This window comes from Roseateles sp., assembly GCF_039929605.1.
GTDB lineage: Bacteria > Pseudomonadota > Gammaproteobacteria > Burkholderiales > Burkholderiaceae_C > Pelomonas.
In genome coordinates this window covers 1-55,920 of record NZ_JBDSQX010000172.1, presented here as the reverse complement: position 1 = coordinate 55,920, position 55,920 = coordinate 1, and the positions used below count along the sequence as shown (strand labels likewise).

At 67.7% G+C, this 55,920-nt stretch carries 53 protein-coding genes and 1 pseudogene (1 of these 54 only partly in view); 23 read left to right on the top strand and 31 right to left on the bottom strand.

Going from position 1 to position 55,920, the window contains the following annotated elements:
• Positions 1-645: the 5' portion of a thioredoxin family protein gene (locus ABIS05_RS23330; protein ID WP_348010489.1), read on the bottom strand. 405 nt of this gene lie to the left of the window's left edge; only the first 645 of its 1,050 coding nucleotides appear in the window; its start codon is at positions 643-645; its stop codon lies off the left edge, out of view.
• A gap of 129 nt (positions 646-774) precedes the next feature.
• Positions 775-1,050 carry a YkgJ family cysteine cluster protein gene (locus tag ABIS05_RS23325; protein ID WP_348010488.1) on the bottom strand — a complete coding sequence of 92 codons (276 nt, stop codon included), beginning with the start codon at positions 1,048-1,050 and terminating at the stop codon, positions 775-777.
• A gap of 60 nt (positions 1,051-1,110) precedes the next feature.
• Between ABIS05_RS23325 and ABIS05_RS23320 the strand changes: the two genes are divergently transcribed.
• The 11 genes from ABIS05_RS23320 to ABIS05_RS23270 all read left to right on the top strand — a co-directional run bounded on the left by ABIS05_RS23320 (position 1,111) and on the right by ABIS05_RS23270 (position 9,756).
• The gene (locus tag ABIS05_RS23320; RefSeq protein WP_348010487.1) at positions 1,111-1,362 is read left to right on the top strand and encodes a type II toxin-antitoxin system Phd/YefM family antitoxin; all 252 of its coding nucleotides are present in this window, start codon (positions 1,111-1,113) and stop codon (positions 1,360-1,362) included.
• Positions 1,363-1,373: 11 nt separating this feature from the next.
• Complete coding sequence (locus tag ABIS05_RS23315) at positions 1,374-1,790, top strand: type II toxin-antitoxin system VapC family toxin (RefSeq protein WP_348010486.1); 417 nt, start codon at positions 1,374-1,376, stop codon at positions 1,788-1,790.
• Between the two features lie 6 nt (positions 1,791-1,796).
• A complete protein-coding gene (gene mnmG / locus ABIS05_RS23310) occupies positions 1,797-3,746 on the top strand; it encodes a tRNA uridine-5-carboxymethylaminomethyl(34) synthesis enzyme MnmG (RefSeq protein ID WP_348010485.1) in 1,950 nt (649 codons plus the stop codon).
• A complete protein-coding gene (locus tag ABIS05_RS23305; RefSeq protein WP_348010484.1) occupies positions 3,743-4,249 on the top strand; it encodes an isochorismatase family protein in 507 nt (168 codons plus the stop codon). The genes mnmG and ABIS05_RS23305 overlap by 4 nt, the downstream gene beginning before the upstream one ends.
• The gene (gene rsmG, locus ABIS05_RS23300) at positions 4,246-4,878 is read left to right on the top strand and encodes a 16S rRNA (guanine(527)-N(7))-methyltransferase RsmG (protein ID WP_348010483.1); all 633 of its coding nucleotides are present in this window, start codon (positions 4,246-4,248) and stop codon (positions 4,876-4,878) included. Before ABIS05_RS23305 ends, rsmG begins: the two co-directional genes overlap by 4 nt.
• Positions 4,879-4,990: 112 nt before the next feature.
• Positions 4,991-5,764, top strand: coding sequence for an AAA family ATPase (locus ABIS05_RS23295; RefSeq protein WP_348010482.1), 774 nt, complete (start codon positions 4,991-4,993; stop codon positions 5,762-5,764).
• Positions 5,761-6,297 carry a GNAT family N-acetyltransferase gene (locus ABIS05_RS23290; protein ID WP_348010481.1) on the top strand — a complete coding sequence of 179 codons (537 nt, stop codon included), beginning with the start codon at positions 5,761-5,763 and terminating at the stop codon, positions 6,295-6,297. Before ABIS05_RS23295 ends, ABIS05_RS23290 begins: the two co-directional genes overlap by 4 nt.
• Positions 6,290-7,036, top strand: a complete 747-nt coding sequence (locus tag ABIS05_RS23285; RefSeq protein ID WP_348010480.1) for a GNAT family N-acetyltransferase — start codon at positions 6,290-6,292, stop codon at positions 7,034-7,036. Before ABIS05_RS23290 ends, ABIS05_RS23285 begins: the two co-directional genes overlap by 8 nt.
• A complete protein-coding gene (locus ABIS05_RS23280; protein WP_348010479.1) occupies positions 7,033-7,533 on the top strand; it encodes a GNAT family N-acetyltransferase in 501 nt (166 codons plus the stop codon). Before ABIS05_RS23285 ends, ABIS05_RS23280 begins: the two co-directional genes overlap by 4 nt.
• A 144-nt stretch (positions 7,534-7,677) precedes the next feature.
• Positions 7,678-8,709 (top strand): OmpA family protein, encoded by a 1,032-nt coding sequence (locus ABIS05_RS23275; protein ID WP_348010478.1) that lies wholly within the window; start codon positions 7,678-7,680, stop codon positions 8,707-8,709.
• 21 nt (positions 8,710-8,730) lie between these two features.
• Positions 8,731-9,756 carry an OmpA family protein gene (locus tag ABIS05_RS23270; protein WP_348010477.1) on the top strand — a complete coding sequence of 342 codons (1,026 nt, stop codon included), beginning with the start codon at positions 8,731-8,733 and terminating at the stop codon, positions 9,754-9,756.
• A 7-nt stretch (positions 9,757-9,763) separates the two neighbouring features.
• On the opposite strand, the gene ABIS05_RS23265 is transcribed toward ABIS05_RS23270, so the two are convergent.
• Positions 9,764-15,421: an MG2 domain-containing protein gene (locus ABIS05_RS23265; protein ID WP_348010476.1), complete on the bottom strand. Its 5,658-nt coding sequence runs from the start codon at positions 15,419-15,421 to the stop codon at positions 9,764-9,766.
• A 197-nt stretch (positions 15,422-15,618) separates the two neighbouring features.
• On the opposite strand from ABIS05_RS23265, the gene ABIS05_RS23260 reads away from it, so the two are divergent.
• Positions 15,619-17,886, top strand: a complete 2,268-nt coding sequence (locus ABIS05_RS23260) for a beta-glucosidase (protein WP_348063345.1) — start codon at positions 15,619-15,621, stop codon at positions 17,884-17,886.
• Positions 17,887-17,908: 22 nt separating this feature from the next.
• On the opposite strand, the gene ABIS05_RS23255 is transcribed toward ABIS05_RS23260, so the two are convergent.
• From ABIS05_RS23255 to ABIS05_RS23240, 4 genes and pseudogenes are all read right to left on the bottom strand, one after another.
• Positions 17,909-18,280, bottom strand: coding sequence for a DUF2283 domain-containing protein (locus ABIS05_RS23255; protein ID WP_348063343.1), 372 nt, complete (start codon positions 18,278-18,280; stop codon positions 17,909-17,911).
• 12 nt (positions 18,281-18,292) lie between these two features.
• Positions 18,293-18,670 (bottom strand): annotated as a pseudogene (locus ABIS05_RS23250) (VOC family protein).
• A gap of 27 nt (positions 18,671-18,697) precedes the next feature.
• Positions 18,698-19,369, bottom strand: coding sequence for a YitT family protein (locus ABIS05_RS23245; protein ID WP_348010473.1), 672 nt, complete (start codon positions 19,367-19,369; stop codon positions 18,698-18,700).
• Positions 19,370-19,397: 28 nt separating this feature from the next.
• Positions 19,398-19,805, bottom strand: coding sequence for a hypothetical protein (locus tag ABIS05_RS23240; protein WP_348010472.1), 408 nt, complete (start codon positions 19,803-19,805; stop codon positions 19,398-19,400).
• Between the two features lie 386 nt (positions 19,806-20,191).
• Here ABIS05_RS23240 and ABIS05_RS23235 point away from each other — a divergent pair, with 386 nt between their 5' ends.
• On the top strand, positions 20,192-21,193 hold the full coding sequence (locus ABIS05_RS23235) for a hypothetical protein (RefSeq protein ID WP_348010471.1): 1,002 nt from the start codon (positions 20,192-20,194) through the stop codon (positions 21,191-21,193).
• Between the two features lie 124 nt (positions 21,194-21,317).
• Here ABIS05_RS23235 and ABIS05_RS23230 read toward each other — a convergent pair whose 3' ends face one another.
• The 4 genes from ABIS05_RS23230 to ABIS05_RS23215 all read right to left on the bottom strand — a co-directional run bounded on the left by ABIS05_RS23230 (position 21,318) and on the right by ABIS05_RS23215 (position 27,482).
• Positions 21,318-24,488, bottom strand: coding sequence for an efflux RND transporter permease subunit (locus ABIS05_RS23230; protein ID WP_348010470.1), 3,171 nt, complete (start codon positions 24,486-24,488; stop codon positions 21,318-21,320).
• The gene (locus ABIS05_RS23225; protein ID WP_348010469.1) at positions 24,485-25,795 is read right to left on the bottom strand and encodes an efflux RND transporter periplasmic adaptor subunit; all 1,311 of its coding nucleotides are present in this window, start codon (positions 25,793-25,795) and stop codon (positions 24,485-24,487) included. Before ABIS05_RS23225 ends, ABIS05_RS23230 begins: the two co-directional genes overlap by 4 nt.
• Positions 25,792-27,024: a TolC family protein gene (locus ABIS05_RS23220; protein ID WP_348010468.1), complete on the bottom strand. Its 1,233-nt coding sequence runs from the start codon at positions 27,022-27,024 to the stop codon at positions 25,792-25,794. Before ABIS05_RS23220 ends, ABIS05_RS23225 begins: the two co-directional genes overlap by 4 nt.
• A gap of 74 nt (positions 27,025-27,098) precedes the next feature.
• Entirely contained in the window at positions 27,099-27,482 is a 384-nt protein-coding gene (locus ABIS05_RS23215) for a hypothetical protein (RefSeq protein WP_348010467.1), read from the bottom strand.
• On the opposite strand from ABIS05_RS23215, the gene ABIS05_RS23210 reads away from it, so the two are divergent.
• Entirely contained in the window at positions 27,481-27,690 is a 210-nt protein-coding gene (locus ABIS05_RS23210) for a hypothetical protein (RefSeq protein WP_348010466.1), read from the top strand. The two genes, ABIS05_RS23215 and ABIS05_RS23210, sit on opposite strands and share 2 nt — an antisense overlap.
• Before the next feature lie 100 nt (positions 27,691-27,790).
• Here the strand turns inward: ABIS05_RS23210 and ABIS05_RS23205 are convergent, their stop codons facing one another.
• Entirely contained in the window at positions 27,791-28,510 is a 720-nt protein-coding gene (locus ABIS05_RS23205; RefSeq protein ID WP_348010465.1) for a tetratricopeptide repeat protein, read from the bottom strand.
• 272 nt (positions 28,511-28,782) lie between these two features.
• Here ABIS05_RS23205 and ABIS05_RS23200 point away from each other — a divergent pair, with 272 nt between their 5' ends.
• Entirely contained in the window at positions 28,783-29,217 is a 435-nt protein-coding gene (locus ABIS05_RS23200) for a putative toxin-antitoxin system toxin component, PIN family (RefSeq protein WP_348010464.1), read from the top strand.
• Positions 29,205-29,420, top strand: coding sequence for a toxin-antitoxin system HicB family antitoxin (locus ABIS05_RS23195; RefSeq protein ID WP_348010463.1), 216 nt, complete (start codon positions 29,205-29,207; stop codon positions 29,418-29,420). The genes ABIS05_RS23200 and ABIS05_RS23195 overlap by 13 nt, the downstream gene beginning before the upstream one ends.
• 229 nt (positions 29,421-29,649) lie before the next feature.
• Here the strand turns inward: ABIS05_RS23195 and ABIS05_RS23190 are convergent, their stop codons facing one another.
• The 4 genes from ABIS05_RS23190 to argC form a co-directional block, all read right to left on the bottom strand.
• Positions 29,650-29,964: a 1-deoxy-D-xylulose-5-phosphate synthase gene (locus tag ABIS05_RS23190; RefSeq protein ID WP_348010462.1), complete on the bottom strand. Its 315-nt coding sequence runs from the start codon at positions 29,962-29,964 to the stop codon at positions 29,650-29,652.
• Positions 29,965-29,983: 19 nt separating this feature from the next.
• Entirely contained in the window at positions 29,984-31,342 is a 1,359-nt protein-coding gene (locus ABIS05_RS23185) for an alpha/beta fold hydrolase (RefSeq protein ID WP_348010461.1), read from the bottom strand.
• Complete coding sequence (locus ABIS05_RS23180) at positions 31,339-33,756, bottom strand: hypothetical protein (protein ID WP_348010460.1); 2,418 nt, start codon at positions 33,754-33,756, stop codon at positions 31,339-31,341. The genes ABIS05_RS23185 and ABIS05_RS23180 overlap by 4 nt, the downstream gene beginning before the upstream one ends.
• 70 nt (positions 33,757-33,826) lie before the next feature.
• A complete protein-coding gene (gene argC / locus ABIS05_RS23175; RefSeq protein WP_348010459.1) occupies positions 33,827-34,765 on the bottom strand; it encodes an N-acetyl-gamma-glutamyl-phosphate reductase in 939 nt (312 codons plus the stop codon).
• A gap of 45 nt (positions 34,766-34,810) precedes the next feature.
• Between argC and ABIS05_RS23170 the strand changes: the two genes are divergently transcribed.
• From ABIS05_RS23170 to ABIS05_RS23145, 6 genes are all read left to right on the top strand, one after another.
• Positions 34,811-35,341 (top strand): alpha/beta hydrolase, encoded by a 531-nt coding sequence (locus ABIS05_RS23170; protein ID WP_348010458.1) that lies wholly within the window; start codon positions 34,811-34,813, stop codon positions 35,339-35,341.
• A 14-nt stretch (positions 35,342-35,355) separates the two neighbouring features.
• A complete protein-coding gene (locus ABIS05_RS23165) occupies positions 35,356-36,246 on the top strand; it encodes a ParB/RepB/Spo0J family partition protein (RefSeq protein WP_348010457.1) in 891 nt (296 codons plus the stop codon).
• A 452-nt stretch (positions 36,247-36,698) separates the two neighbouring features.
• Positions 36,699-38,621 (top strand): PrkA family serine protein kinase, encoded by a 1,923-nt coding sequence (locus ABIS05_RS23160; protein WP_348010456.1) that lies wholly within the window; start codon positions 36,699-36,701, stop codon positions 38,619-38,621.
• A 15-nt stretch (positions 38,622-38,636) separates the two neighbouring features.
• A complete protein-coding gene (locus ABIS05_RS23155; protein WP_348010455.1) occupies positions 38,637-39,917 on the top strand; it encodes a YeaH/YhbH family protein in 1,281 nt (426 codons plus the stop codon).
• An 89-nt stretch (positions 39,918-40,006) separates the two neighbouring features.
• Complete coding sequence (locus tag ABIS05_RS23150) at positions 40,007-41,515, top strand: SpoVR family protein (protein ID WP_348010516.1); 1,509 nt, start codon at positions 40,007-40,009, stop codon at positions 41,513-41,515.
• Positions 41,515-41,856: a hypothetical protein gene (locus ABIS05_RS23145; RefSeq protein ID WP_348010454.1), complete on the top strand. Its 342-nt coding sequence runs from the start codon at positions 41,515-41,517 to the stop codon at positions 41,854-41,856. The genes ABIS05_RS23150 and ABIS05_RS23145 overlap by 1 nt, the downstream gene beginning before the upstream one ends.
• 1 nt (position 41,857) lies before the next feature.
• On the opposite strand, the gene ABIS05_RS23140 is transcribed toward ABIS05_RS23145, so the two are convergent.
• The 14 genes from ABIS05_RS23140 to ABIS05_RS23075 form a co-directional block, all read right to left on the bottom strand.
• Entirely contained in the window at positions 41,858-42,703 is an 846-nt protein-coding gene (locus tag ABIS05_RS23140; protein ID WP_348010453.1) for a hypothetical protein, read from the bottom strand.
• 9 nt (positions 42,704-42,712) lie between these two features.
• Complete coding sequence (locus ABIS05_RS23135; protein ID WP_348010452.1) at positions 42,713-43,150, bottom strand: TerB family tellurite resistance protein; 438 nt, start codon at positions 43,148-43,150, stop codon at positions 42,713-42,715.
• 23 nt (positions 43,151-43,173) lie between these two features.
• Positions 43,174-44,979, bottom strand: a complete 1,806-nt coding sequence (locus ABIS05_RS23130; protein WP_348010451.1) for an AAA family ATPase — start codon at positions 44,977-44,979, stop codon at positions 43,174-43,176.
• A 7-nt stretch (positions 44,980-44,986) separates the two neighbouring features.
• Positions 44,987-45,718: a PspA/IM30 family protein gene (locus ABIS05_RS23125; protein WP_348010450.1), complete on the bottom strand. Its 732-nt coding sequence runs from the start codon at positions 45,716-45,718 to the stop codon at positions 44,987-44,989.
• Between the two features lie 54 nt (positions 45,719-45,772).
• Positions 45,773-46,666, bottom strand: coding sequence for a hypothetical protein (locus tag ABIS05_RS23120; protein ID WP_348010449.1), 894 nt, complete (start codon positions 46,664-46,666; stop codon positions 45,773-45,775).
• A complete protein-coding gene (locus tag ABIS05_RS23115; protein WP_348010448.1) occupies positions 46,663-47,550 on the bottom strand; it encodes an ABC transporter ATP-binding protein in 888 nt (295 codons plus the stop codon). Before ABIS05_RS23115 ends, ABIS05_RS23120 begins: the two co-directional genes overlap by 4 nt.
• Complete coding sequence (locus ABIS05_RS23110; protein WP_348010447.1) at positions 47,547-48,341, bottom strand: ABC transporter permease; 795 nt, start codon at positions 48,339-48,341, stop codon at positions 47,547-47,549. Before ABIS05_RS23110 ends, ABIS05_RS23115 begins: the two co-directional genes overlap by 4 nt.
• Positions 48,342-48,412: 71 nt before the next feature.
• Positions 48,413-50,113 carry a phosphate ABC transporter substrate-binding/OmpA family protein gene (locus ABIS05_RS23105; protein ID WP_348010446.1) on the bottom strand — a complete coding sequence of 567 codons (1,701 nt, stop codon included), beginning with the start codon at positions 50,111-50,113 and terminating at the stop codon, positions 48,413-48,415.
• Positions 50,114-50,148: 35 nt separating this feature from the next.
• Positions 50,149-50,883: a methyl-accepting chemotaxis protein gene (locus ABIS05_RS23100; RefSeq protein WP_348063342.1), complete on the bottom strand. Its 735-nt coding sequence runs from the start codon at positions 50,881-50,883 to the stop codon at positions 50,149-50,151.
• A gap of 332 nt (positions 50,884-51,215) precedes the next feature.
• Entirely contained in the window at positions 51,216-51,500 is a 285-nt protein-coding gene (locus ABIS05_RS23095) for a hypothetical protein (protein WP_348010444.1), read from the bottom strand.
• Positions 51,500-52,843, bottom strand: coding sequence for an ammonium transporter (locus ABIS05_RS23090; RefSeq protein ID WP_348010443.1), 1,344 nt, complete (start codon positions 52,841-52,843; stop codon positions 51,500-51,502). Before ABIS05_RS23090 ends, ABIS05_RS23095 begins: the two co-directional genes overlap by 1 nt.
• A 73-nt stretch (positions 52,844-52,916) precedes the next feature.
• On the bottom strand, positions 52,917-53,612 hold the full coding sequence (locus ABIS05_RS23085; protein ID WP_348010442.1) for a metalloregulator ArsR/SmtB family transcription factor: 696 nt from the start codon (positions 53,610-53,612) through the stop codon (positions 52,917-52,919).
• Complete coding sequence (locus ABIS05_RS23080; RefSeq protein ID WP_348010441.1) at positions 53,609-53,932, bottom strand: antibiotic biosynthesis monooxygenase; 324 nt, start codon at positions 53,930-53,932, stop codon at positions 53,609-53,611. Before ABIS05_RS23080 ends, ABIS05_RS23085 begins: the two co-directional genes overlap by 4 nt.
• Entirely contained in the window at positions 53,929-54,240 is a 312-nt protein-coding gene (locus ABIS05_RS23075) for an NIPSNAP family protein (RefSeq protein ID WP_348010440.1), read from the bottom strand. Before ABIS05_RS23075 ends, ABIS05_RS23080 begins: the two co-directional genes overlap by 4 nt.
• A gap of 134 nt (positions 54,241-54,374) precedes the next feature.
• Here ABIS05_RS23075 and ABIS05_RS23070 point away from each other — a divergent pair, with 134 nt between their 5' ends.
• Positions 54,375-55,520, top strand: coding sequence for a GGDEF domain-containing protein (locus tag ABIS05_RS23070; protein WP_348010439.1), 1,146 nt, complete (start codon positions 54,375-54,377; stop codon positions 55,518-55,520).
• A gap of 7 nt (positions 55,521-55,527) precedes the next feature.
• On the opposite strand, the gene ABIS05_RS23065 is transcribed toward ABIS05_RS23070, so the two are convergent.
• The gene (locus tag ABIS05_RS23065) at positions 55,528-55,863 is read right to left on the bottom strand and encodes a GyrI-like domain-containing protein (protein WP_348010438.1); all 336 of its coding nucleotides are present in this window, start codon (positions 55,861-55,863) and stop codon (positions 55,528-55,530) included.
• Between the last annotated feature and the right edge of the window lie 57 nt (positions 55,864-55,920).

Genomic DNA, 55,920 nt, shown 5'->3' with positions numbered 1-55,920 from the left:
CGGTGCCGGCAGCGGTGCGTCGGCCACGGGCGCACGCTGGGCGGCCACGTAGGCGAGCAGCGGCCCGCGGTCCAGGCCGGGCGCGCTGACGGTCTTGATGGTCGACGCATAGCCCTGGTAGGCGGTGCCCACACGGATGGCCACGATGGCGTCGGCACGGTGGCCGATGAGGTACATGCCGCGGTCGCCGAAAAAGTTGTAGCCCAGCTTCTTGGCGAGGTCCAGCTCGTGGAACCAGTAGACCGACGCGTCTGCGGCGCCGTCGGGCGCGGCGCAAGGGATTTCGCAAATGGTGACGAGCTCGAAGCCCTGCTCCTTCAGCTGGCCGGCGTAGTGGCGTGCGATGAGCAAGGGGCTGTCGTCAGCTTTGTGCTTGTACTGCACCATGGCCACCGTACCCTCGTAGGGCAGGCGCCAGCGGCTGGTGCGATTGGAGTTGGTGGCGCTGCGTTGCGGTGGGCTGATGGGCAGCGCGCCCGCTTCCAGCGGGTTGTCGTAGCGGCCCATCAGCTCGGCGCGCGGGTAGGGCCGCAGCTCGTCCACGGCAGCCTGGGCGCCGGCCATGCACAGCAGGCAGAGGGACGCAGCCAACAGGCGGTGCGGCCAGCCATTCACCGCAGCGCGGCGACGTCGTTCAGATCTCATGTTTCTCCCTGCACGTCATGTTGAAAGCCCGTGCGGGTGCGCGGGCGGGCGGCAGTCTAGAAGCGCGGCGAAAGGGTCCGCTCGATGATGTGGTTACCAACTGTTCGCGGCGCAGACCTGTCAGACCGGTCAGGGCCGCCAGGCAGCCAGACCGGGCGCCGTCTCGCGCTCCATCCAGCCCAACCAGCGCATCGCCTGCTCGCGGTTGTCGCCACACATGTCCTCATGCGGCTGCAGCGAGCCGCAAACCGCCGGCCGCTCGGGCTGGCCGAAGATCATGCAGCGCAGCTCGTCGTCCAGCTGCACGCAGCGCACGCCGGCCGGCTTGCCGTTCGGGTGGCCAGGAATGGGTGAGCTGATCGACGGGGCGATGCAGCAGGCGGCGCAGTGGGGGCGGCAGTCCATTGGCAGAATTGTCGGGGCAGCCTTAAAATGTGCAAATCTAGAGTTTTGTACAAAATCACAATGCACAGCCTGCCGTTGAGTGAATTCCGCGCCAATGTGTCTGCCATGCTGGACCTGGTGGAGCAGGGCGAGACCGTGCGCATCCTGCGCCACGGCAAGCCGGTGGCGGAGCTGGTGCCGGTGGTGGAGAAGGCCGCCGCACCCGACCATGTGCCGAGCTGGAAGCGTCCGTTCGAACCGCTGATCAGCCTGCCGGCGGGGTATTCGGCGGTCAAGGCGCTGCTCGACGAGCGCGAACAGTCGCCCTGGTGAGTGAGCGAAGCATGCGCATCCTTTTCGACAGCTCGGCGCTGCTGAAGCGCTACCTGCCCGAAGCCGGCCGCGACGCGGTGTTGGCCTGGGTTCAAAAGGCAGACGCGATCATGGTCGCCCCGCACACCAAGCTGGAGCTGCACTCGGCTCTGGCGCGCCTGCAGCGGGAGGCTGCGCTCACGGCCGATTCGCTGCGGGGCACGGGCGAGGAGATCGAGCGAAGTTTTGCCGACGTCGAGGTGCTGCCCTTCACGCCGCAGCTGGAGCGTGCCGCCGTGCGGGCGCTGTATGCCGCCCCGGTCCGCGCGATGGACGCGTTGCATGTGGGCGCCGCATGGCTGACGCGGGCCGACCTGTTCATCACCGCTGATCGCCGCCAGGCCGCCGCCGCCCGCGCGATGGGCCTGCCCACCGAATTGCTGGAGTAATCGACCATGCTGTACCCAAAAGAATTCGACGTCATCGTCGTCGGCGGTGGCCATGCCGGCACCGAAGCGGCGCTGGCCGCCGCCCGCATGGGCGCGCAGACGCTGCTGCTGACCCACAACATCGAGACGCTGGGCCAGATGAGCTGCAACCCCAGCATCGGCGGCATCGGCAAGGGCCACCTGGTCAAGGAGGTCGACGCGCTGGGCGGCGCGATGGCGCTGGCCACCGATGAGTCGGGCATCCAGTTCCGCATCCTCAACGGCAGCAAGGGCCCGGCCGTGCGCGCCACCCGCGCGCAGGCAGACCGCATCCTCTACAAGGCCGCCATCCGCCGCATGCTGGAGAACCAGCCCAATCTGCAGCTGTTCCAGCAGGCAGTGGACGACTTGGTGGTCGAAGGCGACCGCGTCGTCGGCGCCGTCACGCAGAGCGGCATCACCTTCCGCGGCCGCGCCGTCGTGCTGACGGCTGGCACCTTTCTGGACGGGCGCATCCACATGGGCCTGCAGAACTACCCGGCGGGCCGTGCGGGCGACCCGCCGGCCGTGTCGCTGTCCGTCCGGCTCAAGGAGCTGAAGCTGCCGCAAGGCCGCCTCAAGACCGGCACGCCGCCGCGCCTGGACGGCCGCACCATCGACTTCTCCAAGTGCGAGGCCCAGCCCGGCGACCTGAACCCGTCGCCGGTGTTCAGCTTCATGGGCAACGCCGCGATGCACCCGCAACAGGTGCCGTGCTGGATCACCCATACCAACCTGCGCACGCACGAGATCATTCGCAGCGGCTTCGACCGCAGCCCCATGTTCACCGGCGTCATCGAAGGCGTGGGCCCGCGCTACTGCCCGAGCATCGAGGACAAGGTCAACCGCTTCGCCGACAAGGACTCGCACCAGATCTTCCTGGAGCCCGAGGGCCTGACGACGCATGAGTTCTACCCCAACGGCATCTCCACCTCCCTGCCCTTCGACATCCAGCTCGCCGCCGTGCGCAGCATTCCGGGCCTGGAAAACGCGGACATCCTGCGCCCCGGCTACGCCATCGAATACGACTACTTCGACCCGCGCGGGCTGAAGGCCTCGTTCGAAACCAAGGTGATCCAGGGCCTGTTCTTCGCCGGGCAGATCAATGGCACGACGGGCTACGAAGAAGCGGCGGCGCAAGGCCTGTTCGCCGGGCTGAACGCGGCGCTGCAAGTTCGCGGTGACGCGGCTTGGACGCCCGCACGCGACCAGGCCTACCTGGGCGTGCTCGTGGACGACCTCATCACCAAGGGCGTGACCGAGCCCTACCGCATGTTCACCAGCCGCGCCGAGTTCCGGCTGCAGCTGCGCGAGGACAACGCCGACGCCCGGCTGACCGAAGCCGGCCGCGCCATGGGCCTGGTGGACGACGCCCGGTGGGCCGCGTTCAACCGCAAGCGCGATGCTGTTTCACGGGAAACAGAGAAGCTGAAGAGCACCTTGGTTCACCCCGGCATCCTGCCGGCGGCGGACGCGGAGCGGCTGGTCGGCAAGGCGTTGGAGCGTGAGTACACGTTGGCAGACCTGCTGCGTCGGCCCGGCGTGGTGTTCGACACCGTCGCCGAAGTGGCCTCCATTGCACGGCCCGAGGTCGGTGTTTCACGTGAAACCTTGGTCGTCGAACTCGGCGCCGAGCTGGCCAGCCTTGTCACCGAACAGGTCGAAATCAGCACCAAGTACGCCGGCTACATCAACAAGCAGGTCGACGACGTCGCCCGCGCCGCTCACTTCGAGCACCTGAAGCTGCCCGACGAGCTGGACTACGGCCTCGTCCACGCCCTCTCCTTCGAGGCGCGCCAGAAGCTCAACACGCACCGCCCCGAGACGCTGGGTCAGGCTTCGCGCATTTCCGGTATCACCCCGGCAGCGGTCTCGCTGCTGCTGGTGCATCTCAAAAAGGGCAAGTTCAAGGGGTTCACGGAAGCGGAGGCGGCATGAGCGCCGCCCTCATCATCATCGATACCCAGGTGGGCGCCCTCACCGGCCAATGGGCCATGCCTGACGGTGATGCCCTCATTGCCGCCTGCCAGAGCGCCGTCGCCCACGCCCGTGCCAAAGGGTGGACCGTGATATGGGTGCAGCACCATGAACCGGGTGGTGCCATGGACGGTGCCGGCTTCGCTATCGACCCACGCCTCGAACCGGCGGCCGACGAAGCACGTGTCCTGAAGGTCGAGGCCGATGCCTTCAGCAACGCTGCCCTCGGCCAACTCTTGTCCGGCTACGACCGCATCCTGCTCGCCGGCCTGCAAAGCGACTGCTGCGTCCAGGCAACGGCACTGGGTGGGCAGCGGCGCGGATTCCCCGTGACGCTGGTGGCGGACGCCCACCACACTTGGTCGCGGCAAGACTTGACGGCCGCCGCCGTCCGCGACCGGGTGACCCGGGAACTTCGAGAGGCAGGCATTCCCCTGACGACCCTGGTCGAGGTGCTGGCTTGAATCTCGCAGACCGTTTGGCTCACGACGTCGCGTCCCTGGGTCTAGAACTCCTCCCGTATCAACAGGAGCAGCTGCTGGCCTATCTGGCCTTGCTGCAGAAGTGGAACAAGGTCTACAACCTGACCGCCGTGCGCGACCCGGCGCAGATGCTGAGCCACCACCTGATCGACAGCCTGTCCGTTATCGCGCCACTGCAGCGCCACGGTGCGCCGGCCAGGTTGATGGACGTTGGCGCAGGCGGCGGCTTGCCCGGCATCGTCATCGCCATCTGCTGCCCCGGCACCGACGTGAGTTGCGTCGACGCCGTTGCCAAGAAGGCGACCTTCATCCAGCAGGTGGCGGCCGAGTTGAAGCTGCGCAATCTGCATGGCGTGCACAGCCGCGTCGAGGCGCTGAGCACCGCGCCGTTCGATGTCATTACCTCCCGCGCGTTCGCGTCACTGGTCGATTTCACCAGCCTGACCCGCCAACACTTGGCCGAAGGCGCGGTGTGGATGGCCATGAAGGGCCAGCACCCCGCCGACGAAATCGCTGCGTTGCCCGCTGACGTGGAGGTGTTTCACGTGGAACAACTGGCCGTACCGAGCCTGGACGCCCAGCGCTGCATCATCTGGATGCGGCTGAAGTAGAAATGCAACCACAGAGGCACTGAGGCACGGAGTAGCTCCAAAAGCCTTTGAATATGCATTCCTCCGTGGCTCTGTGCCTCTGTGGTTGCATTTGTCACCGCTACCATCCTCCATGGCCAAAATTTTCTGCATCGCCAACCAGAAGGGCGGCGTTGGCAAGACCACCACCACCGTCAACCTTGCCGCCGGCCTCGCGCAAATCGGCCAGCGCGTCCTCGTCGTCGACCTGGACCCGCAGGGCAACGCCACCATGGGCTCGGGCATCGACAAGCGCAAGTTGGAGCTGACCGTCTACGACGTGCTGCTGGAGTCCGCCACCATCACCGAAGCGCGCATCCGGGCCGAAAAATCCGGCTACGACGTGCTCGGCGCCAACCGCGAACTGGCCGGGGCCGAGGTCGACCTGGTGGCGCTGGAGCGCCGCGAGAAGCGCATCAAGCAGGCGCTCGCCGAGGTCCAGGCCGAGTACGACTTCATCCTCATCGACTGCCCGCCGTCGCTGTCCATGCTGACGCTGAACGGCCTGTGCAGCGCCCACGGCGTCGTCGTGCCGATGCAGTGCGAGTACTTCGCGCTCGAAGGCCTGACCGATCTGGTCAACACCATCAAACAGATCCACGCCAACCTCAACCCCGACCTGCAGATCATCGGCCTGCTGCGCGTCATGTTCGACCCGCGCATCACGCTGCAGCAGCAGGTCAGCGACCAGCTCAAGGCTCACTTCGGCAACAAGGTTTTCGACACCGTCATCCCGCGCAACGTGCGCCTGGCCGAAGCGCCCAGCCACGGGCTGCCAGGCGTCGTGTTCGACCCCAGCTCCAAGGGCGCGGTGGCGTTTGTGGAGTTCGCCAAGGAGATGGTGAGGCGGATTGAGACGATGAGATGAGCCTCGTCGCACTGCGGGCCATGCGTACCGAGGACGCCGACGCCGTCGCCGCCCTGCACGCCACCAGCTGGCGCAGCGCCTATCGCGGCATGCTGCCGGACGACTTCCTCGACAACCACGTCGTCGCCGACCGCCAAGCCGTCTGGCGCGAACGCCTGTTGGGTCCGGCCACCGCGCCCGCCTTCGGCGTCGTTGCGGAAGACGCCGCAGGCCGGATGATCGGCTTCGCCTACGTGCAGCCCCACCACGACCCCGTCTGGGGCACGCTGGTCGACAACCTCCACGTCCACCCCGATCACAAGGGCGGCGGCCTTGGCCGCAGGTTGCTTCAGGCCGTGGCCACACGACTTGGCCCCGAGCACACCCAGCCCGTCTTCCTCTGGGTGCTCGACGCCAACGAGCCCGCCAAGCGCTTCTACGCCCGCATGGGCGCCGAGTTCGCCGAGCGGGGCGTGGCACCGCCCTTCGGCGGCGTGTCGCTGCCGGAGTGGCGATGCGTGTGGCGCGACCTTTCGACGCTGACCGATGCTTGATGCCCTCGCCCTGCGCGCCGAACACGCCGGCCTCGACGCCAGCGCGCCGCCCCAGCAAGCCAACATCGACGGCTGGCTGATCCGCCTGTCGCCCGGCAAGGCCAAGCGCTCGCGCTGCATCAATGCGCTGCGCCAGGGCAGCCTGCCGCTGGACGACCTGCTCGCCCGCTGCCAGCACGCCTACGACGCCGCCGGCCTACCGCTGGCCGTGCGGGTGACCCCCTGGAGCCAGCCCGCCAACCTGGACGCGCAGCTGGCCGCCAAGGGCTGGGGCGTGTTCGACGCGGCCCATGTGATGGTGCTGGGCGCCCTCATCCCCGAGCCCGCTCCGACCGCCCTCCAGGCCCTCGACGCCGCCGCCTACGCCGCCCTCGTCGGCACGCTGCGTGGATCCTCAGCGACGGCCATTGCCGCCCACGCCGAGCGCATCGCTAACGCCCCAGTCCCCTACCAGGGCTTCGCGCTGACCGACGCGACCGGTGCGCTGCTCGCCTGCGGCCAGATGGTCGTCGACGGTGACATCGTCGGCCTCTACGACATCGCTGCGGCCGTCCCCCGCCAGGGCCACGCCGACCGCCTTTGCCGCGCGCTGCTCGCCCTCGCCCATGCCCAGGGCGCACGCCAGGCCTACCTGCAGGTGGGCAGCGACAACGAGGTCGCCCAGCGGCTGTACACGCGCCTGGGCTTCGTCTTCGCCTACCGCTACCACTACCGCAGCCCGGAGCTCAAACTCGCTTGAAGCTGCGCCGCCTCGAACCCACGGACCTGGCCGCCTTCCAGGCCTACCGCAACGACCCCGACGTGGGCCGCTGGCAGGGCTGGATACCCAAGTCCGATGCCGAGGCGCTGGCCTTCCTGAACGAGATGGCCGCCGTGCCCCTCTTCCGGCCGGGCGAGTGGACACAGCTCGGCATTGCCGACGAGCTGACCGGCCAACTGCTCGGCGACCTGGGCGTCTATGTCAACAGCGATGGCGTCGAGGCCGAGTTCGGCTTCACGCTGGCCCGCGCCGCCCAGGGCCGCGGTGTTGCGAGCGCTGCGGTGTGCGAAGCCATCGCCCTCGTGTTCGACCAGACGCCGGTGGCGCGCATCCACGCCCAGACCGACGCGCGCAACACCGCCTGCATCCGCCTCCTGGAGCGCCTGGGCGCGCCGCTGCTGGCGCGCATCGCCACCGAGTTCCGCAGCGAGCCCTGCACTGAGTTGCGCTACGAGCTGGCCCGCCGGCCGGGCTGAGCGTCCGGGTTGCCGTCGGCCGTTACGGCCCGGCACAAATCAAGCGCGGCCGACCCCGCCTTGCCCCAAGTTTGCAGTCCGCCCGCCGGCCGGGCGCATGCGTGGACTGCGGCAACATTGCCACTCCCTCACCTCTACCTTGCCATGACACTGACTCGCGCTGCCTTCGTTGCCCTGCTCGCCTCTTTTACCCTCAGCACCGCGCACGCCGACGCCCCCAAAGCCGACGTTGCGCGCAGCGCCGACCACCCGGTGCTCAAACGCTTCACCGGCAGCGTGCTCGCCGGCTACGCACAGCAAGACTGGGACGCTCGCAGCTTCCCCGACGCCAGCGGTGTGTCCAAGACCGAAGACCAGTTCGCCCGCCCGGTCAACATCGAAGGCAAGGTCACGCGGCTGTACTACCTGGCGCCGCTGGGCAAGAGCCCGCTGGAGGTCTTCCGCAACTACCAGCAGGCGTTGGTCGCCGCCGGCTTCAAGACGACCTGGAGTTGCGAGAGCGAGGCGCAGGGCTGCACCAAGGCCTACTTCGCGCTGGATGGCGCCGAGCGCGCCAAGGGCATGCGCTGGGCCGAGGGCAATCTGCCCGCGATGGACGGCCCGCACGCCGGCGCCGCCTGGAACCTGGCGATGGCCCTCAGCCACGAGCAGGCGCGCCTGATGGTGGGCACGCTGACCAGCGGCGGTCGCGTGCTGAACCTGCTGCTGTTCACGTCCCTGGCCGAGAACGAATACACGCATCGCGCCGCCACCTACATCGAGATCGTCGAGCCCAAGGCCATGCCCACGGGCCAGGTCACGGTCGACGCCAAGGTCATCAGCCAGGGCCTGCAGGCCGAAGGCAAGGTGGCGCTGTACGGCCTGTTCTTCGACACCGGCAAGACCGACGTCAAGCCCGACAGCGCCGCACAGCTCGACCAGATGGCGGCTGTGCTCAAGGCCCAGCCGGCGCTGAAGGTGCTGATCGTCGGCCACACCGACAACGTCGGCGCCATCGACGCCAACCTCGCGCTGAGCCAGGGCCGCGCGCAGGCTGTGGTGGCTGCACTGACGCAGCGGGGCATTGCCGCCAACCGGCTGCAGGCGCGCGGCATTGCCAACTTCGCACCGGTCTCGTCCAACGCCGCCGATGACGGCCGCGCGAAGAACCGCCGCGTCGAGATGGTCCTTCAATAACGCATCAACCCGACTGACCTCATGAAGACTTTTGCTCATTGCGCCGCCGCCCTGCTGGCCGCCGCCTTCGCCACCGCCGCGCCAGCGGCCGACAAACCCGTCGTCGACCTGCCCGGCGCCGCCGACCATCCCCTCGTCAAGCGCTTCGCCGGCTCCTGGTTGGCCGGCCAGAGCATCTCCAACTGGGACGCCGCCGTGCTGCCCGGCAGCGCCGAGATGGCCAAGACCGACGGGCGCCAGTTCAAGGACCCGCTCAACCTCGAAGGCAAAGTCACGCGCACCCTCTACATCGCGCCGCGCGGCAAGGCCGCGCTGGAGGTGTGGCGCAACTACGAGCAGGCGCTGAACGCCGCCGGCTTCAAGAAGCGCTTCTCGTGCGAAAGCAAATGCGCCGACCTCTACTTCGCCTGGTGGAAGACGAGCGATCCCAACAAAGGCATGACCTGGGCCAAGGGCAGCGTCGAGACGCCAACCGGCAGCCGCTACGACCTGACCTCGGCCCTGTCCCCCGAAGACGGCCGCATGCTCGTCGGCACGCTCGGCAAGCCGGGGCACGAGGCCACGGTGCTGCTCTACAACTCGCTGGCCGCCAATGCGACGACCGGCCTCGTCACGACCTATCTGCAGATCGTCGAGCCCAAGGCCATGGAGACCGGCCAGGTCACCGTGGACCCGGCGGCCCTGCAGGCGGGCCTCGCGGCGGAAGGCCGCGTCACGCTGACAGGCCTGTTCTTCGACACCGGCAAGACCGAGCTCAAGCCCGAGTCCAAGCCCCAGCTCGAAGCCATGGCCGAACTGCTGAAGAGCCAGCCGGCGCTGAAGGCCTGGATCGTCGGCCACACCGACAACGTCGGCGGTTTCGACGCCAACGAGAAGCTCAGCCTCGCCCGCGCCCAGGCCGTGGCGGCGGCGCTCACGGCGGCGCCCTTCAAGGTCGACGCCAAGCGCGTCGTGCCCAAGGGCCTGGCGAGCCTGGCGCCGGTGGCGGGCAATGGCGATGACGCGGGCAAGGCGAGGAACAGGCGCGTGGAGCTGGTGGCGCAGTAGCCCTGCCTCACGGCTCGATGCCGAACACCGCATTCGGTGCCTCGCCAAACACCTCCGGCGCGTACATCGCTTCCACACGCGTGGGCGACAAAGTGAACTGGCCGGGGTTGTTGAGGCGGATCGTGTATTCGAGGCTGAAGTCGCCGCGCGGCACGTAGCGGTAGAAGGACTTGAACGACGTGAAGTCGCGCGCCTGGTACAGCGGCCAGGCGTTGCCCGTGCGTTGCTCGCCCGCCAGGGCGGCGGCGGAATCGCGGCCCAGGCCGTTGCCGAGGATGCTGGCGCCGGCCGGCACCGGGTCGTCCAGCACGACCCAGCTCATGTCGGCTTGGGCGCGGACGCTCAGGCGCACGCGCGCGATGTCGCCCACATGCCATTGCCCCGGCACCTTCTGCTGCACGGGGGTGATGCTGCGGCTCACGCTGTAGCCGGCAGCGCGCGGCGCCGTCAGCGGCACGGCGGCACGCACCTCCACCGAGGCCCACGGGGCGCCTGCGCCGTCGTGCTGGATGTGTAGCGCGTCGCTGGCCTTGCTTAGCGGGGCGTCGAACGACTTGCTGCCGGGCTCGTCCCAGCTCAGCGTCTTGCGTTGCTGGCCCAGCGCGATGCGGGTCTCGCCGGCCACGGGCACCGGCTCCAGCAGCCGGGCGAAGGCATCGACGGCCAGCGTGCCCCAGGCGTTGGCATTGGTGGTGGCCCAGGCGCCGTTGTTCTGCTGGCGGCTCAGCAGGCCGGTCAGCAGGCGTGGCAGGTCGGCTTGCCAGTCGGGCAGGTCGGCCACGGCGAGCAGCAGGCGGGCGGCGTCCACGTCGCCGTGGCTCATCAGCCACCACCAGTAGTCGCGGGTCTCGGTGGAGAAGCTCATCCGGTGCCCCTGGTAGGTCAACCGGGCGCGCAGCGCGTTCCCCGCCGCCCCCAGCAAGGCCGGCTGTGCATCGGTTTTCCTCAGCACCGTCAGCCAGTCGATCAGCATGCGGGTGGTCCACTCGTCGGGGTCGACGCGGATGGCGTCGAGCTGCCCGGGCGCGAGCCGCTGGTAGCGCGCAAGCGTCGCCAGCGCGCCGATCCTGCGCGCCAGGCCGTCATCCCGGGGCGCCCAGAACACGCGCTTGATGCGGCCCGCCGCAAAGCCTTCCAGCCCGGCCAGCATGCGCTTGCGCTCGGCCTCGGGAATGGGCCAGCCCGACGTGTCGGCCAAGTCCAGCAGATGGCTCGTCAGCGTGTCGCTGCCCAGCCGCGCGAGGGTGGACTCGGGCGGGAAGTAGTTGGCCAGGCCGTCTTCGTCCAGATAGCGCGGCAGCTCCGCCATGGCCGCATCCCAGGCCTTGCGGTCGTGCATGCCGACGGCGCGTGACACGCTCTGCTCCAGGCAGTGGTAGGGGTAGCTGGCGAGCCAAGCCTGCACGCCGCCAAGTTGGCCAGCCAGCGAGGGCAGCAGCTGCACGCTCACACGGGCGGTACCGGCTACGGCACCGGCGCCGTCGAAGCCGAACGCCGGCACGTCAAAGCTGCCGTTGACCTGGGCCAGCGTGGCGGCCTGGACGGTCACGGGCACAGCGGGTTCGACCTGCTGCGTGGTCTCCAGCACGTCCTGCCGGCCGTCGCGGCCGCGCTCCTTCGCCGCGAAGGTCCAGCTCAAGGCCTTGGCCCCGGTGGGCACGCGAACCTCCCAACTGAGCTGACGCGCCTCGCCCGCGGCCAGGCGAACGGCCTGGGCCGGCAGTGCGGCCTGGCCGGAGAGGCCGGCGCTGGCGTCCAGCGTGATGGGGCCGGCGGACGTGTTGCGCACCGTCACCAGCGCCGCAAACCGGTCGCCCTCGCGGACGCGTGGCGGCAGGCCGGCGGTGAGCTGCAGGTCCTTCATCACGTCCAGGTGGGCCGCGCCGGTGCCGAACTCCTCGCTGCCGGCGCTGGCCACCGCCACCAGCCGGAAACGGCTCAGCCCGTCCTTGATGGGAAAGCTCACGACGGCGTCGCCGTTGTCGTCGACGGGCACGTCGGCCTGCCAGTACAGGAGAGCGTCGAGCAGGGCGCGGGCCGGCGGCGGCGCGGCGGCGGGGCCCGTGCCGGGGAGCTTGCCGGCCTGGTCTGCGACCACACGTTGCGCACTCTGCAATGCACTCCGCTGCCCCGTGACAGTCACAATCCCGGCGGCCTTGTCAGCCGAGTGCTGGAGGAAGTCCATGAGCACGCCCTCCGCCGAGCGCAGCATGGCTCGCTCGTCCACCGCAGGGTTCATGACCAGGCCGCTGGTCGTGTGCACCCTGTGCAGGCGAGGGGCCTGCATCCGGGCCAGCAGCTGCCAGCTCGGGTTGCCCTTCAGGCTCAGCAGCGCTTCGTCCACCGCCACAAAGCTGAGCTTGCGGGCCGCCGGCAGCGGCTTGCCGTCCGGCGTCGCGACGTGGATACGCACCCGGGCCGCATCGCCGGGCTGGTAGCGCCGCCGGTCGGGCGTGAGGCTGACCCGCAGCGCATGGGCCTCGGTGGACACCATCAGTTCGGTGATGCCCGTGGCCATGGCTGCCGGCAACGGCCCCGCGTCGGCATCCAGCGCCAGCAGCGAGACCGACACATTGCCCGCCCATTCGCGGCGAATGTGCAGCGGGATGCGGGCCTGCGCCGCGTCCAGCGTGAGCACGCGGGACTCCAGGACACCCCGGCGCTCAAGCGTCAGCCACACGCGGGACCGCTTGAAGGGGCTGGAGACGGCGAGGCTGGCCATCTCACCCTCGCGATACAGCGTCTTGTCGGCGCTCACGAACAGTGGGCCGGCCGGCAAGCGCTGCGCATTCGCATAGATGGGCACGCTGTAGGCGGCGGCCACCCTGCCGTCCGGGTCCGTTGCGGCGGCCTCGAACTGGTAAACCCCGGCCTTGCGGGGCACGAAGCCGCACACCAGCTCGCCCTTGGCATCGGTCAGGCCCTTGCAGACCTCGCCCAGGTCCTCGACGTCGCCAGAGCCGTAGCCGTCCCTGCGCTTGGCGCTCACGCTCACGGGCTGCCGGCCGCGCCGCGCCCCGTTTTCGTCGAGCACCAGGCTTTGCACTTCCAGCGGCCGCTGGACCGCGACCGAGCCTCGCGTGCGCACGCCAACCGTCAGCAGGCTGGGCAGCACGTCAAAGCCTTGCGATACGGTCTGGGCCTCGCCGTTGGGGTCCTGGTAGCTCAATTCGGCGCGCAGCACATAGGGCCGTGCGCGGCTGGGCAGCGCGAGCAGCGTGGCCTGCGCATGGCCCTGGGCATCGAGCTGCAACGACTGCATGTCCAGCAGCAGCTGATCCGGTTCAGGCTTCGCTGCGGCCGCCTCGTCGAGGAAGGCCGGCATGTCCGCATAGCCATCGAGCAGAGCGGACTCGCGGTCTCCCCACGCCCGGGCATAGACCTTCAACGTGACGGGCCAGTGCTGCGCCGCGCCGCCGTCGGCGTGATGCAGGCGCAGTTGCAGCGTCGGCGCCGCGCCGAAGATCAGCCGGGGCGCCTGGATGGCGCCCAGCATGCCGGGCAGGCGAAAGGCTTCGACGGCGAATGCCGCCGTGTCGTGGTCGGTAACGTTCAACGACGAACCCTCGCCGAGCTTCAGCAACACCGTGTAGCTGCCCAAGGGCGCATCACCGGGCAGCTCAAAGCGGGAGAGGCCTTCGCCGGGCGCGATCTCCTCCAGCGGGACGGTCCATGTCTTGCCTGAACCGAGATGAACCATCGTCGCGCTGCGGGGAAGCTCGCCTGCGGCCAGCCCGGCGATGTTCTCCCGCCGGACCACATGCCGCATCGACACCGTCTCGCCCGGCTTGAACAGGCTGCGGTCCAGCACGGTATGCGCCCGGACGGTCGTCCCGCCCCAGGTTTCGTGGATGCCGTAGCTTGCTGCGTCGAGCAGGCCCGTCCAGCGGCTGTTGGCGACCGAGACGTCCCGCTCGCCGTCGGGCCAGGTGTGCCGGGCGACGACCGTCACGCCGGCATCGGGGGGCTTGCTGCAGATGGCGAGCGACCTGCGGTCGATGGACGCCAGGCCGTTCGCATCGCTCCGGCCCTGCCAGACAAGAACGCCGTGGCAGTCGTAGGCCCTGAGGTCCACTGCGGCAACCGGGGCGCCACCGTCTAGCTGCGTCACCCACACGGCGCTGTTGGCCTCGGCAACCTTCAAGTGCACGGCCAGCCGCGTCAGCAACACCGCCACGCTGTCGTACGCGGGGGCGGCATCGCCCTGATCGGCGAACGCCTGCAGTTCAAGCAGATGCAGGCCCGCGCCCTTGAGCGCCACTCGCCCACCGCGGGCCTCGGAAGAGGCCGCAGCCTCCACGGCCTGCAACGGGATGGCGGCGGCGTCGCCCAACAGAGGCGGATCGACCCGCCCGCGCGGGCGCCAGGCGTCGGGCATCGAGAAGTAGTGGTGCACGCCGTCATTGGCGCCGCGCAGCCCCATCCACTGCAGGATGAGCTTGTCTGCCGCCTCGCCGCCATCGCCCGCCCCGACGACCTTGGCGCGCACGGCAGGCCGGGTGGCCGCGCCCTGCAGGAAGACCGGGAACGGGTTGTCGGCCTGAAGCGGCCGGATCGACACCGTGGGCACCGGGAAGTACGCCAGCCCCAGCGCAGGCAGCGTCTTGATGCTGGCGGGCCGGCGGTCACGCGCCAGCTTGCGGCCCGCGTCGTCCACGAAGTCCTGGCCCGGCCAGTGGATCTGGTACTCGGCGCCGGGCTGGAAACCGTCTTCGAAAGTGACCGTGCCGCTGGCGCCGGAAGTCAGCGTTGCCGGCCGAACCGTCACCGTGCCGGGGCGCAAGCCCTGCCCTACGTCCAGCTTGATCTCGCGAAGCAGGGCTGCAGGCATCGCCGCGTTGAACTCCAGGGCGATGGGGAAGTTGGCGGCGCAGTCGCCATCGGGCTGCAAACGCCTGCATGCCACGGTCACGGCCGGCAGCGCGCGAGCCGTGTAGCTCATCACGTAGGGCTTCAAGGTCGGGCGCACCAGCCGCAGCGTGACGGGCCTCTCGGGCGCCAGCGCAAAGGGACAGCGCACCGCCTCCAGGCGGTCGGGCGCCTCCCACATCCAGCTGGCCTGCTTCTTCAGCCCGTCGCGCACCTCGGTCGGCAGGTGGACGGCCGGCGCCTCGGGATGGCCGGGGGCCTCGCAGCGCACGTCAGTGGGAGTGCCGCCCAGGGGATGGGTGTAGCGCAGCAGAAAGACCTGGTCCTCCGCGACCCAGGCCGCGCCGTGGTGGGGGTAAACGCCCGCGACGTTGCGCTTCATCTCATCGGTCAACGCCGGCAGCTGGAAGCGGAACGCCAGCGGCTCGCCCACGGCATGCCCGGCCAGGGACGTGAGCGCCGGCCTGACGCGGAACTCGCAGGCCCGGCCGTCACGCGTCTGGTCCTTCAGATCCTTCAGATCCATGACCCAGGTGCGGTCATCCACCCAATGCGCCTCACCAGCGAGCCCGCAGTCCACGTCGAACGGCCCCGGCGCAGCCACCTTGCCCATAGGCACCATGGGCTCGCTGAACGTGGCCCGGACCTGCTCCGCGCCCGGCACCTGCCCCTGCGGGCTGAAGGTGAGCACCCGCGCGACGGGCTCCACCGCACCAGCGAGCAGCGGGGCCATGGCCAGCACGCAGGCGGCGAGCATCCGCGTGGCAAAAGGCCGTGCTGCCGGGGTGTTAGGCATGCTGTGTCTCCCTGTATTTCTTTGGGGGCCGATTCTGAGGGCACCGAGGCGTTCGTCCGACACGGCAACGAGCGCTGCGCCCGGCCAGCTGACGGCAGGGTTGAACGACAGCCAAAGCCGGCCTCAGCCCTGTAGAGTCCGCCCGCCCTCTCAGCTCTTGAAGGCGTCCACACCTCCGTGGTGGAGCGCTACCTGCCATGACATCAATGCACGCCTCCCTGCTCGCCACGGCTGTGGCGCTCGCCCTCAGTGCCGCCGCACCGACCCTGCTCGCCGCCGACGCCCAGCCCTGGATGAACAAGGCCAGGACGTCCACTCAGCGCACCGAGCTGCTGCTCCAGGCGATGACGCAAGAGGAGAAGCTGCTGCTGGTGTTCGGCTACGCCTCGGGCGACCAGCTCGCGCAGGTGGACGCCAGCGTCATCCCCGGCGTGAACGCCAAGGAAGTCATCACCAAGGTGATCCCTGGCTCGGCCGGCTACATCCCCGGCATCCCGCGCCTGGGGCTGCCGGCGCAGTTCCAGGCCGACGCTTCCATCGGCGTGCGCAACCCCTACCTGGAGCGCACCTCCCTGCCCTCGTCCCTGGCCACCGCCGCTAGCTGGGACTCGCGCGTGACCGAGGCGGGCGGCCGGATGATCGGCCTGGAGGCGCGGCTGTCGGGCTTCAACATCATGCTGGCGGGCGGCGTCAACCTGGCGCGCGAGGCGCAGAATGGCCGCAACTTCGAATACACCGGCGAGGACCCGCTGCTGGCCGCCGAGATGGGCGCCGGGCTGATCCGCGGCGTGCAGGCCAACCACATCATCTCGACGGTCAAGCACTACCTGATCAACGCGCAGGAGACCGGCCGCAACATCGTCAGCGCGCAGATCTCCGAGCCCGCGCTGCGCATGAGTGATGCGTTAGCTTTCGAGCTCGCCATCGAGAAGTCCAGCCCCGGCTCGGTGATGTGCTCGTACAACCGCATCAACGACGTCTACGCCTGCCAGAACGACAAATGGCAGAACCAGGTGCTCAAGCGCGACTGGGGCTACAAGGGCTACGTCATGTCCGACTGGGGCGCCGTGCACTCGACGGTGCAGGACGCCAACGGCGGGCTGGATCAACAATCCGGCTTTCCCTTCGACAAGGTCGCCCACTTCGGCAAGCCGCTGAAAGAGGCCATCGACGACGGCTCCGTGCCGCAGGCGCGGCTGGACGACATGGTGCGCCGCATCCTGTGGGCGATGTTCGACAAGGGCGTGGTGGACCACCCCCTTGGTGACGCGAAGACGGCCGGCGCCATCGCCAATGCCATTGATTACGCCGCCCACGCCAAGATCTCGCAGCAGGCCGCCGAGCAGTCGCTCGTGCTGCTGAAGAACGAGGCCGGCGTGCTGCCGCTCTCCCCTGATGCGATGCCCAAGCGCGTCGCCATCATCGGCAGCTACGCCGACAAGGCCGTGCTCGCGGGCGGCGGCTCCGCCGTCGTCACGCCCATCGGCGGCAACGCCGTGCCCGGCCTCGGCCCCGGCGGCTGGCTGACGCAGGTGTGGCAACCGTCGTCGCCGATGAAGGCGCTGCAGAAACTGCTGCCGGCGACGCAATTCGCCTTCGATGCCGGCACCGATGTAGCCGCCGCCAGCAAGGCCGCCGCTGCGGCCGATGTCGCCATCGTCTTCGTCCACCAGTGGACGGCCGAGTCGCTGGACGCGCCGTCGCTGAGCCTGGACGGCAACCAGGACGCCGTCGTCAGCGCGGTGGCCAAGGCCAACCCGAACGCGGTCGTCGTCGTCGAGAGTGGCGGCGCCATCCTCATGCCCTGGGCCAAGGATGTGAAGGCCATCCTGGCGGCCTTCTACCCGGGTGCCAATGGTGGCGAGGCCATCGCCCGGCTGCTCACGGGCGCCGTCAACCCGTCGGGCCGCCTGCCCCTCACCTTCCCCGCCAGCACCGATCAACTCGTCCGCCCGCAGATCGGCGGCAAGTCAGAGGGGCCGCTGTTCACGGTGCGGTACACCGAAGGCGCGGCCGTGGGCTACAAGTGGTTCGACCTGCACGGCCACAAGCCGCTGTACGCCTTTGGCCATGGCTTGTCGTACACGAGCTTTGAGCTGGGCGGCTTGGCTGCCAGCCAGGCCAAGGGGCAAGTGACGGTCAAGTTCTCGGTCAAGAACAGCGGCAACCGCGAGGGTGCCTCGGTGGGCCAGGTCTACGTCAGCGCGCCGCAAAGCGCCAAGTGGGAGGCGCCGCGCCGGCTGGTCGGTTTCGACAAACTGGCGCTGAAGCCGGGCCAGACCGGCACCAGCGCCGTCACCATCGATCCCCGGCTGCTGGCCACCTTCGACGAGGCCACGGGCGAATGGGTCATCGCGCCGGGGAGCTACGAAGTGCAACTCGGCGCAGGCTCGGACGACATCCGCGCCACCGCCAAGTTGTCGCTGACGGGCCGCCGGTTCACGTCTGCGCAGCTGCGGCGCTAGGGTCTGCGGCCAACCCTGCGGATCACACGTCGTCGAAGGAAGATGGGGTGACACCGAACGCAAGGAGCTGTGCTGCATGCGGTGAAGCGGCCAGCAGCTCAATGCCGGTGATTCGGTCAAAGTTATCGACGTCCACGTAGACCCAACAAGGATGATCAACCGACACGGTGCGGCCATGCCGCGTGCCGATGATGTTCTGCTCGACGACATTCAACGTTTCCGCAGACCTGACGCGGATGTAGCCCGCTTCGCCGCTGCTGTCGTAACTGCACGAGGCCACGGTCAGGTCAAGCACCTGAGCAGCCAAATGCGGCTCACCGCACGCGGCGAGTGCCAAGCGCAACTCTTCGGCGAACTTCGGAAAGACCTCGACCAGCGCAGCGTGCTTCGTCACCTTTGACAAATGTCACTCCGCTGCCGCGTGGCAGACCGCTTCGATGTTGTGCCCGTCCGGGCCGATGACAAACGCGGCGTAGTAGTTCGCGTGGTACTTCGAGCGCAAGCCCGGCGCGCCGTTGTCCTGGCCACACGCCGCCAGCGCGGCCCGCTAGAACGCATCGACTTGCTCGCGCGTCTCGGCCACGAACGCCAGGTGCAGATGCGCCGGTTTCTCGTCCGTCTGGAACAGGCACAGCGTCGCCACCTGGCCCTTGGCGTACAGCTCGATGCCGTACGCCGGCTCGCCCTCGCCGCCCGCCACCACACCGAGCGGCGCCAGGGCCTGGACGTAGAAGGCCTTGCTGGCGGCGTAGTCGCTAACGCCGAACTTGACGTGATCGAACATCAGGTCTCCTGAAGCGGCCCTGCGGCGTCAAACGCCGAAGTACCTGCCCGGCTTGTGATTGAGGGCAAGAATCGCCCCAATGGTGACCGCACCAAGCACCGATTGCGCAACTTTGCTCGGTGGAACGACGAGCAGGGCCGCGAGGACGACGAGGACGTCGACCGACATTTGCACCTTGCCGGCACTGAACCCCCGCGACTGTTGCAGCCATTGCGCCAGGATGTTGACGCCCCCGACGCTCGCGCGATGGCGCAGGAGTGCCAGCAAGCCGAAGCCGATGAGGCAACCCCCAAGCACAGCGGCAGCCCACGGATTGAGCAACTCGAAGCGGACAACCTGTGGTGCCAAGGCGGTGCACACGGACACCATCACCACGGCAAGGAAGCTCTTGCCCGTGAACTCCGCACCGAGACGGAACCAAGACAGCACGAAGAAGGGCAGGCTGAAGAGGAAGAAGAACAGCGCCAGACTGCCGCTTGTGGCGTAGCTGACGAGAAATGCAAGTCCTGCAACCCCGCCGGTGAGCAGGCCTGCGTAGGAAAACATCGTCATGCCGAGTGCAACGAAGAGCGAGCCCGCCACCAGCGCATGGCCATCGTCAAGCCAGGAGTGTTCATGAGACGTTTGCGAGCTTGCTTCCATGCAGGCTTTGGAAGCATGGCGCATGCCACCGTGCAGCCCGGTGACATGGCCGGCCATCACCGAAAGCGCTCATCCAGCCAGCAGCTCAGCGCGACGCCAACAGCGCCTGCACCCGCTTCATGCCCGTATCCGCCTGGACCGTCAGCGGCGACTTGCCCGTCAGCCAGGTCGCGCGGATGGCTTCTGCCTTGGCCTTGTCGTCGGCCGTCAGCTGCGGCTCGACCTTGGCGATCTGCGCAAGCAATTCCTGTGGCGGCTTGGGCGTGAGCTGCTTGAGCACCAGCATCAGCGCATAGCTCTTGGCAGGGTCGGGCGAGGCATCGCCCGACAGGTGGTGTGCCAAGAGGGCCGTCGCCTGCACCTCGCCTTGGCGGGAAGCGCGCTCCCACCACAGCGTCGCGTTCTGCAGGTCCTGCTGCTTGCGATAGATCACGCCAACATCCTGCTGCGCCAGCACATAGCCGGCCTCCGCCGCGCGCAGCTTGAACTTCAAGGCCGCGATTGAGCGCAGCGGGGAGGGGCATCTTGCCCGCAGCTTGGGGTCAGCACGGCGAACCCTAAAGCAGGCAGCGTCATGGTCAACCAAACCAAATGGAGAGCGGTTGGTATGTGTTGGGGTTCACTGCGTTCACCCCATTACCTATCGGTATGCAGGACGGCCGAGAGGTCCGCGCGTGAAGCCGGCACGCGGGCGAGTTCAGCGACGCCCTGTCACAGCGGACCAGCATCCCGGACGCCTGCTCGCTGCACCGCGCGTAGCACTCATTGATCGGCGCTCGGGCCATGTCAGGGATACCCCTAAACCGCTTGCCCAAGCCGCCTCCACAATGGATGCGCCGTCGCCTGGCTCCCCTGAGCCTCCAGCAAGGAAACAGCACTATGTCCGCCGTCCCCGGTTTGTTCCTGCCCGCCGCCCGCCGCGCACCACCGCTCTACAGCGTGCCACTCGCCCAGCAGCGGTCACTGACTCTCCAGCGGCAGCCGAGCGCGGTGAGCGCGCTGATCAGGACGTCGGACATTCCGATGCACGAGGTGGCGGCCAATACCGTGGTCCTGCGGTTCGTCCCGTACCCGCCCAGCTTTCCACTGAACTATGCCGGCGTCATGAGTGTGCCGCCGGACATCCAGACAAGCGGCGTCGGCGGCTTCTCGCGCAACAACCGCTTCACCGGCGCCCGGCCGGACGGCAGCCTCGGGCTCAATGGCTCCTACTGGGGCCTGCCTGATGGGGTTGCCGCCGAGGATTTGTACTACTCCTGCCTCAAGGGCTGGGATGGCAGTGGTCCGATGCGGCTACTGGCCCGCACAACGCCGATGGCCGTGCAATGGCAGCGGGGGTTGCTTGGCTATGGCGTTGATGCCGAGATTCCGGAGCAGTTGGTGTTCTCCGGCAATTGCTGCACTGACGTGGTGGTCGCCCGCACGATCCGCAACATCAGCAGCGTCAACCTCAACTTGGGCGACCCGTTGGTGCACCAGTCGCTCGATGCAGTGAACTCGCGCTGGCGCCCCCTGCTGGATTCGCTCCAGTACAACTCAATCCAGGAAGGCATTGCAGATCCGTACTTCCCAGAATTTGCGCGCGCCATCGCACACGCGGCCGCAGAAAAATACAACCCCGATGCCATCTGGGCGCAGTCCGCCCGCGTCGAGGCCGCCTCCGGACTGACTGGCTTCGACCCGTCTGCGGCCAGCAACTTGGTGCTCGTCGGCGAGGGACGCACGACGCTAACCGACCGGCTCGTAGGATTGGGCGTGATTCAGATCCGCTCGGACGCCGCCGGCGTCAGCGCCAGCGTTGAACCGATCCACGGCAAGGGGGCGCGGTTCGACGACGGCGTGGAGCGGTCGCTCGTACCTGTTGCGAAGACGAGCGAGTAGTCACGTTGCTCGAATCCTGTCGGCTGGGCCGCCTTTAGCCGCGCTCGCTCGCAACCCATCGGACAAAGGCGGCCACCCAGCTGCCGCTGGCGCGCCTCAAGTTCATCTCCGCCCAGCTGCAGCGCTAGCCCGTTCCTGCCGCCCGCCCCGACGCCGCCACCTCCCGCACGCGGCGGCGCAAGCGCCAGCGATGCAGCAGATACCAAGCCGCTGGCACGACAAGCATGCTGAGCAGTGGGGCGCTGACCATGCCACCCACCATCGGCGCGGCGATGCGCGTCATGACTTCGGAGCCGGCGCCGTGACCGAACAGCACGGGCAGCAGGCCGGCCATGATGACGGCGACCGTCATGGCCTTGGGCCGCACCCGTTGCACCGCGCCCTCGCGGATCGCGGCCAGCAGCGTTTGCTCGTCGTCTTCCGCCCCGGCCGCCAGGCGCTGCTGATGGGCTTGCTTCAGGTAGACCAGCATCACCACGCCGAACTCTGCGGCCACGCCCGCGAGCGCGATGAAGCCCACGGCCGTTGCCACCGAGATGGCATGGCCCAGCGCCCAGATCAGCCAGAAGCCGCCCACCAGCGAGAACGGCACGGCCGCCATGACGAGCACGGCATCTGCCGCTGAACGGAACAACACATAGAGCAACACGAAGATGACCACGAGGGTCAGCGGCACGACCAGCTTCAGTCGCTCGGTGGCGCGTGCCAGGTACTCGAACTGGCCCGACCAGGACACCACATAGCCGGCCGGCATGGCGACTTGCGCCGCCACCGCCGCCTGCATGTCGCGCACCACGGAGCGCAGGTCGCGGCCTCGCACGTCGACGTAGACCCAGCCCGACGGGCGCGCGTTCTCGCTGCGGATCATCGGCGGCCCCTCTTCGAGGTGGATGCGGGCTACGTCCTGCAGCAACACCGTGGCGCCGGTGAGCGTCACGAAGGGCAACTGGTGCAGTCGCTCCAGCGAGTCCCGCAGCTCTCGCGGGTAGCGCAGATTGATGGGGAAGCGCTCGCGCCCCTGGATGACCTCGCCGACGTTGTCGCCACCGACGGCGGAGGACACGATGGCCTGCACGTCCGCCACGGCAAGGCCATGGCGGGCCGCAGCCAGGCGATCGACATCGACATCGACATAGCGCCCCCCGGTCAGCCGCTCCGCCAGCGCGGAAGACACGCCAGGCACCGCCTTGACGACCGCCTCGATGCGCGCGGTCAGACGGTCCAGCGCCGCCAGATCCGCGCCTGCGACCTTGATGCCCACCGGGCTCTTGATGCCGGTGGCCAGCATGTCGATGCGGTTGCGGATGGGCGGCACCCACACGTTGGACAGCCCCGGGACCTTGACGACGCGGTCCAGCTCTTCGACCAACTTGTCCGGCGTCATACCGGCGCGCCACTGCGCGCGCGGCTTGAACTGGATCGTGGTTTCGAACATCTCCAGCGGCGCCGGGTCGGTGGCGGTGTCGGCCCGCCCGGCCTTGCCGAAGACCCGTTCCACCTCGGGCACCGTCTTGATCAGGCGGTCCGTCAGCTGCAGAACCTCGGCCGCCTTGGCCACCGAAATGCCCGGCAAGGCCGATGGCATGTAGAGCAGGTCCCCTTCATCCAGCGGCGGCATGAACTCGCCGCCGAGCCACATCACGGGCACCGCCGTCACGGCCAGCACCAGTGCGGCGGCCGCCAGCACGGCCTTGGGAAACCGAAGCACAACCTCGAGCGTGGGCCGATACGCCGCGATGAGCCAGCGATTCACCGGGTTGGCCGTCTCCTTCGGGATGCGGCCCCGGATCAGGTAGCCCATCAGCACCGGCACCAGCGTCACCGACAAACCCGCCGCCGCCGCCATGGCATAGGTCTTGGTGAAGGCCAGCGGCGAGAACAGCCTGCCTTCCTGGGCCTCCAGCGTGAACACCGGCAGAAAGGACAGCGTGATCACCAACAGCGAGAAGAACAGCGCCGGCCCAACCTCCACGGCGGCCTTCGCCATCAGCGCCCAGCGCTCGGCGTCGCGGGGCTGGCGGCCGTGTTGCGCCTCGAAATGCTCGATGTGCTTGTGCGCTGCCTCCACCAGCACGACGCTGGCGTCCACCATGGCACCCAGCGCGATGGCGACGCCGCCCAGGCTGAGGATGTTGGCGCTGACGCCTTGCCAGTGCATGACGATGAAGGCGGTGAGCACGCCCACGGGCAGCGTGATGAAGGCCACCAGCGCCGAGCGCAGGTGAAACAGGAACACCACGCAGACCAGCGCGACGACGATGAACTCCTCCACCAGCTTCTCGCGCAGGTTGTCGATGGCGCGATCGATGAGCTTGGAGCGGTCATAGGTTTCGACCACCTCGACGCCGGGTGGGAGGCTGGGCTTCAACGCATCCAGCCTGGCCTTGACCGCCGCGATCACGGTGCGCGCGTTCTTGCCCGAGCGCATCACCACGATGCCTCCCGTGACCTCGCCCTCGCCGTCCAGCTCGGCAACGCCCCGGCGCAGCTCCGGGCCGACCTGGACGAAGGCGACGTCACGCAGCAGCACCGGTGTCGCGCCCACGACCTTCAGCGGGATGGCACGGAAGTCGTCGAGCGACTTCAGGAAGCCGGTCGAGCGCACCATGTACTCCGTCTCGGCCATCTCGACGACGGCCCCGCCCGTGGCCTGGTTGGCCTTGCGCAGCGCGTCGACCACCATGGCATGCGTGACGCCCTGGGCGCGCATGCGATCCGGATCCAGCACGACCTGGTACTGCCGCACCATGCCGCCCACGCTGGCCACCTCGGCCACGTCAGCCACGGTCTTGAGCTCGAACTTCAGGAACCAGTCGTTCAACGCGCGCAGTTGCCCCAGGTCGTTCTTGCCGGTCCGGTCCACCAGCGCGTACTCGTAGACCCAGCCCACGCCCGTGGCATCGGGGCCCAGCGCAGCGATGGCTCCCGGCGGCAGCTTGCTCTGAACCTGGTTGAGGTACTCCACCACGCGTGAGCGCGCCCAGTAGGGATCGGTCTTGTCGTCGAAGAGGATGTAGACGAACGAGTCGCCGAAGAAGGAGTAGCCGCGCACGGTCTTGGCGCCGGGCACGCTGAGCATGGTGGTCGTCAGCGGATACGTGACCAGATCCTCCACCACCTGAGGCGGCTTGCCCGGGTAAGTGGTGCGAACGATGACCTGGGTGTCGGACAGGTCAGGCAAGGCATCCACCGGCGTGTGCAACGCCGACCACAGCCCCACCGCGACGAGGAAGGCCGTGGCGATGAGCACCAGCACGCGGTTGGCGATCGACGCACGGATGAGGGCGGCGATCACTGCGCGCCCCCTGGCCTGGGCGTCGGCATCTCGGCCGGCGCCGATGCGGCTGATGCGGCCGAGGTGGCCGATGCAGCGGCCATGCCGCCCAGCACCGAGCGCAGGCGAGCTTCCGAATCCACCAGGAACTGCCCGCTGGCCACCACCTGATCGCCCTCGCTCAGGCCTTCGACCACCTCGAACCGTTCGCCCAACTCAGCACCCAGCTTGACGTCCCGCGGCTCGAAGGCGCCGTTGGCCTTGCGCACGATGACGACGGCCCGGGCGCCGGTGCGGATGACCGCCTCCGCCGGCACCACCAGGCGCGAGACGCTGGCGCCCGCCACCTGCAAGCGCAGCAGCATGCCCGGCGTCAGCTGGCCGGCCGCGTTGTCCACCTCGAAGCGCGCCTGCAGCGTGCGCGTGCTCGGGTCGACCTGCGGAAGGATCTCCGTCAGCGTGCCCTTGAAGCTGCGCGTGGCATCCGATTGCAGCGTCGCCGAGACCTTCTGCCCCGGCCGCAGCTGAGCCACCTGGGCCTCGGGCACCTCGATGACGGCCCAGACCTTGCTCAGGCCGGCGATGCGGAACAGCGTCATGCCGGGGCTGACCGCCGCGCCGTCTCGCACGCCGAGTTCTGCAATGACTCCGCCGACGGGCGCACTCAACGTGTAGCGCGCCTGCGCTGCGCCCGCCTCTTCGCTTCGACGAACCAGCGCCTCGGGCACGGACATCGCCCGCAACCGCTCGCGCGCCGCCGCGATCAGATCGGCGGCCGCGCCTGCCCGCTTCAGCGCCAGCAGCTCGTTTTGCGGGCCCAGCCACTCGGGCGCGAACACGGTGGCGAGCGCGTCGCCCTGGCGAACCCGTTGCATCGGCGCACGCACATAAAGCCGCTCGACGAAACCGGCGACACGGCTTTGCACGGCCACCTGCAGCCGCTCGTTGAACTGCACGGTGCCCACGGCGTCGAAGCCGGACGCGACGTCGACCCGCGTCACGGCCGCCGTGCGAATGCCCAGGTTCTGCTGCACGGTGGCGTTGATCCTGACGCCCCCATTGCCCGGATCGCCCGACTCATCGGCGTACACGGGCACCAGCTCCATGTCCATGAACGGCGATTTGCCGGGCTTGTCGAAACGGGGGCCCGGCACCATGGGGTCGTGCCAGTACAGGACCTTGGGCGCTGGCGCTGGCGCGGAGGCGGCGGTGGACGCTGGCGTTGCCGTCGGCGGCTTGCCGGCGCTGAGTCGACCGGCAAAGAAGGCTCCCGCCAGCAGGGCGGCGGCCGCGACGGCGACCAGCGTGAGGGCATGGGCGCGCTTCATCGTGCGGCTCCTTCAGGAACGGGTTTGAAGGCCAGTTGGGCGCGGGCCCGCGCCAGCTCGCGCTGCAGCGAGAGCAGCTTGCGTTGCGCGGCCAGTTCGGCGTCGCGTGCCTCGAAAAGCGCCACCAGCGGCGCCTGATTCGAGCCATAGCCGGCCGTCGCTACAGCGATGCGCTGGCGGGCCGGCTCCAGCACCGCTGCGCGGTAGCGCTGCAGGCGTTGCGCCCAGCGCTCTGCGTCGGTGGCAAGGCTGCGGTACTCGGTGGCGGCGACACGCTCTGCCTCGGCCAGGTTGGCCTGGGCTTTGTCGACCAGGGCCAGCTTGGATGCCGTCTCACGGTCCTGGCGCCGAGCCGGGGCGATGGGAATCGGAATGCTCACGCCGGCCGACACCATGTCCCCATAGCCCGTGCGCTGGCCGTAGGACAACGACCAGGTCCAGTTCGGCTGGCGGTTGGCTTGCGTGACGCTGGCCTCCTGACGAGCCAGCTCAACGTCGCGCTGCGCCGCGACGACTGCGGGATGGCTGGCGACGAAGGCCGGTTCGTCGGGTGGCGCCGCGAACGCCGGGGCCGCCAGACCTTCGACCGCTTCGCCGGTCCATCGTGAAAGCTGGATCTGCGCCTGGCGCTGCGCCTGCCTTGCCTCGGCAGCGGCATCCTCCGCAACGCCGCGTGCGCTGCTCATGGCGAGCGCCTCCTGGCCAGTGCCGGTCGCTGCGGCGAGCTTGGCTCGGGCGGTTTCAAACTCCTCCTGGCCATAGTGCTCGGCCAGGTCGGTGAGCTGCAGCGTCTCGGTGGCATAGAAGGCGTCGACATAGGCCAGCGCCGTTTGCAGGCGGGTCTCGGCGGCGGCGATATGTGCCGCCGCAGCCTCCCGGTCGACCGCGGCCTGGGCGGCTGCGCGCTGGGCGGCACGCTTGTCGGCAGACAACCATTCCTGACTGAGGCCCACGCGCTTCGCCGTCATGAAGTCGGCGGTGGTGGTGAACCGGTCACGACCGGTCGCCGGCACGTTGTCGATGCCCGCGCTCAGCACCGGGTCGGGCAGGCGGCCGGCGACGCGTGCGGCTTCGGTTGCACTCAAGGTGCCGGCCTGCGCCGCCTGCATGGTGGCTGAGCGCTGGACGGCGAGGTCCAGCGCCTGTTCGAGGGACAGGGCTGCCGCACCCGCCAGGGTGGGGAGCAGCGCGGCCGCCAATGCGGCCGAACGCAACGCAAGCGTGATCATGGGAACTCCGAAGACAAACAGCGTTTGCCGGCAGCGGTTTCACCGCGCCGGCGCCAGTCAGTCGACGGAGTGGCTCAGACGCGCAGCCTGAGCGTGGCGAGGAAGAGCGGGTCTGGCGGCGGGTGCGCTTCGCCCACGGCGCCCGGCGGCATCGCCGAGACCTCGTCGGCCTCTGCAAGCAGCGGCAGCGCCAACACCTGGATCAGCAGCGGCTGCGAAGCCGTGGGCAGCTTGACCGCCTCGAAGGACTGCCCGGCATCCGCCGAGTGCTGGTGGCACAGCCCAGGCAACTGCGAATCCATGCCGACACAGGGCGTGCCTGCTTGCAGCATGGAGGCCATCGCTGCCATGTGTGCCTGCTGCGGGCAGACGTATCGAGCCAGCGCCAGCTGGGAAAACAGCAGCGACAGCACCGTGAAGAACACGGTGGTCAGCTTGCGGGCGGCGCGGCGAGACATGGGCGGCAGTTTAGAGCCGGGGGCCGACATGGCCGCGTTGGGGTTCGTCGAGTACCGCGCCGAAGACCGGAACGTGCCCATCAAGGACTTGCACAAGATGAGCGACCGGCAGATCAAACGCGAAGCCGCCGTACACCCGCTGGCATGGGTGCGCACCGTGGGCACGCTGCCCTGGCAGCACCTGGTGGTGTTTCGCAAACCGGAGTAAGAAGCGCCCCGGCGGGCGAATGGGTCTTAGCGTCAGCGCAATTGTGGAGCTGACCTCGGCGGTCAGGACGTCGAACAAGTGGGCCGAACCCGGCCCGTTCTCAGCGCGACGCCAACAGCGTCTGCACCCGCTTCATGACCGTGTCCGCCTGGACCGTCAGCGGCGACTTGCCCGTCAGCCAGGTCGCGCGGATGGCTTCTGCCTTGGCCTTGTCGTCGGCCGTCAGCTGCGGCTCGACCTTGGCGATCTGCGCAAGCAACTCCTGTGGCGGCTTGGGCGTGAGCTGCTTGAGCACCAGCATCAGCGCATAGCTCTTGGCAAGGTCAGGCGAGGCATCGCCCGACAGGTGGTGTGCCAAGAGGGCCGTCGCCTGCACCTCGCCCTGGCGGGAAGCGCGCTCCCACCACAGCGTCGCGTTCTGCGGGTCCTGCTGCTTGCGGTAGATCACGCCGACATCCTGCTGCGCCAACGCATAGCCGGCCTCCGCCGCGCGCAGCTTGAACTTCAAGGCCTCGGCCTGGTTCACCGGCACCACGCCCGGAAACTGACCCGCCAGATAGCAGCCCACCTTGTAGGCCGCCAGCTCATGCCCCGCCGCCGCCTCGGTGAACAGCTTGTAGGCCGCCGGGTTGTCGCGTGCCGTGCCGATGCCGTTGTTCAGGAACATGCCCAGGTGGTACTTGGCCTCGGCGTCGCCGCCCTGAGCAAGCGCGGACAGCTTCTCGAACATCGCTGCCTGCGACGGGGTCTGCGCGGGCGCTGCCGGGCTGAGAGCCAGGGCGATGGCGACGGACGCAACGAGACGGCTGAGTGCGGGCATGGGTTCCCGAGTGGCGCCCAGGCGCTGGGCGGCGGGATGGTAACGCTGCGGTTCGGCGCAGCGGGGCGTCGCGCCTCCCTTTGACCTACCGGGGCTTGCCGGCAGATCGGGGAGCTGGTGACCCTAGATCCGGCAGTTGACCGCTCGCTACTCATCGAAAGTCTTGACGCATCAACGCCTTGCGCGTTGCTCGGCGTTCACCACTTCGGTAGGCAGCGCTGCGCGCCCAACTGCCGGATCTAGGGTGACAGCATATGTGCTATCTTTTTGCGATGCCGATCATCGTTGTCGACACCAACATCCTTGTCGCCGTGCTGTTGCCAGGTGGGGCCAGCGCGCGGGCGGTGCTCAGGGCCTGTCTGACGGGCCGCTACCAGGCGGTGCTGGGGCCGGCGCTGCTGGCGGAGTACGAAGACGTGCTGGCGCGCGATGCCCTGTTTGAGCGCTCTGCACTGAGTGCCAGCGAACGCGGCGAGGTGCTCGATGGCTTCTTGAATCGGTGCCGCTGGGTCGAGGTGTTCTACGCCTGGCGGCCCAATCTGCCCGACGAGGCCGACAACCACCTCATCGAGTTGGCCGTCGCCGCGCAAGCCGACGTGATCGTGACGCGCAACCTGCGTGACCTGTCGCGCGGTGAGTTGAAGTTTCCCGGGCTCCAAGTCCTGACGCCCGAGCAATGCCTGGAGGTGTTTCCATGTCCACCCTGACCATCCGCCTGCCCGACGACAAGCACGAGCGCCTCAAGGCCCTGGCGCGCGCCAATTCCATCAGCGTCAACAAGCTGGTGGACGAACTGGCAACCGTGGCGCTGGCGAACTACGACGCGCGGGTGCGGTTTGAAACCCGGGCCGCACGCGGCAAGCCTGAGCGGGCGCTGGCGCTGTTGGACAAGCTGGACAGCGCCGGGTGAGGCCGGCGATGCGCTGACGCTCTCTGGGCTGGAGTTCGCGCGGTCGAATTGCAAGGTGGGGGTTTAGATTTACGGCCTGACCCCGAACCCTGCTTAGGTTCAAGTTAGGGATTTAGATTAAAGACCTGACCCCTGGCTTTTTGGTGACGCGGCATGACACCAGCACATTGAGGACGAGCCAGACCACCAGGATGACGAGGAATTCGGGCATGGAAGAGGGCCGGGCGCGCTAGCTAGCTTGTGTCAGATGCGTGGACTCCGGCCGACCTCGGATTTCCGTCCAGTACGCCAGCCTGGCATCCTCGTCGATCTCCACGGCGCCGCCGTACAGCTTGTCCCCGCCCCGCCTCTTGGGCCCGGATATCCAGTAGCGCGCGCCGGTACCTTCTTCGAAGCAGTTGTACTTGTAGCCGGACTTCGTCTTCAGGAAGCGCCGCCCGGCGTAGGTGTATGAGCGCGCCGAGCGCGACATTTCCACCCAGCCAATGCGGCCGTGGCCATCCAGCCCGGCGGACTTGTCTTCGATGTACATGATGCGTTTCATCGGCCTGCCCCTGCTCCGCTCAGCGCAGCCGCCCATCCAGCCAACTCAACACCCGCAAATCCTGAAAGTAGTTCGTGTGATGCGTCTCCGCACTCACGCCCAGGTCCTCCCACTGCGGCGCCGCCAGCGTCAGGTCGCCCAGCTTGTTCATCGAGGCGCTGTCCACCACCAGATCGTTGGGCTGGTCGAAGATCAGGTCGGCGCCGTAGTACATCGCCTGGCCCTTCAGGTTCGTCACGCGCTTCCACAATTTCCACAGCGGCTCGTTGACCTCGCTGGGCATGAAGCTGCCGCCGATGGCGCGCACCTCGGTGCCGGCGGGCAGCGGGTAGAGCTGGTCCAGCTCCAGGTTGTTCTTGACGCGGCCCTGCGCCAGCAGCCCGGGCACCAGGCCTACCGCCGCGTCAGCGAGCGGCGTGCGGGCGCCCAGCTCCAGCACCTTGCCCAGCACGCAGGCCAGGCCGCCCACGCCTAGGGCCAGTGCGGCCAGTCCCGGTGGCGCGACCTTGCGGGCTTGCGCGGCGGCCTCGGTCACCGCGTCGGCAAAGCTGGCCAGCGTGTCCAGCGCCTGGCGCAGCTTGTCGGGCGCGGCGAGCGACGTGCCGGCCAGCGGCGTGCCGACGAACAGCGCCTGGCGGGCGCGCAGCTCGGGCGCCATGCGCAGCAGCCAGGAGATGACCAGGCCGCCACGGCTGTGGCCGACGAAGTCGAACTCGGCGGGGCAGGGCGTAAGCGCATCCCGCAGGGCCAGCGCGTTCAGCCACGGCGCGACGCTCAGCGTCGGGTGGTCGAAGGCCAACACGGCGTTGTAGGTGCCGCTGGCGTCGGCCAGGCGCTGCAGCAGCGTCTCGCCGTCCACCGTGGCGGTGAACTCCTTGGCGTACATCGCGCTGGCGCTGAAGGTGCCGTGCACGAGCACGAGCACGCGGCCCTTCAGCGCGGCCAGCTCGCCGGCCGCGAGCGGCGCCCAGGCCTGGCCGTTCCAGCGGCGCAGGCCTTCGCTGGGCGACGTGATGGCGGCGAGCACCGGGTTCAGCCGGCGGTCCAGCCCTCGCAGCGCGTCGGTCAGCTGGTTGGCGCCCAGCTCGGGAAAGGCGATGCGCTGCACCGTCTCGCGCGACTCCGGCGCAAAGGCGCGCCAGCTGCGCCGGCCCTGCGTGCCGAGCTGGCGCACGGGCGGCTCGTAGACCCAGCGCAGCAGGCCGTCGTCGCCATCGCTGCGCAGCAGGCGCACGGCGGCGCGGCCGTCTGCGGCGCTGGCGTCGAAGCCGCGGCGGCGGCGCTGCTGGATGGGCGCGCGGCCCGCCTCGCCGCCGGGCGACGGCACGTCGAGCTGATCGCCGACCTGGGCCCACAGCGTCTGGCTAGCGGCGGTCATCGCTCATCCCTCAACAACGGCAACGGCGTGATCTGCCGCTGCCGCGCCGTGATGATGTCCAGCATGGAGTCGTAGTCGGCCCGGTCGCCGAGCGCCTCCACGCCGGCCTCGATGGCCTCGACGAAGCCGCAGTGCTCCGTCAGCCGCACCGTCTCGATGGGCACCAGCTTGCGGTCCAGGATGAGGCCACGCACTTCGTCCCAGCTGGCGCGGCCGGCATGCCAGGGCACGGCCTGCGCGTTGGCGGCCGAGCTGCCGCTGGCGTCGGCCTGCACGGCGCCGCTGTAGTTGCCGGTCATCTGCATGTATTCCTCGCGAAAGGACGGGTGGCGCCACCAGCCCGGCAGCGCATGGCCTTCGAGCAGGAAGACGACGGGGTAGATGTCCACCAGCTCCAGGCAGGCGGCAAACAGCAGCGCCAGGTCGATGCAGGTGCCGGCGCGGTCGGCCAGCACGGTGCTCGGCATGCGCAGGCGCTGCGAGTCCAGCTGCTTGCTGTAGCTGGGCGGCGGGTTGATGTAGCCGAGTTGCCAGTCGTGCAGCAGCGTGGCCCAGATGGCTTCGACCTGGCGGTCCACGCCGAGCAGCAGTTCTTCGTCGATGCGCGCGCCGGGCGTGACGGCGCTGTCGGGCACGCATTGGTAGCCCTCGAAGCCGGCCGTCGGGTCGTCGCGCAGCACGCGGTTGTAGCGCTGCGACTGCGACACCGCGCCCACCACGGCCGGGTCGCGCGGCAGCACGAACGACGGCAGCCACTGGCCGTCGCGGCGGTTGTCGCGCCACTGGTCTACCGGCAGCAGGCGCAGGCGGTGGCTGTCGTGATAGAGCACCTTGCTGCCCTGGCGCACGCGCACCTGCAGGCTGGTGTTGATGGCCTCGTGCACGCCGCGCGCCACGTCGGCCGTTAGCGGCACATGGATGTCCTTGGTGAGGTTCTCGCGCTCGAACTGCATGACGACGCGGCGCTCGTAGCGCGCCTCCTCGGCGCCCATGTGCACGGACACCTCCACGTCCACCGGCTCGGCCTGCTCGGGCGCGTCGCAGCTGAGCACGAAGCGCCGGAACAGCGGCTGGGCGTTGTGCAGCACGGCGTAGTTCAGCTCGGGGAAGGGCTCGATGGCGCAACGCACTTCGCTCGACGTCGGCTTGCGTTCTGCGGCAGCCATCGCGCGACGGGCCTCGTGCGCCGTGCGCGTGGCGGGGTCGACAAAGACGGGCCCGTCCAGCCACAGCGTCACGCCCGTCGCATCGACCGACTCGGGCAACGCCCGCACCTCCTCCCATACGGTGGCGAACGCGGCCGGCAGGTCGAAGCCGGTGGCGAACAGCTGGCGCAGCAGCTGCGTGATGGCGTACTCGGCCAGCGAGTCCTCGAAGGCGTCCTGGAAGCCCAGCGCCGCGCGCGTGGCGCCCTCGGCGATCAGCATGGGCGCCAGCCGCGCGGCGCTGTTCCAGACGTTGAGCGTCGTCAGGTAGGGCGGTGTCTTGCCCACCGCGCCGGCCATCGCCTGGGCCAGCGCCTGGGCGTGCACGAGGCGCGGATAGCCGTTCCCGCCGCGCAGCAGCAGGCCGTCCAGCACGCGGCGCGAATCGGCCAACAGGTCGTCGATGAGCTGCACGCGGCTCGGCGCGTCGGCGGCGTCCGAATCGGGCGCCTCAACAAGCGCGGTCTTGCCGATCAACATGCCCAGCTCCCGCAGGCCCTGGTGGCTGTCCATGCCGGCAACGTGCAGCAGATGCGGCGGCCGCGCGCTCAGCTCGGCGGTCAGCTCCTCCAGGCTCGGGTAGTTCAAAACACGCGGCGCCGGCACGTCGGGCGGCAGCGCGGCGGCCAGGTTCTTCAGCTCGGCGTCCACCGTCCAGCGCTCGCCCAGCTCGGTGGGCAGTGCGTTGACGAACAGCACGCGGAAGTCCTTCCACGCCGGGAAGACGACGGCCGCGCGCGGCACCGGCTGCCACGCGCCCTCCACCTCGTGCTGCACCTGCAACTCGCGGATGACCGTCAGCGGCTTGGGGCCGTCGGCAGCGGCGCGGCGCTGCTCGCGCGTGGCGGCGGCCAGCACGTATTCCCACGGGAAGATGCGGCCTTCCCAGCAGATGGCCTCGTGCGTGTAGGGCACGCGCACGACCAGCGTGTCCGCCTCGCCCAGCGCCTGCAGCTCGGCCGGCCCCAGGCCCAGGATGCGCAGCGTCTCGGCGGCGTCGGCCTGGTGTTGGTCGCGCACCTTGGCGTCACGCAGCCAGCGCTGGCGGGAGCGCAGCACATAGGTCCAGCGCAGCGCCTGCTGGGCCATGCTCTGGCGCGAGCGCTGGTCTACGCTGGCGAGGGTCAGGCCCAGCGGGTCGCCGGGGCTGGCGATGTGCACGGCGTCGAGCAGCTGCTCGTGCTCGGGCAACGGTCGGGTCTGGCCCACGGGCTCCTCCTGTCGTCAAGACCGGCGGAGTATCGCGACGCTGCGCTCCTGCGCAACGCCACGTTTCACCTCACACGAGACCGAGGCTTTCGTCCAGGCCCAGGTGCACGTTCATCGACTGCACGGCCGCGCCGCTGGCGCCCTTGCCGAGGTTGTCCAGGCGGGCAAGCAGCAGCACCTGCGTGTCCGACGCGAACACGAAGATGTCGACGCGGTTGGTGTCGTTGCAGGCCTGCCCGTCGAAGGCGCCGGCCTCCCCCTCGCGCAGCGGCTTGACGCTGATGAAGCGCTCGCCCTCGTAATGCGCGGCCAGCGCGGCCTGCACCTGCTCCGGCGTCGTGCCCGCCTTGAGCTGGCTCAGGTGCAGCGGCACGCTGACGGCCAGGCCCTTGTAGAAGCTGCCGACGATGGGCATGAAGACCGGCGGCGTCGCCAGGCCGGTGTGGGCGGCCATCTCGGGCAGATGCTTGTGCTTGAGGCCCAGCGCGTAGGGGCGCGGCGCCTGCAGGTGGGCGGGCAACGGCTGCTGTTCGTACTCGGCAATCATGGACTTGCCGCCGCCCGAGTAGCCGGTGATGGACGTGGCGCTCACCGCCGCATCGCGCGGCAGCAGGCCGGCGTCCACCAGCGGGCGCACGGCAAGGATGAAGGCGCTGGCATGGCAGCCCGGGTTGGAAATGCGCTTGCTGGCCTGAATGGCGCCGCGCTGGCCCCGGGCCAGCTCCGGCAGGCCGAAGGCCCAGCCCGGCGCCGTGCGGTGGGCCGTGCTGGCGTCGATGAGGCAGGTGCGGCTGTTGTTGACCATGAAGGCCGCCTCGCGCGAGGCCACATCGGGCAGGCAGAGGAAGGCCACGTCCGCCGCGTTGAGCAGCAGCGCGCGCTCGGCCGGGTCCTTGCGCTTGTCGGCGTCAATCTTCAGCACCTCGATGTCCGCACGCGCGGCGAGGTACTCGTGAATGCGCAAGCCCGTCGTGCCTTCCTGGCCGTCAACAAACACGCGATAAGTCATGCCCAGCTCCAAGCAAAATTCGGCCGCACAGGATAAGGGAAAACGATGAAGACACCGCGCGTACTGCTTCTCCCCGGCTGGCAGAACTCCGGCCCCGACCATTGGCAAAGCCGCTGGGAGGCGCTGCATGGCGACCAGCGCGTGGAACAGCACGACTGGGACTGGCCCCGGCGCGGCGACTGGATGGCGCGGCTGGACGAGGTGCTGCTGGAAAGCAACGAGCCCGCGCTGCTGGCGGCGCATTCCCTGGGCTGCCAGTTGGTGGCCGCCTGGGCCGAGCATTCGCAGCACACGGCCCGCGTGGCAGGCGCCCTGCTCGTGGCCCCGCCCGACACCGAGCGCGAGGACATGCCGCCCCAGCTGCACAACTGGCGCCCCATCCGCCGCCCGCGCTTGCCCTTCGCGAGCATTGCCGTCATCAGCAGCGACGACCCGTTCTGCGCGCCGGAGCGCAGCACGCAGTTGGCGGCCGACTGGGGCAGCAGCGTGGTCATCGCCGGACCACGGGGTCATCTGAATGCCGAATCCGGCCTGGGCGACTGGCCCGAGGGGCGGGCGTTGCTGATGAGTCTCTGAACGAGAATCCCTCGATGGTCACCAAGAAACCCAAAGGCCTCGGCCTCGGCCTCGAAGCGTTGCTCGGCCCCAAGGTCAGCGAGGCGCCCGCCACCGACTTGCCCACCGTCCTGAAGCTCGAACAGCTGCAGGCCGGCAAATACCAGCCACGCACCCGCATGGACGAGGGCTCGCTGTACGAGCTGGCCGAGTCGATCAAGGCGCAGGGCATCATGCAGCCCATCCTTGTTCGCCCCATCACACCGAACGGCGGGGTGAGCTACGAGATCATTGCCGGCGAACGCCGCTTCCGTGCCGCAAAGCTTGCCGGCCTGCGCGAGGTGCCGGTGCTGGTGAAGGCGGTGCCCGACGAATCGGCCGCCGCGATGGCGCTGATCGAGAACATCCAGCGCGAAGACCTCAACCCGCTGGAAGAGGCCCAGGGCCTGAAGCGCCTGACCGACGAGTTCGGCCTGACGCACGAGCAGGCCGCGCAGGCGGTGGGCCGCTCACGCAGCGCGGCCAGCAATCTGCTGCGCCTGTTGAACCTTTCGGCGCCGGTGCAGAACATGCTGATGGCCGGCGACCTCGACATGGGCCACGCCCGCGCGCTGCTGCCGCTGGACGGCGCCACGCAGATCACCACGGCTACCGAAATCGCCGCCAAGAAGCTCAGCGTGCGCGAGGCCGAGAAGCTCGTCGCCAAGCAGCAAGGCGCCGCGCGCCAGCAGCCGCTGCTGCGCGTGAAGAACGACAAGAGCCGCGACGTGTTGCGGCTGGAAGAGGAACTGGCCGACGCCCTCGGCGCGACCGTCGAGGTGCGTGTGAAAAAACGCAGCAAGCGCGGCCAGAGTGGCGAGCTGGCCATCCATTTCGACTCGCTGGATGCCCTGTCCGGCCTGCTCGACAAGCTGCGCGCCCGGTAGCGACCGGCGCCGCCGCCGCGTATTGCGGCAGCGTCCGACATCGGGCCAGGGTGATGCATCCAACGCCAGAATCGGGCCGGACCGTTGTGGTCTCGTGGCTTGTTCGGCACGGTCTGAGCAACACTTCTTCACCCTTGTCTGAGGGGCGCCACAAGGCCCCCATGTTCGTGTGTTTTGCCCGAGAAGTGCCAGGTCTTGCCTAAATGGCGGGCGTATGCTGGCCCGGCACCCTGTCAACGAAATACGAGGCTGGATTGTTGGTAGCCGTGTTGTTGGGTAGATAGCGGCTTATTCTTGAGATCGACTAAAGGCCAGCGGCGCCAAGCTGTTGACCAACGGAGCGGAGAGTTCTGATGACGCCTTGCAGTTGAGGCGCGATCAGAACCCCCCAGCTGATCATGGGCACGGATCGTGCCTGTGGCCCTGTGGAGTTCAAACCGCAGGAGATCGACATGGACGTCATCAGCCATTTTGCAAAGCGCTACGAGCGCAGCAAGGTCGAGGAGCTCTCGCTTGAGGACTACCTCGCAGAGTGCAAAAGCAACCCCCTGGCCTACGCCACCGCAGCCGAGCGCATGCTGCAGGCCATCGGCGAGCCGCAGATGCTCGACACGCGCAACGACCAACGCCTGTCGCGCCTGTTCGCCAACAAGACCATCAAGATCTATCCGGCCTTTGCCGAGTTCTATGGGCTTGAAGAGGCCATCGAGCAGGTGGTGTCCTATTTCAGGCACGCGGCTCAGGGGCTGGAGGAAAAGAAGCAGATCCTCTACCTGCTCGGCCCCGTCGGCGGCGGCAAGAGTTCCATCGCCGAGCGGCTCAAACAGCTCATGGAGCATGTGCCCTTCTACGCGCTCGCCGGCTCGCCGGTGAACGAGAGCCCGCTCGGCCTGTTCGACACCGCAGAAGACGGCCCGCTGCTAGAGCGCGACTACGGCATCCCGCGCCGCTACCTGAACCGCGTGCTCAGCCCCTGGGCGGTCAAGCGCCTGGACGAGTTCGGCGGTGACATCCGCAAGTTCAAGGTGGTGAAGCGCTACCCCAGCGTGCTCAAGCAACTCGGCGTGGCCAAGACCGAGCCGGGTGACGAGAACAACCAGGACATCAGCTCGCTGGTCGGCAAGGTCGACATCCGCAAGCTCGAAACCTACGCGCAGGACGACCCCGACGCCTACAGCTACTCCGGCGGCCTGTGCCTGGCCAACCAGGGCCTGCTGGAGTTCGTGGAAATGTTCAAGGCACCCATCAAGGTGCTGCACCCGCTGCTGACCGCCACGCAGGAAGGCAACTACAAGGGCACGGAGGGCTTCGGCGCGATTCCCTTTGACGGCATCGTGCTGGCGCACAGCAACGAGAGCGAGTGGAAGACCTTCCGCAACAACAAGAACAACGAGGCCTTCCTCGACCGCGTCTACATCGTCAAGGTGCCCTACTGCTTGCGCGTCAGCGAAGAGACCAAGATCTACGAAAAGCTCATTCGCGGCTCGTCTCTGGCTGAGGCCAAATGCGCCCCGGGCACGCTGAAGATGATGAGCCAGTTCGCGGTGCTGACGCGGCTGAAGGAGCCCGAGAACTCGTCGCTGTATTCCAAGATGCAGATCTACGACGGCGAGAACCTGAAGGACACCGACCCGCGTGCCAAGAGCTTCCAGGAGTACCGCGATTACGCCGGCGTCGACGAAGGCATGAGCGGCATCAGCACGCGCTTTGCGTACAAGATCATCTCCAAGGTCTTCAACTTCGACTCCGCGGAAGTGGCCGCCAACCCGGTGCACCTGATGTATGTACTGGAGCAGCAGATCGAGCGCGAGCAGTTCCCCAAGGAGCTGGAAGAAAAGTTCGTCGGCTTCATCAAAGAACAGCTGTCGCCGCGCTACGCCGAGTTCATCGGCAAGGAGATCCAGACCGCTTATCTGGAGAGTTATTCCGAATACGGCCAGAACATCTTCGACCGCTACGTGACGTATGCGGACTACTGGATCCAGGACCAGGAGTACCGCGACACCGACACCGGCGAGGTTTTCGACCGCGCGTCGCTGAACGGCGAGCTGGAGAAGATCGAGAAGCCTGCGGGCATTTCCAACCCCAAGGACTTCCGCAACGAGATCGTCAACTTCGTGCTGCGCGCGCGTGCCAACAACGCGGGCAAGAACCCGCTGTGGACGAGCTACGAGAAGCTGCGCACCGTCATCGAGAAGAAGATGTTCTCCAACACCGAGGAGCTGCTGCCCGTCATCAGCTTCAACGCCAAGGCCAGTGCCGAAGACGCCAAGAAGCACGAGAACTTCGTGCAACGCATGGTGGACAAGGGCTACACGGCCAAGCAAGTGAGGCTGTTGTGCGAGTGGTACTTACGCGTGAGGAAGTCGAGTTAAGAAAGCAGGCGCTCGATGTCGCTTCAACAGATCATTGATCGAAGGCTGTCGGGCAAGAACAAGTCCATCGGCAACCGTGAGCGCTTCCTGCGCCGCCACAAGGAGCAGATCCGCGAGGCGGTGAAGCGCGCGGTCGACGGCCGCGGCATCCGCGACATGGAGCGCGGCGAGGACGTTCACATCCCGAAGAAGGACCTCACCGAGCCGGTCTTCGGCCATGGCGACGGCGGTGTGCGTGAGGTCGTGCGACCGGGCAACACCGAGTACGTGAAGGGCGACCGCGTGGCCAAGCCGAAAGGTGGGCAAGGCGGTGGCGGCGGTGGTGGGCAGGCCAGCGATTCCGGCGAGGGTGAGGACGATTTCGTCTTCCACCTCAGCAAGGAAGAGTTCATGCAGGTCTTCTTCGAGGACCTGGCCCTGCCCAACCTCGCCCGCACGACGCTGGCCGACACGCCCGAGTGGCGCAGCCAGCGCGCCGGCTATGTGTCCGACGGCACGCCCACCAACCTGCACGTCGTGCGCTCGATGCGCGGCGCGCTCGGCCGGCGCATTGCGCTGGGCATGGACAAGCGCCGCGAGCTGCATGAGCTCGAAGCCCGAGAACAAGAGCTGTTGAAGGAAGACCGCCCCGAAACCCCACGCCTGCTGCTCGAAACCCGCGAGCGCATCCAGCACCTGCGCGAGCGCCTCAAGGCCATCCCCTTCCTCGACCCCATCGACCTGCGCTTTCGCGCCCGCACCCGCATCCCGGTGCCGACGACGCGCGCCGTCATGTTCTGCCTGATGGACGTGTCCGGCTCCATGGACGAAGGCCGCAAGGACCTCGCCAAGCGCTTCTTCATCCTGCTCTACCTCTTCCTCACGCGGCACTACGAAAAGATCGACGTCGTCTTCATCCGCCACCACACGCAGGCGCAGGAGGTCGACGAGCAGAACTTCTTCCACGCGACAGAAACGGGCGGCACCGTCGTCTCCAGCGCGCTTGTACTGATGGAGCAGATCATCAAGGAGCGCTACTCGCCGACCGAATGGAACATCTACGGCGCCCAGGCCAGCGACGGCGACAACTGGCACCACGACAGCGGTAGGTGCCGCGAGTTGCTCGCCGACAAGATCCTGCCGCTATGCCGCTACTTCGCCTACGTGCAGGTCGCCGAGCCCGAGCAGAACCTCTGGGAGGAGTACCAGAAGCTCAGCGACGACGCCCGCCACTTCGCGATGCGCAAGGCCGTCGAGGCCTCGCAGATCTACCCCGTCTTCCGTGAGTTGTTCAAGAAGGAAGGGGCGCCCACATGAGCAGTAAAGAGGATCGCCGCCATCAGGAGCGCGTCGCCACGCCGCCGCGCGGCACGCCCGAGCGCCGCCAATGCGACCCGCTGCGCCGGATGCGCCCGCTGGAGCGCCGGCCCCAGCACGCGCTGCCGTCGCCCAACGACTGGAGCTTCGACCTCATCGAGGAGTACCACACCGTCATCAAGGAGACGGCCGCGCGCTTCGGGCTGGACACCTATGCCAACCAGCTCGAGGTCATCACCTCCGAGCAGATGATGGACGCCTACGCCTCCGTGGGCATGCCGGTGAACTACCGGCACTGGAGCTACGGCAAGGAGTTCATCAGCACCGAGCGCAACTACAAGCGCGGCCAGATGGGCCTGGCCTATGAGATCGTCATCAACTCCGACCCCTGCATCGCCTACCTCATGGAGGAGAACACGCTGGCGATGCAGGCCCTCGTCATCGCCCACGCCTGCTACGGGCATAACTCTTTCTTCAAGGGCAACTACCTCTTCCGCATGTGGACGGATGCGTCGTCCATCATCGACTACCTCGTCTACGCCAAGAACTACGTCGCCGAGTGCGAGGAGCGCCACGGCCTGGACGCCGTCGAGACGCTGCTGGACAGCTGCCACGCGCTGATGAACCACGGCGTGGACCGCTACCGCCGCCCGGCCAAGCTGTCACTCGCCGAAGAACGCGCGCGCCTGAAGGACCGTGAGCAGCACGCGCAATCGCAGATCAACGACCTCTGGCGCACGCTGCCCAAGCGGCCCGACCGCCCCGACGAAGCCGCCGAGAGCCGCCGCTTTCCCGACGAGCCGCAGGAGAACCTGCTGTACTTCATCGAGAAGAACGCGCCGTTGCTCGATCCCTGGCAGCGCGAGATCGTGCGCATCGTGCGCAAGGTCGCGCAGTACTTCTACCCACAGCGGCAAACGCAGGTCATGAACGAAGGCTGGGCCACCTTCTGGCACCACCGGCTGCTCAACCAGATGTACGACGACGGCTACCTGTCAGACGGCATGATGATCGAGTGGCTCAAGTCCCACACCAACGTCATCTACCAGCAGCCCGGCGCCAACCTCAACCCGTACGCGCTCGGCTTCGCGATGTACACCGACATCCGGCGCATCTGCGAGAACCCGACGGCCGAAGACCGCGACTGGTTCCCCGACATCGCCGGCAGCGACTGGCTGCCCACGCTCGACCACGCGATGCGCAACTTCAAGGACGAGAGCTTCATCGGCCAGTACCTGAGCCCGAAGATCATGCGCGACTTCCGCCTCTTCTCCATCCTGGACGACGAGACCAAGAACGAGTACGAGATCAGCGCCATCCACGACGAAGGCGGCTACCGCCACGTGCGCCAGGCCCTGTCGCGTCAGTACGACCTCTCCACCCGCGAGCCCAACATCCAGGTCTGGAACGTCAACCTGCGCGGCGACCGGTCGCTGACGCTGCGCCACGTGCAGCACCTCAACCGCCCGCTGCATGACAACGCTCAGGAAGTGTTGAAGCACGTCGGCCGGCTCTGGGGCTTTGCCGTGCAGCTCGAAAGCGTCAACCAGCGCGGCGACGTGACGCGCCGCTGGAACGTGCCGGCCCTGCACACCTGATGAGGGCTGCGGCGCTTGTCGTCTTGGCCGCGCTGCTCGCCGGCCCTGCACACGCCGCCGGGCTGACCGAACGCCAGGCTTGCCTCAAGCTCATCGGCACCGCCCGCGCCCTGCACCTGGCCGGCCCCAACAAACGCGGCAACTACCGCTGCAAGCGCCACGCCACCGAGGCCGATTTCGTTTTCACGCTGCGCTTCGACGGCCCCAAGGAGCCGGCCGACGCCAGCCATTTGCTCGGCCACTACGCCGTCGACAAGGCCACGCGCAACGTCTACGAGTGGGACCTGGTCACTGCCCAGCGCGGCGCCATGCTGGTGCCGCCCAAGCGCAGGAAACGCTAGTTCACAAAGCCATCCTCAGCCGCACGATCTCGAAGAACGCGCGGTGGTGATTTGCGAAGGCCTGAAAGCCACGCTTCAAGCCATTCAGGGCCTCCACCTGATGGTTTGTGTCGATGTAGCGCAGCGCCTCCCTTGCGCCGTTCACTGCGAGGTCGAAGTGATCAGCTTCGACTCCGCCACCGTGTCCACTGTGCACACCGACCCATGCATAGCATCGGTGCTCTGAACCGGCCAACTGAACCTTCTTGCGCATAAGGCGTTGAACAAGGTCTGGGTGCCTGCTGCGCAAGAAGTTGTCGATGATCGAAAACTCTCGATCGGCCAGCAGCTCGGAACCCAGGTGGAATCCCATGCCGAAGAACACTTGCTGCACGACACCTTCTGCGAGGGCAGGGAGGCCCATGTAGCCTTGCCGCACCTCGGCATTGACCTCCTGGAGCGACAGCGGTTCCTCTTCGTTCAATACGCCAGGCCCCGTGCCAAGCAACTCGGCCATGCCCAGCAGCGAGGCCTGAGCCATGCAGCGGTGGCTGTCGCGATCGGGGTTGATGTGGTCGTCGTACTCATCGCGCGCCGCGTCAAAGAAGAAACTGGCAATGAAGTTGCTTCGGTCTGCGACGGCGCGCGGCAGGCCCTTTTCCATGAAGAGCTCGCGCTGATCACCAATCAGCGCAGTGAGTGCAGACACGCCATTGGCGAACCTGCCGTTCCATGAGGCGTAACGCGCAAAGAAGCGAACCAGCTGCTCGTTGCCGTCCAGGCTTTCAAGGCTGTTCTGCACTCGATCGCTGCATTCCTCGAAGGCAACGAGGCCCTGGAAATACTCGTGGTTCAGTTCGATCTGCATGTCGGGTGATCAGAGCTCTTTGGCGAGCGCAGCCACAGAGGCGGCGTCCGGCAGAGAGGCCAGTGAGCCCAGGAGTGCGTCGCGCACAACCTGCAGCTCACGGTCGAACTGTTCCGTGCTGACGCCGTAGGCGCTCGCCAAACCGCGCGCTGTGGCCATCTCGTTGTCGGTGAGATCGCCGTCGGCGTAGCCAACCATCAGGCAGGAAGCCACCAGCGCGTCGGCGAACTCGGTGTCGAACGGCAGTTGCTTGAGGCGCTCCTCGGCGCGAGCATGCGAATCCTGTACGTCGGCAAACGCCGGCATGTCGCCTTCGCGGCTACCTTCGTAGAACGTCTGGATCAGCTGCGTTTCGGACGGGTGCACGCCGTCCACGTGCGACACGGCAAGCATGGCGGCAGTCAGCGCGTGGACTTGAGGGGCAGACAGATGCAGGTTCGGATTCATTCGGTTCTCCTGAATGGATTTGTTCAGCGGCCAAGGGCTTGCAGGCGAGCGATGCGCAACGCCTTCTGGATGTCTTCCAGTGGCATCCTTTTGAAGCGGTCCGGCAGCAGCGAGCGCCTCGATGTTTCGGAGACGGCGAGCAGCTCCATGAAGTCGATCATTTCGCGCTCCTGCGGCGGCATGAAGTCTTCGGCCGCCTTGGCAAGCGCTTCGATCAGCGCAAGCGTAGGCTCACGGTCGTGGTACTCAACCGCCAGCAGTACCAGCGCCTCAAGATCGGCGTTCGAATAGCCATTGAGCCGCTCGCAGAGCGCGATCAGTGCCTCGTCTTCAACGTCACCTGTGAGCGCGTAGCGCTTGATGAGTACCTTGACGATCTCGGAACGATCGGCGCCGTTCTCGGCGTAGAAGAAGGGCACCTTGCGATCCAGGCGGCCCGGGCGCTTGATGTCGGTGTCCAACTTGTCCGGGCGGTTCGTCAGCAGGATGAACAGCACGTTGCCGCGGTTGTCCGTGTCAGACATGAATTCCTTCAGGCGCGCGATGACCCGTGAGCTGGTGCCATCGTCGCCACCCTCGCCTCCACCGCTGCCGAAGCTGCGGTCACCCTCGTCGATCAGCACCGCGATCGGCCCCATCGCCTTGACCGTGGCCAGGACACGCTCGAGGTTGCGTTCGGTCGAACCCACCCACTTGGAGCGAAAGTTCTTCAGCGCGACGGCGGACAGCCCGGCCTCCTTGAGGAACGCCTTGAGAACGAAGGTCTTGCCGGCCCCCATCGGACCGACCGCCAGCAGGCCCATCGGGCTCAGCCGGGTGTTGCCCTCGCGGAGGTTCTTCGCGATCTCGTTGAGTTCGCCCTTGATGTGGTCGATGCCGCCAACGGCCGACAGGCCGTGCTTCGGTTCGACGAACTCGATCAGGCCCGCACATTCCTTCTCGATCAGCTCGCGCTTGCGGGCCTGGATCAGGCGCAGCACGGCTTCGTCGGGCGTCTGCTCGGGGAGGGACTTCGTCGGCTCTACCAGCTTGACGATCTCCTCAGGCGTCATGCCCGCCGTGATGCCAGCGAACTGCTTGGCGCGCGCTTCGGCGTCAGGTGTTCCCGTCAGGAGACCCAGGATAAGCCGTTCACGCTCCTCGACGGCCATCCCCGTGCCGTCCGAGGTCTTCATCAGGCTCTCGATCTGCACCGAGCGCATGCCCGCCATGCGGGTGGCGTACATGCTGGCCAGATTTGCCGACAGCGTGGGCGCGAGCTTGTTGACCAGGCCCAAGCGCGTGGCCTGGTCCGGCATCGGGATCTCGATGGCAGCAACCTTCGGGTTGTTGAGCAACCCCTGGTTGAGCGAGCCTAGCGACTCGACCACGATGAACGTGATGTTGTCCATGCCGTTCATCTGCCGGTCCAGTGACCAGCGATGGAACACCGTGGCGACCTTGCGGTCTTCGGCCGAAACGTAGCCTGCGTCATCGCCGGGCATCAACGTGTCCGCGTACGGCACGTAGAGCATGATGCCTTTCGTCGTGCGCAGGCTGCTCTCCAGGAGATGCAGCTTGGGCAACAGGTCGCCACCTGCGGACAGGTCGATGTCGTTGCTGCCCTTCTTGAGGACGTGCGCGCCGAACTCCGGCGAGATTTCAATGACGGTTGGCTTCGAGTCCGGTGCGAACTTGTTCGTCAGGAAGTCCTTGAGGTCCCGCAGTTCGCCGTCGACCAAGAAGACGTCGAAGACATTCCGGTACAGCACGAAGGTGGCGGCCTCACCCGCAAGGTACTTCTCGCGGATGGTTGTGGCCCAGGCGGGCATCGAGGTGGCTTTGCTCATGCGGGCCTCACAGGGTCCGGTTGCCACCCGTGCTCCCACCGCTGGCTTGCGCTGCGGTCTGTGCCGCTGCCGCTTTCATCGCTTCGAGCTCGGCACGCGCGCTGATGCTCGCGCTCTTGCGGGTCAAGTCCTTCATGCGGACGTCCAGATCGGTCGAGCGCAGTTCGGCGCCGAGGTTGGCTTCCGCGATGCGGCCCTTGATGTGTTCGCGCACGCCGCCCAGCGCTTGCACTTCGGCGTCCAGCGACAGCCCGTCAAGCGAGCTCTGGATCTGGATGCGGGCTTCGGCGCTCTGCAGCAGGCCGACCATGCGGTCCTTCTCGGCCTTGAGGTTCTGGATCTCGCCCTGCACCTCGATGAGGTTGTTCTTCATCGTGTCGGCATCGGTCTCGGCCGTTGCCAGTTCAGGGCGCAGGATGCCGAGGCCCTCGGTGAGCTGGTTCTTCTTCTGGATCAACACCATCGCCAGATCGTCCTGGCTGGTCGCCACCGCCGCAGCCAGGTCGCGGGTCACCTTGGCCAGGTCGCGCTCGGCGGTCTCCACTTGGCCGCGCAGCGCGTCTCGTCGCGAGATCACGCGGCCAGCAGCCTGCTTGAGTGCCATGTACTTCTGGGTCATCGACTGGATCGAGTTCTGATACGCGATCTCGGGATGCGCGTTCTCCTTCTTCTGGATCCACAGGCCCAGGAAGCCGTTCCAGAGGTTCCAGAGGCGTGAGGTCACTTGATGGTCAGCCATGATTCGTTCCTGCGTGGTGGTGAGGGGTGGGGCAATTGCCTTGCGGCGAATGGGTCAGTTGCGCGTTGTGTTCGGTGCTGCACGCTTGCGCGCCGCTGCCGCTTGCGTGGCCAGGGGAACCGGCGCCGCGACGGATGCTGCGCCTGTGTACGCCGGCAGCGAGAAGTTGCCCAGTTCCTGATCCAGGTCCATGGACACCTCTTCGCTGATGCGCAGTTTCTGAAGTGATTCCTCGAGCAGGGAGCCCATGTTCCCGTTGCGCGGTGCGGTCACCACCATCTGGTAGACCTCATCCATGCGAATGGGCATCGAGACGAGAGCGGCATCAATCATCGCGCGGCGGGCTGCCATGCGGCCCTGCCTGCGCAGCGACTCGGCAAAGTCAGCTTCAGCCCGGCGCAGCTGCGCCAATTCAGCCTGGCCGATACCAGGACGCGCCATTGCTTGCTGCACATCGCGAAGGCCGTTCTGAATCGAAGCTTCGTTCGTACCTTTGCGCCTGATCTCCTTCATCACGGCATCGCTGAGGCAAAGCCGCAGGAAGTCGATCGTGGTGTCTTCGAGCTGTTGCACGTCGAAGCGCGTCAGGGTCGAGTTCGCATCCCCGGCCATCCGATACAAAGACGCCACACGGTCGGTCATCTGCGAAAAATTCTGCAGGTGATCAGAGCCGCCGTGCGCCTTGATCTCGGCCGTGAGGCGCTCATACATGGCACCCAGCGTGCGATTGCGATCTTCCCTGTCCGCCCACTCCTTGAACGGCGGCAGACTCGGAATCACTACGATCGCAACCGTTTCGAGGGCGGCCATGGCGAGCAGGGTCAGCCCGAAGCCGTCGCCGCCCCACGGCAGCGAGGCCAGCAAGGCCGCGACACAGCCCACCCCGACAGCCATCAGGTGCGACGGATGCTGCAGGTAGTCCAGCCAGTAAGGGGTCTTCTTGATCACACGCTGACCCGGACTTGACCGCGGACGCCCGATTGACGCAGATGGCCGACCACGCGATCACTGAGGGCACGGACCTCGGCGCGCTCCAGCCACTGGACGTTGCGCGGATGCGCTTCTTGGATGGCAAAGTCATCGATGACCTTGGCCGGCTGCGTGGACAGCACGATGACGCGGTCACCCAGCGTGAGCGCTTCGCTCACATCGTGGGTGACGAAGATGACCACGCAGGGGTGAGCGCGGTGCAGGCGAATCAGCAGGCCCTGCATGTCCGCTCGTGTCTGCGCATCAAGCGCTCCGAACGGCTCGTCCATCAGCAGGATCTTGGGCTGCGTCACCAGGGCGCGTGCCAACGCCACCCGCTGGTTCTGGCCGCCGGAGAGCTGCGACGGGTACTGGTCGTGCTTGTCGGCCAGGCCCACCTCCTGCAGCATGTCATCGACGCGCTTGCTGGACTCGGCCTTGCTGATGCGGCGCGCCCATTCCTTGAAGCGGAACGGGTAGGCCACGTTCTCGCGAACCGTCAGGTCGGGGCGGTTGTTGTACTGCTGGAACACCATGATGGTGTCCTCATGCTGCGCATCGCAGACCTTGCCTTCGATGAACACCGAGCCGGTGGTCGGTGTCTTGACGTTCCAGGGGCGCACGCCACCCAGCATCTTCATCAGCGTCGACTTGCCGCACCCCGACGGGCCCAACAACATGTTGATCGCCGGGCGCTCGAAGCGCAGGCTGATGTCGTCCAGAACGCGCAGCGCCTTGCCGCTGGGCTGTTCGTATTCCTGAACAACGTTGCGAACCTCGATGATCGGTGGCACAGCACCCGCCGCGCCCGTCGCCGCAGCCTGTGGCTTTGCAGCGGCCGCGGGAGTCACGTCGTCGGTCATTTCGTTTCCCACTTGAAGAAGCGTCCCTTGAGCCACATCAGCGTCTGGTAGGTCAGCAAGGCCACGGCGATGATGACGATGATTCCGGCGAAGACCTGGTCCATCGCAACCAGGCGCTTGGCGTTGGCGATCATCTGGCCGAGGCCTTCCTGGGCGTTCACATACTCTGCCACGGTGATATAGGTCCAGCTGACCGACACGCCGACGATCACGGCGTCCATGATGCGAGGCATCGCCAGCGGCACCAACACCTTGGTGATGCACTCGAACTGGGTCGCGCCGATGTCTTTCGCGGCGACCAGGTATTGCTCGGGAACCGACCGGATCGCGTCACGCACCAGGGGTGTCAGGTAGACGATCGAGCCGACGAAAAGAAAGGCGATCTTCATGAACTCGCCAATGCCGAACCACATCGCCATGATCGGCAGCAGCGCGGCAACCGGTGCCGAGCGGAACGGGTCAATCAGCGGCGAGAAGAACGCGTTGATGCGCTGGGACGAGCCCATCAGGACGCCCAGCGGAATGCCGATGACGATGACCAGGGCGGACGCGGTGGCGACCCGCCCGACCGACCACATCGTGTGCACCAGCAGCTGGCTCTTGCCTTCGTACCAGGCGAGGTAGCTCATGGCCTGCGCCACGGAGAGCGGCGAAGGCAGTTGATTCTTGGTCATCAGACCGGAGGCGGCGAGTGCCGTCCAAATCAGCAGCACCGAAAGCACGGCTGACAAGCCGATGATTCGTCGCTTGGCGCGAGGAATCTCGGCATAGGGGTTCCAGAAGTTGCTCACAAGCGATCCTTGTTTGCTGTGTGCCAGGCGCGAAGAACGACAGGCCGGCCCCGCAGCGAACCGGCCTGGACTCAGCGTCCGTAGACCGCCAGGCGGGTCGATCGATTCAGCGTGCGGCAATCGTCGAGCGACATGCCGGCCGCACCTGGGTTGCCTTCATCGCACAGCGGGCGGCTGGATCCGTAGCCCACCACCTTCAGCCGCGCGGCGGGGATTTCCCACTGCTTCACCAGGTACTCGGCCACCGACTTCGCACGGCGAACCGAGAGGGCCTGGTTGGCCGCTTCAGCACCCACCGAGTCGCTGTTGCCGCTCAGTTCGAAGTAGGCGGCACCGTTGTTCTCCAGGAACGGCACCATCTTCGTGTCGATCACCTGCTGGGCCTTCTTCGACAGTTCAGCCGAACCCGACGTGAAGTTCACTTCCACCGGCTTTGTCACCTGTGCAGTTGCCGTCATCGCTTCGGTGCGACCGGCTTCGGTGTAGGTTTGCGCGGGCTTCGCGGCCGCCTCCTTGGCCTTCGTATCGCGCGCCAGCGCGGCCTTGATGAAGCGATAGTCGAAGCTGTCCTGGGGCGCAATCACCGGCGATTTCGGGTTCGCAAGCGAACCAGCTGCGCGGTAGATCTGGTCGAAGCGCGCATACACGCGCTCGTAGTGGTTGGTGTCACCCGCCATGCCCAGGATGCGGGCGTTGTCCGACAGGCCCGTCCAGAGCAGATTGCCGAACAGCGACTTCACGAAAGGCTTGCCTTCCTTCTGTGCCACCAGGCGGAAATACTCCTCCGTGTTCACCAGGGCGTCGACGGCAGCGTCCGGGTTGGCCTTGGCGGCTTCGACACCTTCCATCCAGCCGTCCACGAACTTCTGGAACACCTCGACGTTCTGCGGCTTGCTCAACTCGCGCTGGTCACAGGCCATCAGGTCGAAGATCAGGTTGCTGGCGGCCTTCGTCGAGTAGATGACGTGGGCCTTGGCATCACGCACTGCCAGCGACAGGTCCGGGTCCCACAGCACGGCGGCGTCCACCTGGCCGCCAACGATGGCGGAACGAACTCCCGACGTGCCCTCTTCCGGCTTGATGAAGATCATCTTCACCTGCTGCTTGGCGCGAGCGGTCATCGACGAGTTCTCGATGGCATCGATCAGCATGCCGTGCGACGGCGTGAACTGCACCAGCGCAACGGACTTGCCGGCCAGGTCCTCCACGCGCTTGATCGACGGGTCACGCGCGATGATGGCGTCGGCGCCGCGCGTGTTGTCCACCAGCATGACGGCCTTGGCGTCGTGGCCGGAGTTGCGCAGGTTCGGCTGCTCCTGGGCCCAGAAGTCCGATGTGCGCCACACACATTGCGCGGCCTTCGACTCGAATAGCGTCGTGATCGCCGGGATGTCGTCGTTGATGACGAACTCGACGCTCACCCCCAGGCGCGCATAGATGGACCCTGCGGCCGTCTTCAGGGCGCTGCCGTTGGCCAGCAGGCCGGGCGCATAGCCGTGGAAGCTCACGATGCTGACCTTCAGCGGGTTGCCCGGCGTGCCCAGTGATGCGTTCGGGTTCGACGGGACCGTGGCGCCCGCAGGTGCTGCACCGCCGCCGTAGGCCGCCGCGTTTGAAGTGCCCTGGACTGCTTTGGCCTGTTGCGCTTGTTCGGCATCGCGCTTGGCGAAGCGCTCTTTCAGGAAGAAGTTCCAAGCCACAGCGGCGAGCGCCGCAATGACGATCAAGACCAAAAGGCCTTTGGCGGCGGGGCCCGCTTTGTACTCACTCATCTGATTTCTCCAGGTATGGTTTTGTTGCCAGCGGGTCAGCTGACAGCGTTTGTTTGAGGAGCTCCCTGCCCATCAGGCCGCGCGGGTGCTTGGCGGAATTGGCTGATGAGCAGCTTGAACGACGTGCTGGTCACCAGCAGTTGTTCGATGAGTCGGTTGGCGCCTTCGCGCTTGGCCGTCAGGTCGCTGGTCAAGTCCGCCTGTTCCTGCACGGAGCGCGCGATCTCGCGGCTCATGAGGCCTTCGAGGTCAACGATCTGCTTGCGGATGTCGGCCACCATGGTTTCCCCGTTTTGTTTGAGCACGCCAATCTGCTCCATCGTTTCGGCATGCGCCTGCTCGACACCGGCACGAAGCCTGTTGGCGTGGGCGGCCAGTGCCTCGACCTTGTGCTCAGCGTCGCGGATCGGATCCTCAATAGTCCAGCCGTCGTCCGCAGCATCCATCGCGGCAATGGCCACCTTCTGCGTGCCCTGGTCCATCGCCCCCAGGCCATCAAGCACGCGCAGCAACTTTTCAGCGGGGTAAGGGGACGCCGGAATGCCGGCTGCGGCATACACCTCCGCCAGGCTCAATGTGATCTGCTCCTCCACCGGTGCGACGGGTTCGGCCAAAACCGGCGAGCTGACAGGATCAACAGCTGGAACTTCATCAGCGCCGCCTGCTAACGACCGGTCAGTGCCATCGTCAACGGGCGTGACAAAGCCCGCTCTGGCCAGGAAACCCATGACACCCTTCATACGAACCTCTCCAAGGAAGACTTTTTGCAAGCGGCTCGAATCATGCCCGAAGCGCTATCTGCAATCACCATGTTCCATGGGACAAACAGGACGCCAATACCTGAACCTGGGGCGTCGCCCCTTCAGGCCTGTTGCCCAGGCAGATGTCGCCCGTTGCCGTCCGCGCCACTTGGTGGCACGCGCGAATGGCGGGATGCGTTACGCAGGGGTGGACCTACCGGGTTGCGGCTGAGGTCGCCAGCACCGGCTGTACGAGCCCTTGCGCCTGCAGGCGCCACGTCCGTCCATCGGCGTAGCAACGCGGTGCAGGTCGCGTTCATGGCGCGTTGTACAACGCCACGCCAGGCCAGCTCAGAAGCCCGTCAGCGCAGCCCGCCGACGTAGCGCGTCACCGCCGCCACCGCTGCAACGCGGGCGCTGACGGGCACCGGTGCCGGCGGCGGCTTGGGGAAGAGCATGGCGCTCAGCCTGGCGCCCCAATCGGCCACCTCCGGATGCTCGGCCTGCTGGCAGGCCAGGCGGATGATCTCCTGCGCGTACTCGGCGTTGCGCACCAGCCATTCCACGTCGGTCACGCGGCCCATCTTGCGCCGCATCAGCACATGCAGGTGGGCGGCTACGGCCAGCCTCTCGCTGTCGCTCGCCATCACGCCACCTGCTCGCCGTGCTGGCTGAGGTCCAGCCCCTGCTGCTCCCGGCCTGCATCCACGCGCAAGCCGCCGAGCAGCAGGTAGACCAGCAGCAGGATGCCCGCCGTCATGACGGCGCTGAAGGCCACCGTGGCCAGCACGGCCACGGCCTGCGTGCCCAGGGACCCCGCCACACCGCCGACGCGCGGGTCGGCCAGCAGGCCGGTCAGCAATGCGCCCACGACGCCGCCCACGCCGTGCACGCCGAACACGTCCAGCGAGTCGTCGGCGCGCAGCCAGCGCTTCAGCCCGGTGGCGCCCCAGTAGCAGGCCGCGCCCGCCACCAGGCCGAGGAGCACCGCCGATGCCGGCGTGACGAAACCGCAGGCCGGCGTGATGGCGACCAGCCCCGCCACGGCGCCGCTGCACAGGCCCAGCAGCGTCGGCGTGCGGCGCGTCACCCACTCGACCGCCATCCACGACAGCGCGGCCGCAGCCGCGCCCAGCTGGGTGTTGAGCATCGCGATGCCGGCCCGCCCATCCGCCGCGCCGGCCGAGCCGCCGTTGAAGCCCATCCAGCCCACCCACAGCAGGCCGGCGCCGGTCATCGTGTAGGCCAGGTTGGCCGGCGTTAGCGGCGCGTGGCCGAAGCCCACGCGAGGGCCGAGCATCCACGCGGCCACGAGGCCCGCGACGCCGGCATTGATGTGCACGACCGTGCCGCCGGCAAAGTCCAGCGCACCCAACTGGGCCAACCAGCCCTGTGGTGCCCAAACCCAGTGCGCCACCGGCACGTAGACGAACAGCGACCACAGCCCGAGGAAGGCCAGCAGGCTGGCGAAGCGCATGCGCTCGGCCACCGCGCCAATGATCAGGCACGGCGTGATGATGGCGAAGCTGAGCTGGAACAGCGCGAACACGGCCGCCGGCACGCTGGGCATCAGCGCATGCACGCTGACCAGGCCGGCCGCCTTGTCATGCAGCACATTGCCCAGCCCTGCGCCGCCCAGGCCGCCGATCCAGCGCTCCAACCCGGCCGGCCCCGGCTCGAACGCCAGGCTGTAGCCGCAGGCGAACCACAGCAGCGACACCAGCGCCGCGCAAGCCAGCGTCTGGGCCATGACCGCCAGGATGTTCTTCTTGCGCACCATGCCGGCATAGAACAGCGCCAGGCCCGGCAGCGTCATCAGCAGGACCAGGGCGGTGGCGCTGAGCAGCCAGGCGGTATCGCCGGCACTGATCTGTGCGACCGGCACCTGCTCGGCAGCCTGCGCGGGCAGTGCAAGCAGACCCGCCAACAACGCGGCCGGTCGACGCGAAAGGGTGGAGAGCGCGGCTGGAAGGCGGTGATGGATGGGCATGCGGATGCGGCTGGTCGTGGCCGTGCATCAATAGCAAGCTCTGCGCCAACGCGCCTGCACCGCGCCGCGAGGTTCACCCCGCCAGCAGCCCGTCGACGAACTCGCGCTGGCCGGTGGGCGTCAGCACCAACGCGCGCGAGTCGTCATGGCGACGCAGCCAGCCGCGCGCCAGCAACGCCTCCAGCAAGGCCACAGCCTCGGCGCCCGCGAAATGCTCGCGCCGTTCCGACCAGTCCACGCACGGGTAGAGCGCCCGGCTTGCTGGCAACGCGGCCAGTGCCAGTCCTTGCGCCTGCAGCGCCGCATGCGCCGCGTCCGTGAGCCGCTCCGCAGCGCCCGCCCGCTCCACCCAGCCGCGCGAGCGCAGCACGTCGTGTAGCCGCACGCCCAGCTCGCCCGCCAGATGGCCGTAGCAACTCCGCGCATGCCGCAGGCCGCGCATCTCGGGCTTCTGCCAGCGGCGCACATCAGCCGCCGGTCCGGCATCCCTTCCATCAGCCACGCGCAGCAACGCCTCCAGCGCATGCGCCACGTCGCCATCGGCCAGGCCGAAGTAGCGGTGCCTTCCCTGCGGTCGCACCCGCGCCAGGCCTTCGTCAACGAGCAGCTTCAGGTGCGCCGACATCGTCGCCGCGCCCACGCCGGCATGCGTGGCCAGCTCGCCGGCCGTGTGCAGGCGGCCGTCCAGCAGCCGCGCCAGCACGCGCGCCCGTGTCGGGTCGGCAATCGCCGCCGCGACACGAGCCAGGCGTGGCTCGGCAGCACTCATCGCGGCACCTGCTCCCGTTCGTGCAGGCCGTAGTCGCGCACCACGGCGGCCACGCGCAACCGGTAGTCGGCAAACAACCCACCGCGCCCGGCCGCCTGGGCCTCGCGGTGACGCTCCATCTCGCGCCAGCCGCGCACGGCCTCTTCGTCGCGCCAGAAGGACAGCGACAGCAGCTTGTCCGGCTGCGTCAGGCTCTGGAAGCGCTCCATCGAGATGAAGCCGTCCATGCGCTCCAGCAGCGGCTTCAGCGCTGCGGCGTGGTCGAGGTAGGCCTGGCGGCCCTCGGCCGTGGGCTGGACTTCGAAGATGACGGCAATCATGGGCAGACATCCTCACAGAAAGTCCGCTCCTCGCGCAGGATGAAGCGCTGCGCCTGCGCGAACTCGAAGTTGGCGCGCGCCTCCGGGTCGTCCTTGAGCCGCGCGCGGTAGGCCTCGTATGCGGCCAACGAGTCGAAGCCCACCAGCCCCCAGGCCTCGTAGTTCGTGCCCTCCCAGGGCAGCCAGTAGCCGAGCAGCCGGCCGCCGAGGCGGGGAATGATGCGGCCCCAGTTGTCGGCGTAGTTGCGGAAGGCCTCGCGCTGCAGCGGGTCGATCTCGTAGCGGATGAAGCAGGTGATGTGGGGCATGGCGGTACTCAGACGCAAAAGGGATGCGGCCAGTGTGGGCGGCCTCGGCCCCGCGATGCTTCGCTGCGGAACGAAGCGTTACCCGGCCTCCAGGCAGCGAGCTATCCTCGCCAGCGCCACTCAACCCGCCCACCATGCCCAAGCCCGCGCCCCTCTCCACACCGGCTCCCGCAGGCGGGTCGGGTGGGTTGCTCGGTGCAGAAGGCCGGGGCCGGGGCGCGGCGCGGCTGACGCTGCTGGCCGTGGCCATCTACGGCCTGTTCGCGCTGAACATGGCGGTGCAGGTGCACCTCGGCCTGATGGCCGCCGAGCCGGCGCTGTGGCTGAGCGGCCTGAGCCTGGCGGGCATCACGGCCTTCTATGGGCTGGTGCGCAGCGGCCTGGGCCGCCATCTGGGGCACGACCCGTCGCTGACGTTGCCGCAGTCGCTCTTCGGCGCCCTCATCACCGCCTGGGGCTACGCCGTCGACCCGCCACTGCGCGGCGCCATCATCGCCATCATGCTGCTCAACCTGGTGTGGGGCATGTTCGTGCTGTCGCAGCGCCAGGCCTTCGGGCTCTACCTGTTCGGGCTGGCCGCGCTGGGCGGGGCGATGGGCTACGGCGCCGTCACCGACCCGGTGAATTTCCCGCCGGCGGTCGAGGCGCTGCACTTCAGTTTCGCGGCCATCCTGATGACAGCGGTGTCGGTGCTGTCGGTCAACATGGCCCGCATGCGCGCCAAGCTCGGCGCCCGCACGGCCGAGCTGCGCGCGGCGCTGGAGCGCATCCAGTACCTCGCCCACCACGACGAACTGACGAGCATCAGCAACCGCCGCCACCTCAGCGAGCGCCTCGCCGCCGAGCAACTCAACCAGCGCCAGAACGGCCAGACCATGAGCCTGGTGCTGATCGACATCGACCACTTCAAGGCCGTCAACGACAACCACGGCCACCCGGCGGGAGACGCCGTGCTGCGCCACTTTGCCGCCACGCTGCAAACCACGCTGCGCAGCACCGACTTCGCCGGCCGCTGGGGTGGCGAGGAGTTCCTCGTCGTCACACCGCAGGCCAGCGCCGAGACGGCCGCCACCCTCGTCGAGCGCCTGCGCGAGACGCTGGCCGCCACGTCCTTCGACAGCGTCGTGCCGGGCCTGCGCATCACCTTCTCGGCGGGCGTGGCCGAGTGCGCGCCGGGCGAGGACCTGCACCTCGCCATCGACCGCGCCGACCGCAGGCTCTACCAGGCCAAGCAGACGGGGCGGGATCGCACGGTCAGCGAGTTCGCGCCCTTGCTCTAGCGCGGCTCTACAGCGGCGCGACCGGGATGCACAGCTCGCAGTCGAACACGCCCGTCTGGTAGTCGAATTTCGACCCCGGCCGGTAGTGCTCGAAGCAGGGCCGCGCGTCGAACTGCAGGCCGCTGCCCGGTAGCCAGCGGCCCATCATGGCCGCCCAGGCCGCGCCGATCTCGGCGCCGGTGCCCTCGAAGTCCATGGCCGCGTAGCGGCCACCGGGCAGCTCGGTGACGAGGGCGCCGCCGTTGGGCACCCAGTCGGCCGGCACGGCCACGCCGGCGTCGTAGCGGCATTGCTCGGGCGGCGTGAGGCTGGGGTCGTCGTGGCTGATGCCGAAACGCGACACGGGGCTCGGAGGCTGTCGGGCTTGGGGTCGGGCGCGCGTTGGGCCTGCAAGGGGGCT

Excerpts from the sequence above, each read along its gene's own strand:
- ABIS05_RS23210 (WP_348010466.1), top strand. The coding sequence starts at position 27,481 with ATGGGCGGCAGTTTAGAGCCGGGGGCCGACATGGCCGCGTTGGGGTTC.
- ABIS05_RS23170 (WP_348010458.1), top strand. The coding sequence starts at position 34,811 with ATGAAGACACCGCGCGTACTGCTTCTCCCCGGCTGGCAGAACTCCGGC.
- ABIS05_RS23190 (WP_348010462.1), bottom strand. The coding sequence starts at position 29,964 with ATGAAACGCATCATGTACATCGAAGACAAGTCCGCCGGGCTGGATGGC.
- ABIS05_RS23130 (WP_348010451.1), bottom strand. The coding sequence starts at position 44,979 with ATGAGCAAAGCCACCTCGATGCCCGCCTGGGCCACAACCATCCGCGAG.
- ABIS05_RS23095 (WP_348010444.1), bottom strand. The coding sequence starts at position 51,500 with ATGGCGAGCGACAGCGAGAGGCTGGCCGTAGCCGCCCACCTGCATGTG.
- ABIS05_RS23215 (WP_348010467.1), bottom strand. The coding sequence starts at position 27,482 with ATGTCTCGCCGCGCCGCCCGCAAGCTGACCACCGTGTTCTTCACGGTG.
- ABIS05_RS23135 (WP_348010452.1), bottom strand. The coding sequence starts at position 43,150 with ATGAATCCGAACCTGCATCTGTCTGCCCCTCAAGTCCACGCGCTGACT.
- ABIS05_RS23270 (WP_348010477.1), top strand. The coding sequence starts at position 8,731 with ATGAAGACTTTTGCTCATTGCGCCGCCGCCCTGCTGGCCGCCGCCTTC.
- ABIS05_RS23115 (WP_348010448.1), bottom strand. The coding sequence starts at position 47,550 with ATGACCGACGACGTGACTCCCGCGGCCGCTGCAAAGCCACAGGCTGCG.
- ABIS05_RS23260 (WP_348063345.1), top strand. The coding sequence starts at position 15,619 with ATGACATCAATGCACGCCTCCCTGCTCGCCACGGCTGTGGCGCTCGCC.
- ABIS05_RS23285 (WP_348010480.1), top strand. The coding sequence starts at position 6,290 with ATGCTTGATGCCCTCGCCCTGCGCGCCGAACACGCCGGCCTCGACGCC.
- ABIS05_RS23080 (WP_348010441.1), bottom strand. The coding sequence starts at position 53,932 with ATGATTGCCGTCATCTTCGAAGTCCAGCCCACGGCCGAGGGCCGCCAG.
- ABIS05_RS23265 (WP_348010476.1), bottom strand. The coding sequence starts at position 15,421 with ATGCCTAACACCCCGGCAGCACGGCCTTTTGCCACGCGGATGCTCGCC.
- ABIS05_RS23200 (WP_348010464.1), top strand. The coding sequence starts at position 28,783 with ATGCCGATCATCGTTGTCGACACCAACATCCTTGTCGCCGTGCTGTTG.
- ABIS05_RS23185 (WP_348010461.1), bottom strand. The coding sequence starts at position 31,342 with ATGACCGCCGCTAGCCAGACGCTGTGGGCCCAGGTCGGCGATCAGCTC.
- ABIS05_RS23225 (WP_348010469.1), bottom strand. The coding sequence starts at position 25,795 with ATGAAGCGCGCCCATGCCCTCACGCTGGTCGCCGTCGCGGCCGCCGCC.
- ABIS05_RS23275 (WP_348010478.1), top strand. The coding sequence starts at position 7,678 with ATGACACTGACTCGCGCTGCCTTCGTTGCCCTGCTCGCCTCTTTTACC.
- ABIS05_RS23325 (WP_348010488.1), bottom strand. The coding sequence starts at position 1,050 with ATGGACTGCCGCCCCCACTGCGCCGCCTGCTGCATCGCCCCGTCGATC.
- ABIS05_RS23220 (WP_348010468.1), bottom strand. The coding sequence starts at position 27,024 with ATGATCACGCTTGCGTTGCGTTCGGCCGCATTGGCGGCCGCGCTGCTC.
- argC (WP_348010459.1), bottom strand. The coding sequence starts at position 34,765 with ATGACTTATCGCGTGTTTGTTGACGGCCAGGAAGGCACGACGGGCTTG.
- ABIS05_RS23090 (WP_348010443.1), bottom strand. The coding sequence starts at position 52,843 with ATGCCCATCCATCACCGCCTTCCAGCCGCGCTCTCCACCCTTTCGCGT.
- ABIS05_RS23150 (WP_348010516.1), top strand. The coding sequence starts at position 40,007 with ATGCGCCCGCTGGAGCGCCGGCCCCAGCACGCGCTGCCGTCGCCCAAC.
- ABIS05_RS23195 (WP_348010463.1), top strand. The coding sequence starts at position 29,205 with ATGTCCACCCTGACCATCCGCCTGCCCGACGACAAGCACGAGCGCCTC.
- ABIS05_RS23140 (WP_348010453.1), bottom strand. The coding sequence starts at position 42,703 with ATGCAGATCGAACTGAACCACGAGTATTTCCAGGGCCTCGTTGCCTTC.
- ABIS05_RS23155 (WP_348010455.1), top strand. The coding sequence starts at position 38,637 with ATGTCGCTTCAACAGATCATTGATCGAAGGCTGTCGGGCAAGAACAAG.
- ABIS05_RS23125 (WP_348010450.1), bottom strand. The coding sequence starts at position 45,718 with ATGGCTGACCATCAAGTGACCTCACGCCTCTGGAACCTCTGGAACGGC.
- ABIS05_RS23315 (WP_348010486.1), top strand. The coding sequence starts at position 1,374 with ATGCGCATCCTTTTCGACAGCTCGGCGCTGCTGAAGCGCTACCTGCCC.
- ABIS05_RS23075 (WP_348010440.1), bottom strand. The coding sequence starts at position 54,240 with ATGCCCCACATCACCTGCTTCATCCGCTACGAGATCGACCCGCTGCAG.
- ABIS05_RS23085 (WP_348010442.1), bottom strand. The coding sequence starts at position 53,612 with ATGAGTGCTGCCGAGCCACGCCTGGCTCGTGTCGCGGCGGCGATTGCC.
- mnmG (WP_348010485.1), top strand. The coding sequence starts at position 1,797 with ATGCTGTACCCAAAAGAATTCGACGTCATCGTCGTCGGCGGTGGCCAT.
- ABIS05_RS23295 (WP_348010482.1), top strand. The coding sequence starts at position 4,991 with ATGGCCAAAATTTTCTGCATCGCCAACCAGAAGGGCGGCGTTGGCAAG.
- ABIS05_RS23305 (WP_348010484.1), top strand. The coding sequence starts at position 3,743 with ATGAGCGCCGCCCTCATCATCATCGATACCCAGGTGGGCGCCCTCACC.
- ABIS05_RS23145 (WP_348010454.1), top strand. The coding sequence starts at position 41,515 with ATGAGGGCTGCGGCGCTTGTCGTCTTGGCCGCGCTGCTCGCCGGCCCT.
- ABIS05_RS23160 (WP_348010456.1), top strand. The coding sequence starts at position 36,699 with ATGGACGTCATCAGCCATTTTGCAAAGCGCTACGAGCGCAGCAAGGTC.
- ABIS05_RS23235 (WP_348010471.1), top strand. The coding sequence starts at position 20,192 with ATGTCCGCCGTCCCCGGTTTGTTCCTGCCCGCCGCCCGCCGCGCACCA.
- ABIS05_RS23070 (WP_348010439.1), top strand. The coding sequence starts at position 54,375 with ATGCCCAAGCCCGCGCCCCTCTCCACACCGGCTCCCGCAGGCGGGTCG.
- ABIS05_RS23290 (WP_348010481.1), top strand. The coding sequence starts at position 5,761 with ATGAGCCTCGTCGCACTGCGGGCCATGCGTACCGAGGACGCCGACGCC.
- ABIS05_RS23320 (WP_348010487.1), top strand. The coding sequence starts at position 1,111 with ATGCACAGCCTGCCGTTGAGTGAATTCCGCGCCAATGTGTCTGCCATG.
- ABIS05_RS23165 (WP_348010457.1), top strand. The coding sequence starts at position 35,356 with ATGGTCACCAAGAAACCCAAAGGCCTCGGCCTCGGCCTCGAAGCGTTG.
- ABIS05_RS23105 (WP_348010446.1), bottom strand. The coding sequence starts at position 50,113 with ATGAGTGAGTACAAAGCGGGCCCCGCCGCCAAAGGCCTTTTGGTCTTG.
- ABIS05_RS23205 (WP_348010465.1), bottom strand. The coding sequence starts at position 28,510 with ATGCCCGCACTCAGCCGTCTCGTTGCGTCCGTCGCCATCGCCCTGGCT.
- ABIS05_RS23245 (WP_348010473.1), bottom strand. The coding sequence starts at position 19,369 with ATGGCCGGCCATGTCACCGGGCTGCACGGTGGCATGCGCCATGCTTCC.